This window comes from Armatimonadota bacterium, assembly GCA_025059775.1.
In the GTDB taxonomy this organism is placed as follows: Bacteria; Sysuimicrobiota; Sysuimicrobiia; order Sysuimicrobiales; family Sysuimicrobiaceae; genus Sysuimicrobium.
This window is the reverse complement of record JANXCW010000004.1, coordinates 1-57,274: the sequence shown is the minus strand read 5'-3', so window position 1 is coordinate 57,274 and position 57,274 is coordinate 1. Positions and strand designations below refer to the sequence as shown.

55 protein-coding genes and 1 pseudogene (1 of these 56 cut by a window edge) are annotated in these 57,274 nt (G+C 67.6%); 8 read left to right on the top strand and 48 right to left on the bottom strand.

All coding sequences use genetic code 11. From position 1 onward, the window contains the following. From cimA to N0A24_04080, 19 genes are all read right to left on the bottom strand, one after another. Positions 1–1,434 carry the 5' portion of a citramalate synthase gene (cimA, locus tag N0A24_04170; protein MCS7172593.1) on the bottom strand. 162 nt of this gene lie to the left of the window's left edge, so only the first 1,434 of its 1,596 coding nucleotides appear in the window; it begins with the start codon at positions 1,432–1,434; its stop codon lies off the left edge, out of view. 1 nt (position 1,435) lies between these two features. Then, positions 1,436–1,936 carry a 3-isopropylmalate dehydratase small subunit gene (locus N0A24_04165; GenBank protein ID MCS7172592.1) on the bottom strand — a complete coding sequence of 167 codons (501 nt, stop codon included), beginning with the start codon at positions 1,934–1,936 and terminating at the stop codon, positions 1,436–1,438. Between the two features lie 19 nt (positions 1,937–1,955). Continuing rightward, entirely contained in the window at positions 1,956–3,236 is a 1,281-nt protein-coding gene (leuC, locus tag N0A24_04160) for a 3-isopropylmalate dehydratase large subunit (GenBank protein ID MCS7172591.1), read from the bottom strand. An 11-nt stretch (positions 3,237–3,247) separates the two neighbouring features. Beyond that, positions 3,248–4,795: a 2-isopropylmalate synthase gene (locus N0A24_04155; GenBank protein ID MCS7172590.1), complete on the bottom strand. Its 1,548-nt coding sequence runs from the start codon at positions 4,793–4,795 to the stop codon at positions 3,248–3,250. Next, positions 4,792–5,817: a ketol-acid reductoisomerase gene (gene ilvC, locus N0A24_04150; GenBank protein ID MCS7172589.1), complete on the bottom strand. Its 1,026-nt coding sequence runs from the start codon at positions 5,815–5,817 to the stop codon at positions 4,792–4,794. Before ilvC ends, N0A24_04155 begins: the two co-directional genes overlap by 4 nt. 17 nt (positions 5,818–5,834) lie before the next feature. Then, positions 5,835–6,311 carry an acetolactate synthase small subunit gene (gene ilvN, locus N0A24_04145; GenBank protein MCS7172588.1) on the bottom strand — a complete coding sequence of 159 codons (477 nt, stop codon included), beginning with the start codon at positions 6,309–6,311 and terminating at the stop codon, positions 5,835–5,837. Between the two features lie 40 nt (positions 6,312–6,351). Beyond that, a complete protein-coding gene (ilvB, locus tag N0A24_04140) occupies positions 6,352–8,046 on the bottom strand; it encodes a biosynthetic-type acetolactate synthase large subunit (protein MCS7172587.1) in 1,695 nt (564 codons plus the stop codon). Positions 8,047–8,423: 377 nt separating this feature from the next. Then, positions 8,424–9,464 (bottom strand): 3-deoxy-7-phosphoheptulonate synthase, encoded by a 1,041-nt coding sequence (gene aroF, locus N0A24_04135; GenBank protein MCS7172586.1) that lies wholly within the window; start codon positions 9,462–9,464, stop codon positions 8,424–8,426. A 325-nt stretch (positions 9,465–9,789) separates the two neighbouring features. Further along, entirely contained in the window at positions 9,790–10,746 is a 957-nt protein-coding gene (locus tag N0A24_04130; protein MCS7172585.1) for a LysR family transcriptional regulator, read from the bottom strand. Between the two features lie 71 nt (positions 10,747–10,817). Further along, positions 10,818–11,273, bottom strand: a complete 456-nt coding sequence (locus N0A24_04125; protein ID MCS7172584.1) for an ABC transporter permease subunit — start codon at positions 11,271–11,273, stop codon at positions 10,818–10,820. Between the two features lie 275 nt (positions 11,274–11,548). After that, positions 11,549–11,860 carry an ATP-binding cassette domain-containing protein gene (locus tag N0A24_04120; GenBank protein ID MCS7172583.1) on the bottom strand — a complete coding sequence of 104 codons (312 nt, stop codon included), beginning with the start codon at positions 11,858–11,860 and terminating at the stop codon, positions 11,549–11,551. A gap of 88 nt (positions 11,861–11,948) precedes the next feature. Further along, entirely contained in the window at positions 11,949–12,233 is a 285-nt protein-coding gene (locus N0A24_04115) for a hypothetical protein (protein MCS7172582.1), read from the bottom strand. Positions 12,234–12,251: 18 nt separating this feature from the next. Continuing rightward, positions 12,252–12,953 (bottom strand): ABC transporter substrate-binding protein, encoded by a 702-nt coding sequence (locus N0A24_04110; GenBank protein MCS7172581.1) that lies wholly within the window; start codon positions 12,951–12,953, stop codon positions 12,252–12,254. A 221-nt stretch (positions 12,954–13,174) separates the two neighbouring features. Then, entirely contained in the window at positions 13,175–13,807 is a 633-nt protein-coding gene (gene cofC / locus N0A24_04105) for a 2-phospho-L-lactate guanylyltransferase (GenBank protein ID MCS7172580.1), read from the bottom strand. A gap of 3 nt (positions 13,808–13,810) precedes the next feature. Then, positions 13,811–14,752 carry a 2-phospho-L-lactate transferase gene (cofD, locus tag N0A24_04100; protein MCS7172579.1) on the bottom strand — a complete coding sequence of 314 codons (942 nt, stop codon included), beginning with the start codon at positions 14,750–14,752 and terminating at the stop codon, positions 13,811–13,813. Continuing rightward, on the bottom strand, positions 14,740–15,357 hold the full coding sequence (locus N0A24_04095) for a nitroreductase family protein (protein MCS7172578.1): 618 nt from the start codon (positions 15,355–15,357) through the stop codon (positions 14,740–14,742). The genes cofD and N0A24_04095 overlap by 13 nt, the downstream gene beginning before the upstream one ends. After that, positions 15,354–16,775, bottom strand: coding sequence for a class II fumarate hydratase (locus N0A24_04090; GenBank protein MCS7172577.1), 1,422 nt, complete (start codon positions 16,773–16,775; stop codon positions 15,354–15,356). The genes N0A24_04095 and N0A24_04090 overlap by 4 nt, the downstream gene beginning before the upstream one ends. Beyond that, the gene (locus tag N0A24_04085) at positions 16,772–17,698 is read right to left on the bottom strand and encodes a DNA recombination protein RmuC (GenBank protein ID MCS7172576.1); all 927 of its coding nucleotides are present in this window, start codon (positions 17,696–17,698) and stop codon (positions 16,772–16,774) included. The genes N0A24_04090 and N0A24_04085 overlap by 4 nt, the downstream gene beginning before the upstream one ends. Next, positions 17,688–18,395 (bottom strand): HAD-IA family hydrolase, encoded by a 708-nt coding sequence (locus N0A24_04080; protein ID MCS7172575.1) that lies wholly within the window; start codon positions 18,393–18,395, stop codon positions 17,688–17,690. Before N0A24_04080 ends, N0A24_04085 begins: the two co-directional genes overlap by 11 nt. 236 nt (positions 18,396–18,631) lie before the next feature. On the opposite strand from N0A24_04080, the gene N0A24_04075 reads away from it, so the two are divergent. The 6 genes and pseudogenes from N0A24_04075 (at position 18,632) to N0A24_04050 (ending at position 23,747) form a co-directional block, all read left to right on the top strand. After that, complete coding sequence (locus N0A24_04075; GenBank protein MCS7172574.1) at positions 18,632–19,309, top strand: RraA family protein; 678 nt, start codon at positions 18,632–18,634, stop codon at positions 19,307–19,309. Positions 19,310–19,322: 13 nt separating this feature from the next. Continuing rightward, the gene (locus tag N0A24_04070) at positions 19,323–20,288 is read left to right on the top strand and encodes a sugar kinase (GenBank protein MCS7172573.1); all 966 of its coding nucleotides are present in this window, start codon (positions 19,323–19,325) and stop codon (positions 20,286–20,288) included. Further along, the gene (locus N0A24_04065) at positions 20,285–21,376 is read left to right on the top strand and encodes an NrtA/SsuA/CpmA family ABC transporter substrate-binding protein (GenBank protein ID MCS7172572.1); all 1,092 of its coding nucleotides are present in this window, start codon (positions 20,285–20,287) and stop codon (positions 21,374–21,376) included. The genes N0A24_04070 and N0A24_04065 overlap by 4 nt, the downstream gene beginning before the upstream one ends. 21 nt (positions 21,377–21,397) lie before the next feature. After that, complete coding sequence (locus N0A24_04060) at positions 21,398–22,198, top strand: ABC transporter permease (protein MCS7172571.1); 801 nt, start codon at positions 21,398–21,400, stop codon at positions 22,196–22,198. Continuing rightward, positions 22,195–22,998: an ABC transporter permease gene (locus N0A24_04055; GenBank protein MCS7172570.1), complete on the top strand. Its 804-nt coding sequence runs from the start codon at positions 22,195–22,197 to the stop codon at positions 22,996–22,998. Before N0A24_04060 ends, N0A24_04055 begins: the two co-directional genes overlap by 4 nt. Before the next feature lie 8 nt (positions 22,999–23,006). Then, positions 23,007–23,747: pseudogene (locus tag N0A24_04050) on the top strand (ABC transporter ATP-binding protein). A 386-nt stretch (positions 23,748–24,133) separates the two neighbouring features. Here N0A24_04050 and N0A24_04045 read toward each other — a convergent pair. From N0A24_04045 to N0A24_04030, 4 genes are all read right to left on the bottom strand, one after another. After that, positions 24,134–24,673: a regulatory protein RecX gene (locus tag N0A24_04045; GenBank protein ID MCS7172569.1), complete on the bottom strand. Its 540-nt coding sequence runs from the start codon at positions 24,671–24,673 to the stop codon at positions 24,134–24,136. Positions 24,674–24,676: 3 nt separating this feature from the next. Next, complete coding sequence (locus N0A24_04040) at positions 24,677–25,645, bottom strand: quinone oxidoreductase (GenBank protein ID MCS7172568.1); 969 nt, start codon at positions 25,643–25,645, stop codon at positions 24,677–24,679. 108 nt (positions 25,646–25,753) lie between these two features. Next, a complete protein-coding gene (gene cofE / locus N0A24_04035) occupies positions 25,754–26,527 on the bottom strand; it encodes a coenzyme F420-0:L-glutamate ligase (protein ID MCS7172567.1) in 774 nt (257 codons plus the stop codon). Next, on the bottom strand, positions 26,524–27,426 hold the full coding sequence (locus tag N0A24_04030) for a CehA/McbA family metallohydrolase (GenBank protein MCS7172566.1): 903 nt from the start codon (positions 27,424–27,426) through the stop codon (positions 26,524–26,526). The genes cofE and N0A24_04030 overlap by 4 nt, the downstream gene beginning before the upstream one ends. Before the next feature lie 67 nt (positions 27,427–27,493). Here N0A24_04030 and N0A24_04025 point away from each other — a divergent pair, with 67 nt between their 5' ends. After that, complete coding sequence (locus N0A24_04025) at positions 27,494–28,165, top strand: molybdenum cofactor biosynthesis protein MoaE (protein ID MCS7172565.1); 672 nt, start codon at positions 27,494–27,496, stop codon at positions 28,163–28,165. Positions 28,166–28,194: 29 nt separating this feature from the next. Here the strand turns inward: N0A24_04025 and N0A24_04020 are convergent, their stop codons facing one another. The 18 genes from N0A24_04020 to moeB all read right to left on the bottom strand — a co-directional run bounded on the left by N0A24_04020 (position 28,195) and on the right by moeB (position 49,131). After that, entirely contained in the window at positions 28,195–29,127 is a 933-nt protein-coding gene (locus N0A24_04020) for a DUF2090 domain-containing protein (GenBank protein ID MCS7172564.1), read from the bottom strand. Beyond that, positions 29,124–30,596: an aldehyde dehydrogenase family protein gene (locus tag N0A24_04015; GenBank protein ID MCS7172563.1), complete on the bottom strand. Its 1,473-nt coding sequence runs from the start codon at positions 30,594–30,596 to the stop codon at positions 29,124–29,126. Before N0A24_04015 ends, N0A24_04020 begins: the two co-directional genes overlap by 4 nt. A gap of 45 nt (positions 30,597–30,641) precedes the next feature. Beyond that, positions 30,642–31,739 (bottom strand): Mrp/NBP35 family ATP-binding protein, encoded by a 1,098-nt coding sequence (locus tag N0A24_04010; GenBank protein ID MCS7172562.1) that lies wholly within the window; start codon positions 31,737–31,739, stop codon positions 30,642–30,644. A gap of 22 nt (positions 31,740–31,761) precedes the next feature. Then, positions 31,762–33,393 (bottom strand): alpha-amylase family glycosyl hydrolase, encoded by a 1,632-nt coding sequence (locus N0A24_04005; protein MCS7172561.1) that lies wholly within the window; start codon positions 33,391–33,393, stop codon positions 31,762–31,764. Positions 33,394–33,400: 7 nt separating this feature from the next. Further along, a complete protein-coding gene (locus N0A24_04000; protein MCS7172560.1) occupies positions 33,401–33,610 on the bottom strand; it encodes a hypothetical protein in 210 nt (69 codons plus the stop codon). A 46-nt stretch (positions 33,611–33,656) separates the two neighbouring features. Beyond that, entirely contained in the window at positions 33,657–34,829 is a 1,173-nt protein-coding gene (locus N0A24_03995; GenBank protein MCS7172559.1) for a polysaccharide deacetylase family protein, read from the bottom strand. Between the two features lie 10 nt (positions 34,830–34,839). Further along, positions 34,840–36,000 carry a glycosyltransferase family 4 protein gene (locus N0A24_03990; protein ID MCS7172558.1) on the bottom strand — a complete coding sequence of 387 codons (1,161 nt, stop codon included), beginning with the start codon at positions 35,998–36,000 and terminating at the stop codon, positions 34,840–34,842. A gap of 155 nt (positions 36,001–36,155) precedes the next feature. Beyond that, entirely contained in the window at positions 36,156–38,042 is a 1,887-nt protein-coding gene (locus tag N0A24_03985; protein ID MCS7172557.1) for a 4-alpha-glucanotransferase, read from the bottom strand. Between the two features lie 10 nt (positions 38,043–38,052). After that, positions 38,053–40,116, bottom strand: a complete 2,064-nt coding sequence (glgX, locus tag N0A24_03980; protein MCS7172556.1) for a glycogen debranching protein GlgX — start codon at positions 40,114–40,116, stop codon at positions 38,053–38,055. After that, entirely contained in the window at positions 40,113–41,990 is a 1,878-nt protein-coding gene (glgB, locus tag N0A24_03975; GenBank protein MCS7172555.1) for a 1,4-alpha-glucan branching protein GlgB, read from the bottom strand. Before glgB ends, glgX begins: the two co-directional genes overlap by 4 nt. A 1-nt stretch (position 41,991) precedes the next feature. After that, on the bottom strand, positions 41,992–42,591 hold the full coding sequence (locus tag N0A24_03970; GenBank protein MCS7172554.1) for an SRPBCC family protein: 600 nt from the start codon (positions 42,589–42,591) through the stop codon (positions 41,992–41,994). Then, entirely contained in the window at positions 42,588–43,565 is a 978-nt protein-coding gene (locus tag N0A24_03965) for a methionine synthase (protein ID MCS7172553.1), read from the bottom strand. Before N0A24_03965 ends, N0A24_03970 begins: the two co-directional genes overlap by 4 nt. Continuing rightward, a complete protein-coding gene (locus N0A24_03960; GenBank protein MCS7172552.1) occupies positions 43,562–44,536 on the bottom strand; it encodes a methylcobamide--CoM methyltransferase in 975 nt (324 codons plus the stop codon). Before N0A24_03960 ends, N0A24_03965 begins: the two co-directional genes overlap by 4 nt. Continuing rightward, entirely contained in the window at positions 44,533–45,681 is a 1,149-nt protein-coding gene (locus N0A24_03955; GenBank protein ID MCS7172551.1) for an acyl-CoA dehydrogenase family protein, read from the bottom strand. Before N0A24_03955 ends, N0A24_03960 begins: the two co-directional genes overlap by 4 nt. 1 nt (position 45,682) lies before the next feature. Beyond that, positions 45,683–47,152, bottom strand: a complete 1,470-nt coding sequence (locus tag N0A24_03950; protein MCS7172550.1) for an RtcB family protein — start codon at positions 47,150–47,152, stop codon at positions 45,683–45,685. A 95-nt stretch (positions 47,153–47,247) separates the two neighbouring features. Continuing rightward, positions 47,248–47,505 carry a NifU family protein gene (locus N0A24_03945; GenBank protein MCS7172549.1) on the bottom strand — a complete coding sequence of 86 codons (258 nt, stop codon included), beginning with the start codon at positions 47,503–47,505 and terminating at the stop codon, positions 47,248–47,250. A gap of 11 nt (positions 47,506–47,516) precedes the next feature. Then, complete coding sequence (locus N0A24_03940) at positions 47,517–47,891, bottom strand: iron-sulfur cluster assembly accessory protein (protein ID MCS7172548.1); 375 nt, start codon at positions 47,889–47,891, stop codon at positions 47,517–47,519. A gap of 58 nt (positions 47,892–47,949) precedes the next feature. Beyond that, on the bottom strand, positions 47,950–49,131 hold the full coding sequence (gene moeB, locus N0A24_03935; protein MCS7172547.1) for a molybdopterin-synthase adenylyltransferase MoeB: 1,182 nt from the start codon (positions 49,129–49,131) through the stop codon (positions 47,950–47,952). A 228-nt stretch (positions 49,132–49,359) separates the two neighbouring features. Between moeB and N0A24_03930 the strand changes: the two genes are divergently transcribed. Then, positions 49,360–50,379 (top strand): NAD(P)/FAD-dependent oxidoreductase, encoded by a 1,020-nt coding sequence (locus N0A24_03930; protein MCS7172546.1) that lies wholly within the window; start codon positions 49,360–49,362, stop codon positions 50,377–50,379. A 3-nt stretch (positions 50,380–50,382) separates the two neighbouring features. On the opposite strand, the gene N0A24_03925 is transcribed toward N0A24_03930, so the two are convergent. From N0A24_03925 to lpdA, 7 genes are all read right to left on the bottom strand, one after another. Further along, positions 50,383–51,063: a hypothetical protein gene (locus N0A24_03925; GenBank protein ID MCS7172545.1), complete on the bottom strand. Its 681-nt coding sequence runs from the start codon at positions 51,061–51,063 to the stop codon at positions 50,383–50,385. A gap of 24 nt (positions 51,064–51,087) precedes the next feature. After that, positions 51,088–51,582 (bottom strand): hypothetical protein, encoded by a 495-nt coding sequence (locus N0A24_03920; protein MCS7172544.1) that lies wholly within the window; start codon positions 51,580–51,582, stop codon positions 51,088–51,090. Then, positions 51,579–52,472 (bottom strand): lipoyl synthase, encoded by an 894-nt coding sequence (lipA, locus tag N0A24_03915; GenBank protein MCS7172543.1) that lies wholly within the window; start codon positions 52,470–52,472, stop codon positions 51,579–51,581. Before lipA ends, N0A24_03920 begins: the two co-directional genes overlap by 4 nt. 19 nt (positions 52,473–52,491) lie before the next feature. Beyond that, positions 52,492–53,622, bottom strand: coding sequence for a 2-oxo acid dehydrogenase subunit E2 (locus tag N0A24_03910; protein ID MCS7172542.1), 1,131 nt, complete (start codon positions 53,620–53,622; stop codon positions 52,492–52,494). Between the two features lie 27 nt (positions 53,623–53,649). Then, complete coding sequence (locus N0A24_03905) at positions 53,650–54,633, bottom strand: alpha-ketoacid dehydrogenase subunit beta (protein MCS7172541.1); 984 nt, start codon at positions 54,631–54,633, stop codon at positions 53,650–53,652. 4 nt (positions 54,634–54,637) lie between these two features. Beyond that, positions 54,638–55,624 (bottom strand): thiamine pyrophosphate-dependent dehydrogenase E1 component subunit alpha, encoded by a 987-nt coding sequence (locus tag N0A24_03900; GenBank protein ID MCS7172540.1) that lies wholly within the window; start codon positions 55,622–55,624, stop codon positions 54,638–54,640. An 83-nt stretch (positions 55,625–55,707) separates the two neighbouring features. Continuing rightward, a complete protein-coding gene (lpdA, locus tag N0A24_03895; GenBank protein ID MCS7172539.1) occupies positions 55,708–57,147 on the bottom strand; it encodes a dihydrolipoyl dehydrogenase in 1,440 nt (479 codons plus the stop codon). Positions 57,148–57,274 lie beyond the last annotated feature (127 nt).

Below are 57,274 nucleotides of genomic sequence, written 5' to 3'. Positions count from 1 at the left end.
CCGCACCCGGGCGGCGGTCGCCGCCTCCGCGTTCAGCACCCGTACCTTGTAGTCCACCAGCCGGATCTGCCGGATCTCCGGGTAGAACCGCTCCAAGGCCTTCCGCAGAGCCCGGTCCAGGGCATGCACGGGACCGTTTCCTTCCGCGGCGGTGTGCTCCTCTACACCCCCAACCCGCACCCGCACCGTGGCCTCCGCCCGGGCCTGCCCGTCCTCCCGGTGCACTACCACCAGGAAGGGGCCCGCCTCAAAGCCATCCACCGGCTCCCCCAAAAGCCGACGAGCCAGCAGTTCGAAGGAAGCTTCTGCGCCCTCGAACTGGTACCCGGTGTACTCCAGCCACTTCACCTGCTCCAGGAGACGGGCGGTGGCAGGACTACGGGGATCCAGCCGGAGCCCTAGCTCCTCCGCCTTGCTCACGATGTTGGCCCGGCCTGAGAGATCGGAGACTACAAACCGGCGACGGTTCCCGACCTGCTCCGGGTCCACGTGCTCGTAGGTGGCAGGGTCCGCCCGCACCGCACTCCCGTGTACGCCCCCCTTGTGGGCAAAGGCGTTTCTCCCCACATACGGCTGGTAGTCATCCGGAGGGAGGTTGGCTAACTCCGCCACCAGGTGGCTGATGTGTACGAGGCGCGTGAGGGCCCCCGGCTGGAGGCACGTATACCCCAGTTTGAGAACCAGATTCGGGATGACCACGCACAGATCCGCGTTTCCGCACCGCTCCCCGTACCCGTTGATCGTCCCCTGAACGTGCACGCAGCCCGCGCGAACCGCCTCCACCGTGTTGGCCACCGCGCAGCCCGCATCGTTGTGGGTGTGGATGCCCAGAGGGATGGGGAGGCGCTCTTGCACCGTGCGTACCACGGGGCCGATCTCGTGCGGAAGCCGCCCCCCGTTGGTATCGCATAGCACGATTCGGTCTGCTCCGGCCTCCGCGGCAGCCCGCACCGTTGCCAGGGCGTACTCCGGATTCGCGTAGAACCCGTCGAAGAAGTGCTCCGCATCGTAGATCACCCGCCTGCCCTGGACCCGCAGGTACCGTACGGAGTCCGAGATCATCCGGAGGTTCTCCTCCAGGGTGGTACGCAGGGCCTTGTGGACGTGCAGGTCCCAGCTCTTCCCAAAAATGGTCACCCACTCCGTCCCTGCCTCGAGAAGGGCCCGCAGGTTGGGATCCGCATGGGCCTCCAGGCCCGCCCGGCGGGTGCTCCCGAAGGCCACGATGTGTGCGAACCGCCACGGGATCCCGCGGGCCAGGCGAAAGAACTCCAAGTCGCGGGGGTTGCTCCCGGGCCACCCCCCCTCGATGAAATCCACGCCCAGCTGGTCCAGGGCCCGGGCGCAGCGCAGCTTGTCCTCCGCGGAGAACTCCACGCCCGCGCTCTGGGTTCCGTCCCGCAAGGTGGTGTCGTAGATCTCGATCCGCTCCATGCTACCGGAGGATCCCCAAACGCTGTTGGACGTACGGGATCAGGCCCCCCGCTTCCACCAGCTGCCGCATAAAGGGAGGAATGGGGCGTGCCCGATACACCTCGTTCCGGGTGAGGTTGTGGATCTCCCCTGTTTCCAGTACGATCCGCAGCTCGTCTCCATCCTGGACGGACCGGGCCGCCTCAGGGCACTCCAGGAGCACCAAGCCGTTGTTGAACGCGTTGCGGTAGAAGATGCGGGCGAAGCTGGCGGCCACCACCACCCGCACCCCTGCTCCCAGGATGGCCAGGGGCGCGTGTTCCCGGGAACTCCCCTGCCCAAAGTTCTCCCCCGCCACCAGGATGTCGCCCGGTCGGATCCGGGATCGAAGACCTGGATCCAGGTCCTCGAACAGGTGCTCCGCGAGCTTCTGAGAGTCTGTGGTCACCAGATATCGCCCCGCGATGATGAGATCCGTATCGATGTGATCGCCCAGTCGGTGCGCCCGGCCTTGAAACTCCATCTTCCTTCTTCCTCCCCTTTCACACCGCCACAGGACTTCCCACCACCTCTGCGGGGTGCACGATCCTCCCCGCCACCGCAGCCGCTGCCGCCACCGCGGCATTGGAGAGGTACACACGGCTTCCGCGATGTCCCATCCGGCCAATGAAGTTGCGGCTGCTGGTGGACACGCACACCTCACCGTCTGCCAGCACGCCCATGTGGCCTCCGATGCACGGCCCGCACGTAGCGGTGCTCACTGCTGCCCCCGCCTCCAGAAAGATCTGGAGAAGGCCCTCCTCGAGAGCCTGTCGGTAGATGTGTGGGGTGGCGGGGATGACGATGAGCCGCACATCCGGATGTACCCGACGTCCCGCCAGCACCCGGGCGGCCTGTCTCAGATCCTCGATCCGGCCATTGGTGCAGGTGCCAATGAAGCACTGGTCCACCCGAACCCCCCGGACCTCCGTCACCGGGACCACGTTGTCCGGAGACGGAGGTGCCGCCACCACGGGCTCCATGTCCGTCACGTCGTACTCGTACACCGACGCGTACTCCGCGTCGGGATCCCCAAACACGGGTACGAACGGTCGCCGGGCTCGGGGCCGTACCCACTCCAGCACCACCTCGTCCGGCTCCATGATCCCGTTCTTGGCGCCCGCCTCCACCGCCATGTTGGTGATGGAGAAGCGCTCGTCCAAGCTGAGCTGCTGCAGCACCGGTCCGCTGAACTCCATGGCCGCATACCGGGCCCCATCCACCCCGATGTCCCCAATGATACGGAGTACCAGATCCTTCCCCGTGACCCAGGGCCGCAGGGTTCCCTTGAACACGAACTTCAGGGTGTGCGGCACCCGAAACCACAGCCGGCCCGTGGCCATGGCTGCCGCCAGGTCTGAGCTCCCCACTCCCGTGGCAAAGGCTCCCAGGGCTCCATGGTTGCAGGTGTGGGAGTCAGCGCCCACGAAGAGCTCCCCGGGCAGCACGAACCCCTCTTCCGCCAGGAGGACGTGGGCAACCCCCGCCCGGCCCACGTCGTAGAAGTGCGGGAGTCTGTGCTTGCGCACGAACTCCCGGGTGATACGGCATTGCTCCGCACTCGCGATGTCCTTGGCAGGGGAATAGTGGTCAAGCACGAAGGCCACCCGATCCGGGTCGAACACGCGATCCACCCCGATGCGCTCAAACTGCTGAATCGCCAGCGGCGCGGTGATGTCGTTGGCGAACAGCATGTCCACCCGGCACTCCACCAGATCTCCGGGCTTCACCGCAGGGAGATCCGCGTGCCGGGCCAGGATCTTCTCCGTAATGGTCATCCCCATGCATCCCCCTCCTATCCCACCGCGGTCTGCGTGGGGGCCCGGCGAGGCTGAGGAAGGTGCTCTATGAGCTTGTTCAGGGCCGCGAGGTACGCCAGGGCACTGGCTTCCAGCACATCCGTGCTGCTGCCCCGACCCGTGGCCACCCGATCTCCCCCCCGAAGCCGGCACACCGCCTCCCCCAACGCATCGCTCCCCCCCGTGGCGCTGCGCAGGCTGTAGTCCAGCAGCTCCACCCGCTGCCCGCTCGCGGCCTGGATGGCGGCGAAGAGGGCGTCCACGGGGCCGTCCCCCGTCGCCTCCGCCACCACCGTACGGCCTCCCACCTCCAGGCGCACCGCCGCATGGGGCGGCTCATCGCTCGCGGTGCTGACCCGGAAGGATACCAGCCGGTACGTCTCGGGAGGCGCCGTCACCCCTTCCTGGACCAGGGCCACCAGATCTCCCACTTCCACCCGCTTCTTCCGGTCGCACAACACCTTGAACCGGGTGTACACCCGCTCGAGCTCCTCCTCGGTGAGGCTGAACCCCATCTGCTGGAGTGTGTGCGCAAGGGCATGCCGGCCGGAGTGCTTGCCCAGCACCAGCTTGTTGGTAGGAACTCCCACGGAGGCGGGCGTCATGATCTCGTAGGTGCGGGGGTCGCTCAGGACCCCGTGCTGGTGGATGCCTGCCTCGTGTGCGAAAGCGTTGGCCCCCACAATAGCCTTGTTCGGCTGTACCTCCACTCCTGTGATGGCCACCAGCAGGCGGCTCGTGGGATAGATCTGCGTGGTGTCCACCCCCGTCCATACCCCGAACTGGTCCCGGCGCACGTGGAGGGCCATGACGATCTCCTCCAGGGCCGCGTTCCCCGCCCGCTCCCCGATCCCGTTGACGGTGGCCTCCACCTGGCGGGCACCTGCCCGGATCCCTGCCAGGGAGTTGGCCACAGCTAACCCCAGATCGTCGTGGCAGTGCACGCTCCAGATGACCCGATCGGAATTCGGCACCCTCTCCCGCAGGGTTCGGATGAGGGTCGCATACTCCTCCGGCGTGGCATACCCAACGGTGTCGGGGATGTTGATAACTGCAGCCCCCTCCTCGATGGCCACCTCCACGACCCGACAGAGGAAGTCCACCTCCGAGCGGGTGGCATCCTCGCAGCTGAACTCCACCTCCGGGCACAGCCGGCGCGCGAGGCGTACCGCGGCCCGGGCCGCTTCCAGCACCTCGTCCGGCCGCATCCGCAGCTTGCGCTCCATGTGGATGGGAGAGGTGGCAATGAAGGTGTGGATCCGCGGGCGTTCCGCCTCCCGCACCCCTTGCCAGCACACCTCGATGTCCTTGGGGTGGGCCCGGGCAAGCCCGCAGATCACCGGACCCCGTACCTCCCGCGCTACGAGCTGCACCGCGGTCAGGTCCCCGGGGGAGCTGGCGGGAAAGCCTGCCTCGATCACATCCACCCGCAGGCGCGCCAGCGATCGGGCCATTTCCAGCTTCTCCTGCACCGTCATGGAAAAGCCCGGGGACTGCTCCCCGTCCCGCAGGGTGGTATCGAAAAGGTACACACGGTCCGTCATTCCGCCCCTCCCACCTGCGTGGGCTGCCTTTTGGCCTTGAGCCAGGGCATCATCCCCCGCAGCCGCTGCCCCACCTCCTCGATGGGATGGTTCGCGGCTTCCCGTCGCAGCCCGTAGAAGCCCGGAAAACCGCTCTCCGCCTCCCGGATCCACTCCCGGGCGAACTCCCCGGACTGGATCTCCCGAAGGATCTCCCGCATGCGTTGCCGTACGTGGCCATCGATGATCCGGGGTCCCCGGGTGTAGTCTCCGTACTCCGCGGTGTCCGACACGGAGTGCCGCATCCACCGGAGCCCCCCCTCGTACATAAGGTCCACGATGAGCTTCAGTTCGTGCAGGCACTCGAAGTACGCCACCTCCGGCTGGTACCCAGCCTCCACCAGGGTCTCAAAGCCCGCCAGGACCAGGGCGGAAACGCCGCCGCACAGGACCGCCTGCTCGCCGAAGAGATCCGTCTCCGTCTCCTCCCGGAAGGTGGTTTCCAAAACGCCGGCCCGCAGACACCCGATTCCCCATGCGTACGCCAGCGCCCGCTCCTTGGCGTGCCCTGTGGCGTCCTGGTGCACCGCCAAAAGCCCCGGCACTCCTCCACCTTCCCGGAACACCTCCCGCATGCGGTGGCCCGGAGCCTTGGGCGCTACCAGGAAGACGTCCACGGTCCTTGGGGGAGTAATCTGACCGTAGTGGACGGTGAACCCGTGGGCGAACACAAGAGCCTGCCCTGGCCGCAGATATGGCTCGATCTCCGCCCGGTACACCGCAGCCTGTGCCATATCCGGGATGAGCACCGCAAGGATGTCCGCCCTCTGGGTCGCTTCCGCCACCGTCATCACGGGGAACCCGTCCGCCTGGGCCGCTCGCCAGGAGCTCCCACCAGGCCGTACTCCGACCACCACGTCCACGCCTTGGTCGCGGAGGTTTTGGGCATGGGCGTGTCCCTGGCTTCCGTACCCCAAGATGGCCACGCGCTGGGCGCGGATCCTTTCCGGGTTCGCGTCCTGTTCATAGTACAGCCGCGCCATGGCTCCTCCTCAGAACATCAGGTAACAGCCGTCCCCCGCAGCAGGGCGATGGCCCCCGTGCGCACCACCTCCCGAATCCCATACTGGCGGAGGACATCGATCAGGGCATCGATCTTCTCACTGCCTCCCGTCACCTCCAGGGTGACGGTCCGCTCCGTGAGGTCCACGGGGCGGGCTCGGAAGACCCGGGCAGCTTCCAGGACCTCGTGTCGGACTTCGGGTGAGGCATTCACCTTCACCAGGGCCAGTTCCCGTTCCGTCCGTTTCGCGTCTGTGATGTCGCGGACCCAATGCACCTCGATGAGCTTGCGGAGTTGTCTCAGCACCACGTCCATGCGGACAGCGGGGCAGTCTACCACCATGGTGATCCGGGAGATCTTCGGATCCTCCGTCACGGAGACCGCAAGACTGTGGATGTTGATGCCTCGCCGCCGGAAGAGGGCGGAGATCCGCATGAGCACACCCGGCGCGTTATCCACCACCAGGGACAGCATACGCCGTTCCGATACGGGTCGGGCCGCAGCCGCCAGCGCCTCACTCACCGAGGATCATCTCCTTGACGGACTGCCCGGAGGGGATCATGGGGTAGCAGTTCTCCTCCGGGTCCACGATGAAGTCCACCACCACGGGGCGGTCCTGAACTTCCAGGGATCGCTGGATTGCCCCATGCATCTGCTCCTCCGTCTCCACCCGGATTCCCACGGCCCCGAAGGCCTCCGCCACCCGGGAGAAGTCGGGGTTGCGGAGAAACACGTGGGAGTACCGCTCGTTGTAGAAGAGCTGCTGCCACTGCCGCACCATCCCGTGGGCTCCGTTGTTGATCACATAGATCTTGAGGGGCAACCGCCACTCCACTGCGGTGATGAGGTCCTGCAGGGTCATCTGGAATCCGCCATCGCCCACGATGGCGATCACCAGATCCTCCGGACGTGCGAACTGCGCTCCCATGGCCGCGGGGAATCCGAAGCCCATGGCCCCCAGTCCTCCGGAGGTGATGAACTGTCGAGGCCGCCGGCACTTGTAGTACTGAGCGGCCCACATCTGGTGCTGGCCCACGTCCGTCACCACCAGAGCCTCTCCCCGGGTGGCCTGGTAGATGGCCTCGATCACCTGCTGGGGTTTCAGCATCCGTCCAGGCCGCCACCGGAGGGGATAGCGCGTACGCCACTCCTCGATCTGGCGCCACCACGCCTCGAGATCCGGAGGGTGCACCAGGGGTTCCAGGACCTCCAGCACCCGCCGCGCATCGCCCACGATGGGGATGTGGGCAGGCTTGTTCTTGCCGATCTCGGAGGGGTCGATGTCGATATGGATGAACCGGGCATGCGGGCAGAAGTCCTTGAGCCGTCCTGTTACCCGATCGTCGAAGCGGGCCCCCACCGCGATCACCAGGTCTGCCTCGTTGATGGCATAGTTCGCGTACGCGGTACCGTGCATCCCCAGCATGCCCAGACAGAGGGGATCCGTCTCGTCGAAAGCGCCCTTGCCCATGAGGGTCACGGTGACAGGGATGCGGCAGCGGCGGGCCAGGCGCGCGAGGGGCTCCGAAGCTCCCTGGGCGCCTCCCCCCACGTACAGGATGGGCCGCCGGCTCTGGGAGATAGCCTCCGCCGCCTCCGCGATGCGGGCGGGATCTCCGTCCAGAACCGGCTGGTAGCGGGGCTCAAACGGAGCCCGGAGGAGCTCTGTGGGGATCTCCGCCTGCAGGACATCCCGGGGGATGTCCACCAGGACCGGGCCCGGACGCCCGGCACGACACAGGTAGTAGGCCTCCCGGACCACCCAGGGCAGCTCCGCAGGGTCCATGACCAGGTAGTTGTGCTTGGTGACGGGCATGGTAATGGCGGTGACGTCCGCCTCCTGAAAGGCGTCCGTGCCGATGTTGGGCCGCACCACCTGCCCCGTGATGGCCAGGACGGGAGCGGAGTCCATGAAGGCATCCGCCAGTCCCGTGACGAGGTTGGTCGCACCGGGACCTGAGGTGGCGGTGCAGACCCCTACCTCCCCGCTCGCCCGAGCGTACCCTGTGGCCGCATGGGCGGCCACCTGCTCGTGACGTACAAGCACATGCTGGATCCCATGCGCATCGTAGAGAGCGTCGTACAGAGGGAGGGAGGCACCCCCGGGAATCCCGAAGATCCACCGGACCCCGAGTTCCTCCAGAAGCTGCACCACTGCCTCCGCTCCCTTGAGTGTCCGGGTGGTGCGGTCCACCATCGCTTTCGCCATGTCCTCTCCTCCTTGCGGATTCCGAACGAAAAGCGGGGAGCCAGCCTAAGGACGGGCCAGCTCCCCGCGGTACCACCTTAGTTCCACGGATTCCACAAGAGCTCCACGGAACCCGTGGCTCTCCAACCCTTCACGCGGGCCCACGACCAGGGTACTCGGACAGCGCCTTTCCCCTCGGTAGCTCCAGGACGAGCTTCAGGACCCGCCCTCGGCCGGCTTCCACCTCCTCCGGCTCTCTGTGCGGTGCGCGGTCCCTACTCCTTCCCTTCCTCGCCAGGCTATACCGCAGGCCCGGGTTTTCCGGCCCGCGGGCTTTGTCCTCTCTACTACCAGCCCAGAGGGCTCCCTGTCAACCGAAGGACGATCGAGGTTCCTTATCAAACGGCGGGAACCGGGGACCGCAGGCGTCCCATGGCTTGGGCGATGGCCGCCACCTCCCGCATCAGGTGGGAGAACTCCCCGGGGCGCAGCTGTTGGGCGCCATCGCTGAGGGCCCGTTCCGGATCCGGGTGCACCTCTACGATGAGCCCATCGGCCCCTGCGGCCACCGCGGCCCGGGCCAGGGCCGGAACATAGGCCCGCTTACCCGCGGGGTGGCTGGGATCTACGATGACGGGCAGATGCGTGAGCTGCTTGAGGACTACCACGGCTCCGATGTCCAACACGAACCGGGTGTGGTTGTCGAACCCCCGAATGCCCCGTTCGCACAGGACCACCTGGCTGTTGCCCTCGCTGAGGATGTACTCCGCGGCGAGAAGGGTTTCCTCCAGGGTGGCACTGGGGCCCCGTTTGAGGAGCACCGGCTTGCGCAGGCGCCCCACATCCCGGAGTAGGGTGTAGTTCTGCATGTTCCGGGCCCCGATCTGCACCATATCCGCATATTGCGCCACCAGCTCCAGCTGCCGCGGGTCCATGGCCTCCGTAACCACCGGCAACCCCGTGGCCTCCCGGGCCTCCGCCAAAAGCCGCAGCCCCTCCTCCTCCAGCCCCTGGAAGGAATACGGGGAGGTGCGGGGTTTAAAGGCCCCTCCCCGGAGCATGCGGGCGCCGGATTCCCGCACCGCCCGCGCGGCATGCAAGATCTGCTCACGGCTTTCCACGGAGCACGGCCCCGCGATCACCACCAGTTCCTCACTGCCACCGAACCGAACCCCGCGGACTTCCACCACGGTGTCCTCCGGCTGGAATTCTCGGCTCACCAGCTTGTAGGGCTGGAGTACCTTCACCACCTTCTCCACACCCTCCATCGCTTCCAACATTCCCCGAAGCTGCTCCTTGGTCCGGTCATCCCCGATCACCCCGATTACTGTCCGGAGGTCTCCCACGGAGACGTGAGCCCGCAATCCTGCTTCCCGGATTCGGACGGCCACCGCCTCCACCTGCTCCGGATGTGCGTCCCGTCGCATGACCACGATCATGCCCATCCCTCCCAAAACAAGATCACCTCCCGTCCCGGCCGGGACGGGAGGTGAAGAGCTCCCGCGGTACCACCCGCATTCCGCCGGAGTACCCTCCGGCGGCCCTCTCGGGACGGGGCCCACGGCCCGATCCCGCCTGCTGCCTTCACGGGGCAGGACTCCCGTCAGCGCCTACTAGATCCCGCGGAAAACACGGGATCGTTCAGACTGCCCCTCACGGGTGAACTCGACCAACCCAGACCCTACCGTATTTCCACCTGCCCACGGCTCTCTGCAAGGGCCCCAGGTCCGTCTACGCGTCCCGATCCTCGGGTTTACCCCTACCCTATCCTCCCATCTCCGCCTCTGTCAACGGGGTGGTCCATGCACGTTGTTTATCAAGCCGACGCCCGTCCGCGGCCGAGAGAACGCGCCGGACCAGGCGGACAAACTGCTGCGCGCGCTCTCCCAATCCTCGACCCCGGAGGTAGATAAGGTCCACGTGCCGCTTGGGAAGGTCTGCCCCTGCAAGCCGCACCGGGATCAGGGTTCCTTCCGCTACCTCCCGACGGATGGCCATCTTGGGGAGAAGGGAAATCCCCACCTCCCGCTCCACCATCTTCTTCGCCGCCTCGATGGTATCCAGCTCCAGCACCACGTTGGGGAGCAAAGCCCGTTGGCGGAAGGCTGCGGTGAGCAGGGTCCAGTCGCTGCTGCCGCGATCGTAGAAGATGAGGGGTTCGCTGGCCACCTCCTCCAGCTGGACCCGCCCCGCGCGGGCGAACCGGTGCCGGGGGTAAACCACGAGGACGAAGGGGTCTTGGGCGAGGTGGATGGTCTCCACCTGCGGATGGGAGAGGGAACGCGCCAGTCCCAGCTCCGCTTCCTCGTTGAGCACCATCTGCAGAACCTCCCGGGAGTGCCCCGTGCGGATCAAGACCTTGCAGTCTGGGCACTCCTGCCGGAACCGTTTCACCACTTCGGGCAAGAGGTAGGTGCAGATGGTGGGAACCGCGGCCAGGGTGAGGGGACCCGCGGCGCGGGCAGAGCTCTGCTGGACCGCGTGCTGGCCCTCCGCCACCGCCTGGATGGCCCGCTCTGCGTATGGGAGCAGGGCCTCCCCTGCCTCCGTGAGGCGCACGGTCCGGCCGTCCCGCTCAAAGAGGCGTTTTCCCAGGACCCGCTCCAGGGCTTGTATCCGGGCGCTCACCGCGGGCTGCGAGAGGTATAAGGCCTCCGCAGCCCGGTGGAAGCTCCGGAAAGTGGCCACTGCCACGAACGCCTCCAGCTGGTGCAGCTCCATAGCCTCTCGATCATGAAATTTTATCACGGCGACCCCACCCCGGGGAGGGGAAAGCGGGCCACAGGACGCGTTCAGCCCTCTCCCTGGCCGTCGAAAGCGCCACGCGCCGAAGGGGGGTGCGAGTGAGCCGCGGGGAGGAGGGGGCTCGGTTCCACGGGGGAGAGCGTGCGTCGGTACTCCGGTTTCCAGCGGAGCCAGTGTCGCTCGAGGCTCCCAAACAGGCCGAAGAGGGCCAGAACGACGCCCACCACAAGGAGGACGAGGGCCAGGGTGAGGCGGGCGTTGTAAGTGCTCTGGGCAAAGGAGAGGAGGTATCCGAGTCCCCGGCTTGCGGCCACGAACTCTCCCACCACCGCACCCGTAAAGGCAAACCCAACCGCTACCTTAAGCCCGCTGACCAGCCACGCGGCCAGGGAGGGAAGGTACACCTCCCGCACCACGTCGGCAGGGCGCCCGCCGAGGGTGCGCACCCGGGCCACCAAGCGCGGGTTCACCTCCCGGATGCCGGTGTAGACAGCGAAGAACACCACCACACACCAAAAGGGTCGTACGCACATGCACCCAGAACGCCGCGTTCTGCACCAGCTCCATTAGGACGGTCGCCACCTCCGTGGGCGGAGGGAAGAGCATGGGATCCACGAACCGCAACCGGGCCACCAGCTCCCAAGCCATAAGTCCCACCAGGTAAACCCCTGCGCGCCTCATGCCACGCTCTCCCACCCCATCCGGGCCACCTCCCGTTGCAGGTCCTCCCAGATCCGGGTCAGGAGCTGACCAAAGCGGGGATCGGCCCGCAGCCCCATCAGATCCCGCGGTCGGTGAAAGGGTAGTGCCGGGCCAATGCCCGTAGTCCCACCCGCTCGAGCCAGCGGAGGGCCTCCTCCTGCGCATCAGCCCAGCGCGTACCCCGGAACCGCAGCCCGAGGGCCACATTTTCCTGGGCGGTGCGCCAAGGCAGGAGAGCATCCTCCTGAAACAGGATCCCCACAGCCGGAGAAGGACCGATCAGGGGTTGGCCGAAAATGCGGACAGTCCCCTGTACGGGCCGCATCAGCCCCGCAATGCACCGAAGAAGCGTGCTCTTCCCACATCCGCTGGAGCCGACAAGGCCCACGAACGCCCCCTCCGGTACCTCAGATTGAGCTCGGAGAGCACCCGGTGAGCCCCATAGTCCACCGTGAGCCCGAAGACCTCCACAGCGTTCATAGGCCACCGACAATCTCGTTGGAGACCAGCTCCTCCACGCGTACCTCACCCTGCAACACCCCCGCCTGCCGTTGGACCTCCACCACCCGCCGCACCGCGTCCAGGTGGATGCGGCCCTCCTGCGGGTACAGGGAACGCCGGTACCGGGCCAATACCTGCTCGCAAAGATCCCGTTCGCCGCCTGCGATCATCTCTGGGGGAAGCGCCTGCACCGCCAGCTTAGGAGTTGCGTAGTGGACATAGCGAAGCGCACGGGTAAGGGCCCGGGCGATGGCCTGCATCTCTTTCAGGCGGATGGATTACTCATTGGGGCGTACCGCCACTCCCATGAATTCATACGGGCCCCCGAGGAAACGCTCCGCCTGCTTGAGATCCATGAGGTTTACGAGCACCCGACCACCCGCCCGCTCGATCAGGGTCAGGGCAGGCTCCTGTACCATGCCCGCGTCCACATGCCCCACCCAGAGAGCCTCAAAGAGGTTTGGGTCCAGCACTGCAAACTGCACCCGTTCGGGCCATACCCCCGCCCGACGCAGGAGGGAGAGGGCGAGAGCGTGATCGGCGTTGCCGAGCCCGGAGACGCCGATGGTATGGCCCACCAGGTCTTTGAGATCCCGGATCGCGGGAGCGGTGCGCGGAGCGGTGGCCAGGGCGAACAGGGGCAGGCGACCTCTGGAGAAGAAGCGCACGATGCGAGCTCCTCGGGCAAAGGCCGCGAGGGCTACGTCGAAGGAGGTGGCCGCATAGTCTACGGCTCCACCGAGCAGCGCCTGCATGGCCGCCGTTCCGCCCCGGAAGTACACGAGCTCCACCTCCAGCCCCTGGTCCGCGAAGTACTTCTGGAACCGGGCTACCTCGTACGGTACGACGCACAGCAACTGTCCGCACAGCCCCAGCCGAATCCTCCGCGTTTGGCCCCAACTGGGCAGACCCCATCCCGCAAGCCCCATCACCCCCGCCCGCACCATCCAGGTCAGGAAGGTCCGGCGGGAAATCCGCACGTTTTCCGGCTGGGATCGCTCCTCTTGGAAGAGCTCCTGGCAGCAGCCGTACCTCCTCTCGACCGAACGCGAAATACGCATCTTCCACTCCCCCCGATGTTGGACTCTCGAAGGCCGGAGAGCGGAGGCTAGGCGGAAGAGGACTCCCGCCTACCCCCGCCGGGGACACAAGGGGCAACAGCAGGGAAGAGGCATACGAGGCAAACGGCCTGCAACCATCCTCAAGAGGGTTCTACCACGGTTTTGGAAGAGGCCAAGGACTCCCGCAGGGGAAACCCCGGGAGGCTCCGTACGGCCTCGGTGAGGTCGTGGGGTCGATCCACGTCGTGCATCAGCCCCAAAGTCCGGATCTCCCGTACGACAGCGCCTGCGGCCACCAGCTGGCTTCGGTGACGAGCGGCGCTGTGGGGACCGAAACGGGGCGTCCAGGCAGACGCGGGGGGGAGGAGCAGGGCGTTGGTGCCGCCGTCCCGGGAAGGTGCCAGCACCGCCGCGTTCCAGGCCTTCCCCAGACGGACCATCCGAGCCAGTTCCTCCGGACGAAGCAAGGGCAGATCCGCCGCGACGATCAGGCACGCTTCCTCCCCCCGAACCAGGGCCAGGGCCCGTTCGAGGGTCTGGTTGAGGTTCTGCCCCAGCTCCGGCAAGAAACGCGTCCCGTACCGTCTACCGAGCTCCGTGGTCCATGGATCTCCACCCACTAGGAACACCTCGGAGATTCCCGCTTCCCGGCAGCTGCGGAGCACCCGTTCCAGCATCCAGAGGACAAGCCGCATCCGTTCTTCGGATGGGAGAACGGGGGCGAGCCGGCTCTTCGCGGCCCGCAAGGGTTTGATGGGGATCAGAACGCGCATCGGCTATTCTCGGACTTCCATCATCTCCAGGAGGTGCCGGGCAAGCACCCGTCGGTCCTCCGGGGTTCGCATCACCGTCTCGGCCACCACCGCCCGCAGTCCCATCCGCTCCACCTCGGGAGCCAACGCCGCATCCACAGCATCCAGGATAAACACCTCCACGAGATCCCTGTAGAGCGCTGCCACCCCCACCGCGTCGGGTCGGTGGCCGAGGGTCCGCATCATGGCGTCCGCGGGGCCCTTGAGGGCCTGACCTGCCACGAGAGGGCTGATGGCTGCCTTTCGGGCGGGGCTGCGCCGGATGGCGTTCCGGATTCCCGGAACCGCCAGGATGGGACCGATGCTCACGAACGGATTGGAAGGACCGAGCAGGATGATCCCGGCATCCTCGAGGGCTTCCAGGACCTCTGGAGTTGGGCGGGCCTCCTCGATGCCCGCGAACCGGATCCCCTGCACCGAATCCCGGTGGCCCCGCCGCACGAAGTACGTCTGGAAATCCATCTCCCCTTGTGGCGTCTGGATCATCGTACGCACGGGATCATCGGTCATCGGCAGGATCCGGTAGGGCACGCCCAGCGCCCGGCCAAGCCGCTGCATGACCTCCGTGAGCCGCATTCCCTGCTCGAGCCAGGCGGTGCGCACCAAAGCGGTGGCCAGGTCTCGGTCTCCCACCCGGAACCACGGATCTTCGCCGTACGCCGCGAGCCGCTCCAGAACCGCGAAGGTGTCTCCCCGGATTCCCCATCCCCGCCGTGGATCTACTTCCCCGGCCAGGGTATAGAGCAGGGTATCCAGGTCGGGGCAGATGCGCAGCCCGTACCAGTCGAGGTCGTCCCCCGTGTTGCCTACAATCACCAGTCGCTCCGGAGACAGGAGAGCGGCCAAGCCCTCGGCGAGCTTTGCACCTCCGCCACCCCCGGACAGGAGGACTACTAGATCACCCACAGGACCTCCTCCAGGGCCTTCCGGGGGGGAAGGGGCGGGTGGTGTCGGGGGTACCCGATGGTGATGAGGGCCTGGGGCTCCCAAGTGCGCGGCAACCGGAGGATCCGGCGCACGAGTCCCTGGCAGAACAGGGGCGCGCAGCACCAGCAGGCTCCCAACCCCAGGGCATGGGCCGCCAGGAGCAGGTTCTGGATGGCCGCGGCCACGCTCTGCACGGCCATGGTGTGCTCCGCCCGCCGCTGGTGGGGGCGGGGGTACACATCCATGCCCTCCATGGTGAGGCAGGGCATCACCAGGAGCGGGGCCGCGGTGAAGCGCTCCAGGGAGAACCGCACCTCCACCTGGATTACCTTCTCATCTATCCCCCGCTCCCGCATCTCCCGTTCCCACCGCCGGGCCATGGCCTCCACGAGGCGTCTACGGGTCCGCAGATCCTGGAGCACCACGAACCGCCACGGCTGAGCGTTATGGGCAGAAGGGGCCAGGATGGCAGCCAGGAGCAACCGCTCCACCACGCCCTGTGGAAGGCGGTCGGGGGTGTAGAACCGCACGGACCGTCTCCCGGAGAGCACGGACCAGAAGGAAGCTTCTGGGGCCTCCCTCATCCCCCAGTCCCTGCCATGGCCCGGCCCGGTTCCGTCATCCTGGCGGGATCCAGGATTCGGGCCAGTTCGTCCTCTGAGAGGCCGGTGCGCTCCCGAGCCACCTCCCGGATGGTGCGCCCTGTCCGGGCGGCTTCCTGGGCGATCTTCGCCGCGGCGTCGTAGCCCACCACGGGTGCCAGGGCGGTAGCGAGCATGAGTCCCCGCTCCACGGTCTCCGGCCCACGGCCCGTGGCCCGCAGTCCCGCCACACACTGCCGGGCGAAGTTCCGGCTGGCGTTGGCCAGCACGGTGACGGCCTCCAGGAGGTTGTGGGCCATCACGGGCATCATGGTGTTCAGCTCAAAGTTTCCCCAGGAGTTGCCCACGGCCACCACGAGGTCGTTGCCCAGCACGTGCGCGCAAACCTGGATCACGGATTCCGGGATCACGGGATTGACCTTGCCGGGCATGATGGAGGACCCCGGCTGGACCGCCGGGAGCTCCAGCTCAGCAAGGCCCGCGTGCGGACCAGAGCCCATCCACCGGATGTCGTTCGCGATCTTCATGAGGGCGGTGGCATACGCCCGCAGGGCACCGCTACAGAACACCACGGCATCCAGGCACGCCTGGGCCTGGAAGTGGTTGTCCGTCTCCCGCAAGGGCATCCTCAACGCCTCCGAGAGGCGGGCAATGACCCTGCGGGCGAACTCCGGATGCGCCCCGATCCCCGTGCCCACCGCCGTTCCTCCCAGCGGCAGCTCGCAGAGCTCCTCCTCCGCCTTCTGCAGACGGCGCAGGGCCCGCTCAACCTGTCCGGCATATCCCAAGAACTCCTGTCCCAGCCGGATGGGCGTGGCGTCCATGAGGTGGGTGCGGCCGGTTTTGATGATGGGCATAAATTCCTCCGCCTTCTGCCGAAAGGCCAGGAGGAGTTCCTGCAGGGCTGGACGGAGCTCGTCCCGGAGCAACATCAGGACCGCAAGGTGGATGACGGTGGGGATGACGTCGTTGCTGGACTGTCCCAGGTTCACGTGGTCGTTAGGGTGCACGAGCTTACTGCCCCGCTGCCCCCCGAGGAGCTCCGTGGCACGGTTTGCGATCACCTCGTTGGCGTTCATGTTCGTGGAGGTTCCGCTTCCGGTCTGGAAGATGTCCACCACGAACTGGTCGTCCCACCGCCCGTCGGCCACCTCCTGGGCCGCTTGAGCGATGGCCTGTGCCACCCGTGCATCCAGTAGCCCCAGCTCCCCGTTGACCTCCGCCGCGTACCGCTTGAGGAGCCCCAGGGCCCGCAAAAAGGCCCGGGGAAACCGCAAGCCGCTGATGGGAAAGTTCAGCACGGCCCGCTGGGTGCTGGCGCCGTACAGGGCTTCCGCGGGGACCTCCATCTCGCCCAGGGAATCCCGCTCCACGCGCACACGGGCTCGGTCCTCCCTCATGGTTCTCCCTCCTCCATACGATTTTCCGCCCCTCCCACTTTCGGTTCTAGCGCCCGGGACGCCTGGCGCAAGTGCTCCAGGGCCCGGACGCGCTGGTTGGAGACGGCGGCCACCTCCGGTCCCATGCGCTCCAGTTCCCTCTCCGCCGCGCGCACCGCATCCCGCACCGCCCCCAGCCTGCGCTCCCCCTGTCCCAACCCGCCAAGTCCCATCCGCTGTCCCAGGAGGTATAGACTCGCCACGAAGGGAGCCAGGAGGGTGTACGGTACGAGAACGACCCGGTCCGAGACCAGGTCGCGCAGGGCGCTGCGGCACAGGGCGTAGACGGGATCCGGAACCACGGCCACCCCGAACCCCGCACAGGAGGGGTCCAGCAGGTAGCGTTGGGCGATCTCCTGAGCTCGCTCCCGGACGGATCGTACCAGCCGCCGCTCCACCTCCCGACGGGCCACCTCATCCGCGGCCTCCCAGGCGGACAGGAGCTCCGGAGCCACCAGCTTGCTGTCCAGTGGCACCAGAAGGCCTCCGGGGAGCACCAGGGCGAACTCCACCTCCCCGCCCCCCATGCGCACCCGCTCCCGAATCCAGCCCTCCGGGAGCCAGCTCAGATGCGCCTCCATCCATCGTTCGCCAAGCCGCCCCCCGCCCCGGCCGAGCAGGGCGGACACCAGCTTGCCCACGTCCTCTTCCACCTCCAGCAGGCTGCGCTCCACCATGACCAGCCGTTCCACCTGTCGGGTCACCCCTTCCAGGGTGGCGTGGAGAGCTCCCAACTGCTCCGCTGTCCTCCGCAGGGGATCTCCGGAGTGCTGGGAGATGGCGGAGGCAAGGCCTGCCAGCCGGATCTCCAGACGCACGAGGAGCAGGAGGAGGATGCCGAGCCCCGCGAGGGCCATCCCGAAGATCAGCGGATCAACCGTCATTCCCGCCGCCGGAGGCGTGTTTCTCCAGCAAGGGGAGGAGTTCCTCGAGGGTCCGGATGAGGGGGACATCGGAGTGCTGATACACGTAGTCCCGATCCAGCAGAACCGGGTGGATCCCCGCCGCCCGGGCTCCCTGAACGTCCGCCTCGTAGGAGTCGCCCACGTGCACGCTCAAGTGCGGCTCCAACCGGAGGGCGTCCAGGGCCACCCGGAAGATGCGGGGATCGGGTTTGGCGGCCCCCACCACGGCGCTCGCCACCACCACCTCAAAGGCGTCCAGCAGCCCCACCCGGCGCAGTACGTCCGGCAGATCCGGCTCCCAGTTGGAGACCACCCCAAGCCGGTACCCGCGGCGCCGCAGCTCCTCCAGGACCCGCGGGACCTCAGGGTATGGGGTGTACTCGGGACGCACCTCCGCCAGGATCCGATGCATGCGCTCCGCCAGCTCCTCCTCTCGCCCCGGAACCTGCAGGTGGGCGATCATCTCCCGCAGGAACCGCCGCTCTACCTCCGGGTTGATCTGATCTGGCGCGAGCGGGGCAAATAGGTCGCTCGCCCGCGCGTACGCCCGCTGGAGCGCCTCACGATCGAGGGCCACGTCGAAGGCCGCAAGCGCTTCCTCCCAGATGTCGAACCAGGAGGGTCGCCCCTCCAGGAGGGTATGCCCTGCATCCAACAGGACCGCCCGAATGCCCACCGCGTATCCCTCCGCTTTCCCTCACGGAACCCAGCTCGCCACGGGGCTATTGTACAAGGTGCGCCTTCTGCCCACAGGCGTCCCCCTCGGGGGGCGCGTTGACACGGATCCGAAGCCTGGGCTACCGTAGAGCTGCAAAAATGATCTTTTTGTCCGTAATACGGACGAAACCCACTAGCCGGGGACGTGGGAATCTGGATCCCCCGGATCTCGCACGGACCTCCAGGAGGATGACGATGTCCCCCGCAGAACATCCGGAAGCCCCTCTGTCGGAGATCCTCGAGGGATTTCGTTCCATCACCACGCCCTCCGTGGCGGATGCCGTGGATCGGGTGGTGCACCGTCCGGGCTTCATGTCCCACGAGATCAAGCCCGTGGTACCGGGAAAGCTGGTGGGGCCCGCGGTGACGGTCCTGGAGGGGCCCGGTCTCCAGGCGGGGCCCCCGCAGCACGCCCTGGAGGCCATCGACACCGCTCCTCCGGGAAGCATCCTCGTGATCGGAATGGTGGATCCTGCGCCCGCCCGGGATGTCGCCTGTCTGGGCGGACTGATGGCCACGGCGGCGGTGGTCCGGGGGCTTGGGGGAGCCGTGCTGGACGGGGGGGTGCGGGATGTGGAGGAGATCCGCCAGCTGGGCTTTCCCGTGTTCGCCCGCAGCGTGGTGCCCGCCACCACCGTGGGACGCTACGCCAGCCTGGCCCGGGGAATCCCGATTCTGTGTGGAGGAGTCCTGGTACGGCCCGGAGACATCCTGGTGGGAGACGCGGACGGTGTGGTGGTGGTACCCCAGGAGCACGCCGCGGAAGTCCTGGCGGTGGCCTTGGAGATCGAGGAGACGGAGCGGCGCATGAGCGCCCGGATCCGGGAGCTGGGATCCATCCGACGCGCCCTGGAGGAGCTCGGACGCATCTAGTTTAGGAGGAAGGGTGCCGGAACTGGTCACGCTGGGAGAGCCCATGGTGGAGTTCGCGGCCCTGGAGAAAGGGCCCTTGGAGGAGGTCACCACCTTCCGCCGCGGATGGGGCGGGGACACCAACAACGTGGCGGTAGCCGCCGCGCGCCTGGGGATGTCCGCAGGATGTATCACCCGGGTGGGCCAAGACGAGTTCGGGCGCTCCCTGCTCACCTTGTGGGACCGGGAAGGGGTAGACCGCTCCCAGGTGGTGGTGGATCCGGAGGGATACACGGGGATCTACTTCATCAGCTTCGACGCCATGGGGCGGCATGCCTTCGCGTACTACCGAAAGGGCTCCGCGGCGAGTCGCCTGTGCCCTGAGGACGTGGATCCCAAGTATGTGGGGGACGCCCGGGTGCTCCATACGAGCGGCATCACCCAGGCCATCTCGCCCACCGCGCGAGCCGCGGTGGAGGCCGCCGTGGCCATCGCACGGGCAGGTGGGGTCACGGTGAGCTACGACCTGAACCTCCGGCCCCGGCTGCTTCCCCTCCCGGAACTCCGGGCGGCAGCCCACGCCATCCTGCCGCAGGCCGATCTCGTCTTCCTCAGCCTGGAGGACGCCGCCTACCTGGACGACACCTGCTCTCCCGAAGTACTGGTGGAACGGCTCCTCGAACGGGGACCGCGCCTGGTGGCCCTGAAGATGGGGGAGCAGGGCTGTTTGGTCACAGACGCCTCGGGAACCCGGGTTCGCCTCCCCGCGTATCCCGTGCAGCCCGTGGACACCACGGGAGGGGGAGACGCCTTCGACGCAGCCTTCCTGGTGAAGTGGACGCAGGGAGCTTCCCTTCAGGAGGCCGCGCGGTTCGCGAACGCGGTGGGGGCCCTGGCGGTGTGCGGCTTGGGGGCCGTGGCCGCGCTTCCCCCCTTGGCCAGAGTGGAAGCCTTTCTGCGAGAAGGACAGCATGCTACAGGAAGGAGGGGATCGGAATGAACAGAATGTCTTGGAATCGGGCCGGAGCGGTCCTCGTTCTCCTGCTTGCGGCCCTGGCGCTGGCCTTCCTCCCTGTCACACAGGCCGCCCCCGCCCTCACGCGGTTGCGGGTAGGGATCGTGGCCGCTGTTGACCAGCTGGGTGTTCCTGTGGCCTTGGATCTGGGGCTCTTTGAGAAGTGGGGGTTAGACGTCACCATCGCCACGCCGTACCCCACGGGCGTGGACCTCCTCAACGCCCTGCAGGCGGGGGAGATCCAAATGGGGCAGGTGGGAGTCCCCATGATCGGTGCGGTCCTCCGGGGCATGGATTTGGTGATTCTCGGGAACTACAGCGGCAGCGCGGTCCGGCTGGGCGGGGACCACACCATGGCCCTGGTGGCCCGTCAGGGCAGCGGGATTCGGACCATCCGGGATCTGCGTGGAAAGCGGATCGCGGTGTCCTTTGGGACCATCAGTCACCTGTACATCCTCGGCATCCTGGAACGGGCCCGGCTCGCCGTGAACGACGTCGTCCTGGTGAACACGCCCCCCGCGGAGATGCCTGTAGCCCTGCGGGGTGGAGCCGTAGACGCTTTCGCCACCTGGGATCCGTGGCCGGTGATCGCCCTTGCGAACGTCCCGGGGAGCTACGAGGTAGTCCGGGACGGCGGATTCATCGGCTTCATGGGGTTCAATATTGCCCTGCGGTCTTGGGCGGAACGCAACCAGGAGACCATCGAGCGGTTCCTGGCGGCCCGGGCCGAGGCGGACAAGTTCATGCGGGCGGAGTCCGTGAAGACCGCGGTGATCGCCGTGCGCTGGTTACCGGGACTGCGACCTGAGGTCGCGCTCCGGGCGGTGCGCAACAACCTGCCCACGGTGGACATCCGGATCTCCTGCTACAACTACCTGGCCCTACACAACGCGGTGCAGACCCTGCATCGGTTGGGATTCATTCCCGGCACTTTCGACGTCAACCGGGTGTTCATGCCCGAACCCATCCTCAACGTGATGCGCCGCCACCCGCAGCTCTTCGAGGATCTCCCTCCCATTCCCCCACGGGCCCGGGTGGGTCCGGGGTTCGTCTTCCGGGGAAGCTGCCCGTAGCGCCCCGTTGCGGAAGGAGAGATGCAACCTTCGGTCCGAGCTCCCTTCCTCAGGTGGCTCCGGGAAACAGCGTGGTTCGTGGGTCCCTTCCTCGTGCTCCTGGGGGTGTGGTGGGCGGCTGTCCGGATCTCCCATGTGCCGCTCCGGGTCTTCCCTGCGCCCGGAGATGTGGTGCAGGCGCTTCAGGCACAGGCACGCACGGGTGCCCTGTTGGCCCACGTGTGGGCCAGCCTGCGCCGGGTGGGAATCGGGGCCTCCCTGGCCGTGGCCACGGGCATTCCCCTTGGGATTGCCATCGGCACCAACCGCACCATCGCCGCCCTCCTTACCCCCATCCTCCGGTTCTTCTCCGTATTGGCGGGCATTGCCTGGATCCCCCTCGCCACCCTTTGGTTCGGCTACGGGTTCGGCGCCATCACCTTCATCATCTTCAACGCGGTCTTCTTCATCGTGCTCTACAGCACCATCCTGGGAGTCACCAGCATCCCGCAGGTCCTGCGGGATGCCGCGCGGAGTCTGGGGGCGAACCCGTGGCAGGTGCTCACGGAGGTCCTCCTGCCCGGGGCCCTTCCCAACATCGTCACCGGAATCCGAACGGGAATGGGGTTCGCCTGGCGTGGACTCATCGCCGCGGAGATCATCGCCACCAACGCGGGACTCGGGTACATGCTCTTCTTAGCCCGGGATTTCTACCGCACGGAGGTCATCGTGCTGGGCATGATCCTCATCGGGGCTACATGGGTGCTCATCGATCGCCTCCTCCTCGCCCCTGTAGAGCGCCGGACCATTGAACGATGGGGGCTTGCACGTCCGGCCACATGAGGACCCTTGTCCCTCGAGCTCTCCGCCGCCTCCTCATGCACCCCGCCCTGCAGGGAGGCGGTCCATTCCTCCTGCTCATCGCCCTCTGGGCCCTGGTGGCGGAGCTGGGGATCTATCCCCGGGCCTTCTTCCCCAGCCCGTGGGAGGTGGCTTCCGCCTTCTCTGCTCTGGTGTACAAGGGGGTCCTCCCCGCCTATCTGCAGGACAGCGTGACGAGATTGGCGGTGGGCGCCGCGGCAGGGACCGCGGTGGGGATCCCCCTCGGGTTCCTCATCGGACTCCACCCCGCGAGCTATCGGTTCTTCTGGCCGCTCGTCCTCTTCTTCCAGGCCATCGGGGACATCGCCTGGCTTCCCATATTGCTCATCTGGTTCGGATTCACCCTGACCACCGTGACCTTCGTCCTCGTGTACACCGTGATCTTTCCCATGATCTTCAACACCGCCCTCGGTGTCCGTTCCGTCCCCCTGGAGATGATCCGTGCGGCTCAAAGCCTGGGGGCCTCCCCTATCCGGGTTCTCTGGGAGGTGCTCCTCCCGGGGGCGCTTCCCAACATCATCACAGGACTACGGAACGGCCTCGGCTACGGGTGGCGGGCCCTGATCGCCGCGGAGATCATCGTGGGCACCAGCGGCATCGGTTTCATGATGTTCGACGCGCGTCGAAGCGGCAGCGTGGTGGAGATGATCCTGGGGATGATCCTGCTGGGGCTGCTGTGGTACGCGGTGGACGCATGGGGGCTGCGTCCCCTGGAACAGGCGACCATTGAACGGTGGGGCCTCGTGCGTCCCGCCTCCTGAGGGATCTCATGGAAGGGTTGCTGATCCGCAACCTCACAAAGATCTACTACGACCCGTATACGGGCCAACACGTGGTGGCGGTGGAGGACGTCTCCCTCACCATCGGACCGGGGGAGTTCGTGGCCATCCTGGGGCCCAGCGGATGTGGGAAGACTACCCTCCTGAACATGGTGGCTGGGTTCGTTGCCCCTACCCGGGGAGAGATCCTCCTGAACGGACGTCGGATCACGGGCCCGGGGCCGGACCGGGGAGTGGTGTTCCAGAGCTTCGCTCTCTTCCCCTGGAAGACGGTCCTGGAGAATGTGGCGTTCGGGCTGAAGATGCGCGGCCTAGCCCGGGTGGAGCGGGAACGGATCGCTCGGGAGTACATCGCCCTGGTGGGCCTCGAGGGGTTCGAGCACCGGTATCCCCACGAGCTCTCCGGCGGCATGCAGCAGCGGGTGGGCGTCGCACGGGTGCTGGCCAACAATCCAGAGCTCATGCTCATGGATGAGCCCTTCGCCAGCGTGGACGCGCAAACCCGGATGACCCTCCAGGAGGAGCTGGCCCGCATCTGGGAACTCCGGCATCCTACCATCCTCTTCGTCACCCACGACGTGGAGGAGGCGGTGTTCCTCGCCAACCGGGTGGTGATCCTCACCCACCGACCCGGGCGTGTGCGCGCGGTCCTCGAGATTCCCCTCCCAAGACCTCGGAGCTGGCGGGATCTCCTGGAGGATGCCACGTACAAGACGCTGGTGGCCCACGTCTTTGACCTGCTACGGTCCCCGCAGGAGCCCTCCCGCCCGGCACAAGAGCCCGCCTCCCTTCCTCCCTCCCGTGCAGGAGAGCCGCAAAAGCCCTGGTGGCGCCGATTTCTGGAATCGCGCCTGGGACGGGCGCTGGTGCTGGCAACCCTCGCAGTAGGGAGCTGGCAGGGATGGCTGGAGCACCAAGCCCGCAGGAAGATCCCGGCTTTCCTGGAGCACCACCTCTCCCCACGGGGAACCGTGGATCTCCTCGTGGAGCTCCCCTTCCCTCCGGAACGATTCCACATTCTCGTGCTGCAACGCTTCGGTCGGATCTCCGGAACCCGGGAGCACGCGGTGGAGCTCCGCAGCGTCCCCCTCTCCAGGGTACGGGACATCGCCCGGTTCTACTGGATCCGCGGCCTTGTCCTCCTCCCGGACGTCCCCCAGGTTCCCCCGTAGGGCCCCTTCCCTGAAGGAGAGGGATCGGGCAGCTCCACACGCCGGAGCACGGAGGCGATGGTGGACGACGAAAACCCCCGCCGTGCCAGGTACGCGCCCAACCGCCGGGCGGCCACCTTTGCCTCCAGGCCCCGGTACACCCGCAGCCGTGCCCGGGCCAGCCGCTCCGCCAGCTCCGTCTCGTCCTCCCCCTGAACCAGTTGGAGGGCCTCCTCCGCCGCCTCCCGGCCCACGCCCTTTGCCAGCAGCTCCTGCCGGAGCCGACCGACGCCAAACCTCCTCGTGGCCCGCCGGGACATCACCCACAGGCGCGCGAACTGGAGGTCATCCAGCAATCCCTCCTGTTCCAGCCGCTGGAGCACCGCTCGAACCACCTCTGGATTCCCCAGGCGGGCGAGCCGCTCGCTGAGCTCTGCCGTAGATCTGGGACGGCGGGCGAGCAGCCGAAGGGCCCTTTGGTAAACGCGGCGTGCTTGATCTGCCACGATTCAGGGAACCAGCAGGAGCTTGCCGGCGGACTCCCGGCTCTCCAGCCGGCGCTGGGCCGCAGCCGCCTCCGCGAGGGGGAAGGTCCGATCGACACGCACCCGGAGCTCCCCCGTCCGGACCCAACCCAGTACATCCCGTGCCCGCCAGAGCAGTTCCTCCCTGGTCGCGGTGTAGTGCAGGATGCTTGGGCGGGTGAGGAAAAGGGAGCCTTTCTGGCTGAGGACGAGGGGATCTACGGGCCCCACCGGCCCGCTCGATTGCCCGAAGGAAATCATCATGCCCCGAGGCCGCAGGCAGTCCAGGCTGCGGTCAAAGGTATCCCGTCCTACGGAGTCGTAGACCACCTGGACCCCTTGTCCGTTGGTGATCCGCCGCACCTCCTCCCGGAAGTCCACCTGGGTGTAGAGGATGACCTCGTCCGCTCCGGCTTCCCTGGCCAGCTGCGCCTTTTCCTCCGTGGAGACGGTTCCGATCACCCGGGCGCCTCGGCGCTTGGCCATCTGTACGAGCAACAGACCGGTGCCGCCCGCGGCCGCGTGGATGAGCACCGTATCCCCGGGCTGGATGGGGTAGGTGGAGTGGGTGAGGTAGTGCGCGGTGATTCCCTGGAGCATCACGGCCGCGGCCTGCTGGCTGGTGATCCCCTCCGGGATGGGAACGAGGCGCCAGGCGGGCGCCAACACGTACTCCGCATAGGTGCCCGGCACGTTCGTGAACGCGACCCGGTCTCCTACCCGTATTTCCCGAACCTCCGGTCCCACGGCTTCCACCACCCCCGCACCCTCCTGTCCCAGGGTGAGGGGCAGGTCGAGCCGGTAGAGCCCCTGCCGCTGATAGATATCGATAAAGTTCACGCCCGCGGCTTCCAGCCGGACCAAAGCCTGCCCGGGACCCGGCGTGGGCGTGGGGACCTCCTCCAGCCGTAGGACCTCCGGCCCGCCGTGTTCGTGGATGCGTACCGCCCGCATACATCCCTCCGCACGGATTTTTGGCCATGACGAACCCATTGTACAACCCAGGCCCGGAGACGCACGCATCTGCCCCCGGATCCGCGGCCCTGGCAGAGCTTTCAGGAACTACCCGAACAGGTCCCGCTCCCTCGGGCGAACCAGCGCCCGTGCGGATCCCCCGTCCCGCTCCACAGGCACTCCTCGGACGAGGACAAGCGGGCGGCGCTCCGAGGACTGCCCCATGAGGATCGTAGCTCCACTGGCCAGCTCGTCCGCCAGGGCCTCCACGGATGTACGGAGCACGTATCCGAAGAGGTCCCGCCGTCCGCGGTGATCCAGGAACGGAGATAGGCCCGCAAGCCCGATGCACACCCCTACCGCTCCCTCCCGGTGCGCCCGGCCGTGGGTGTCCGACACGATCACCCCGCACCGGACCCCGAAGGCCTGCTCGATGCGCTCCCGGATCTGGCACGCGGATCGATCCGGATCCTCTGGGAGGAGCACGACCTTTCCGGGGCCCGCGTTGGACTGGTCCACTCCCGCGTTGGCGCACACGAACCCGAGGCGGTGGCGGGTGATCAGCAGTCCGGGACGGCTGCGGAGCACCTCCCTAGACTCCTGCAGGATGACCTCCACAAGCCGCGGGTCCTTCCCCACTTCCCGGGCGAGGGCCTGGGCCCGCGGAGAGGGGTTTACGGCCTCCAGGGGGATCACCCGCCCCTCCGCGATGGAGACCACCTTGTGCGCGATGACGACCACGTCGCCATCCCTCGGGAGCAGGTTCTCCGCCGCCAGACACCCCACCACCACCCCCGGAAGGTCGTCTCCCGGTTGGACGAGGGGGAACCGCTCGGGGGCCCGATACCAGATCTCCATGGCCCGCGGCTGACCGTCCTTCATGGTAGCATGGCCTCCTCCGGCACCACCCAGAAGGCGGCGGACCACGCTCGGGCGCCGCTACGACCAACGCACTCCACGCGCACGAAACCCTCCTCGGCCCCTGGCTCGTACTGAGCCTCCGGGCCGCGGGCTTCGTGTCGGAGCCGTTGGTGGGCGTCGTAGAACCGGATCCACGAGGCGTCCGTCTCCACCACCACGCACCCCTTCCGAACCCCGAACCGCGCGGCGGGCCCCGTGCTCGCGTACACCGCCCCGTGCAGCAGCGCGGCACGAAGGGCCTCCTGGGTGATGCGCTCCACCCGGACCACAACCCACCCGCGGTTGAAATCCGTCTCCTCGTGGAGGTCGTCGCTTGCCACGGGGGCCACGGGGCACCCGGAACCGCACCGGCGGCAGGCAACCACCCACCGCCGGATGTCCTCTTCGGGATCCGAATGAGGATTCCACACCTCCATCAGGCGGTACCCCCGCAGGTGCCGGAGCGCGGCCTCCGTCCATTGGGCGGTCCAGAAGTTCCCCTTCCAGCTGGGGTGGTTCAGACAGGCAATGCCCCCCTGAGCGGCCACGTCCTCCAACAGGGCCTGGGCACTGCGTCCCTCCGGCAGCCGGTGCACGAACAGACAGCCGAGGTGCGGGCCCAGGGGCCGCACGGGCCGGGGGACGGTGCGCTCCACCCCGGGGATCACGCAGAAATCACCGTCCTCCGGCGCTTCCACCCGCGTGATCCGGTCATGATCTGTAAGAGCGAGGAAGGCGTACCCCGCCTGGCGGTAGCGGTCCACCGCCTCCTGGGGCCGGAGTCGCCCGTCCGAGGCGGTGGTGTGGCAGTGCAGCTGGGCCTTGCACTCCCTGCCTGGCACCGCATATGGATCGAGAATGCGAAGGGGCTTCGTACGCACCCGTGAGCCTTCCGCGCTTCTGCGGTTACAATGACGGAAGAGGGAACGGGGCGCAGGAGGGAGCTCCATGCGGGTGCGGGTTCGGCTCTTTGCCGTCTACCGGGAGGCGGTAGGGACCTCCCTCCTGGAACTCCGCGTGGATGGGGCGGCCACCCCCGCCTCCGTGTGGGCCCAGCTGACGGCGCGATTCCCGACCCTGCGTTCCCTGCCCGCTCCCCGCTTCGCGGTGCAGGATGCGTACGTCGCGGAAACCCATCTCCTCCGGGACGGAGACGAGGTGGTGCTGATCCCACCCGTGAGCGGTGGATCTGAGATCCTCGTGGACCTCACGGAGGCCCCCATTCCCGTGGAGGACCTGTTGCGCCACGTGCGGCATCCGCACGCGGGCGCGGTGGTCCTGTTCCTGGGGACCGTGCGGCAGAACGCCCGGGGACCGCAGGTGCTGCACCTGGACTATGAGGCATACGACGCCCTCGCCCGCAAGGAGATGCTTCGGATCGCGGAGGAGATCACGGCCCGGTGGCCGGTGCTGCGGGTGGCCCTGGTGCACCGGCTGGGACGCCTGGAGATCGGGGAGATCAGTGTGGCGGTGGCGGTCTCCGCCCCCCATCGGAGGGAGGCCTTCGAGGCGGGGCGGTACGCCATCGATACCCTCAAGGTGCGGGTCCCCATCTGGAAGAAGGAGGTGTGGACCGCGGGAGCCCGCTGGGTGGGCGTGGACGAACCCCGCGTCCGGTAGCGCCCGTAGGAGGTGCACATCCGCGGGGCTCACGGACGCACGCTTGCCGCCTGCTCGGCCTCCCGGTACACGTCCATCATCCGGCGGTAGTTGGCCGCTACCTGGCTGGCGGCCTCCTGCCGGCTCACCTTTCCCTGCAGGTACCCCTGCACGGGATCGTGCCAGATGGTGCGGCCGATGGCGAAGCCGATGTATCCGGGGACCCCCGCGCCCGCCCGGAGCCAACGCACCACCGCGGCTTCATCTGCACCTCTTCCGAGCACCACGCAGGAGATCGTGTCGCGGCCGCCGCTTCGCACCTGGGCGGCCACCTGCTCGCAGTCCTCCCTCCGGTCCAGCCCCTCGATCTTCCACACGTCCGGCTCCACCCCTGATCCCTGGAGCTCCCGGACCGCGGCCACCATGAGCCTGGGGCGGATCTCCCGATCGTAACGGCCCGCATCCCCCCCCACCTCGGCCAGCTGGTGTTCCTCCGAGGGCACCAGCAGTTCGAAGAGGAACCTCCGACCGCGCTCGTGCAGCCAGTCGGAAAGCCGCCGGAGTCTTTGGGCCTGGCGTTGGTTCAGAGCTCTATCCCCTTCCGGGTTGTAGCGCACCAGGACCTTCGCGAAGGTGGGGTCGAAGGCCTCGATGTGCTCTCCGAAGGCCTCCCCGTACTCGAAGTCGAACTCCTTCTGACCCGACTTCTCCACGGGCATGGCAAGGAGATATCCCTTGCCCCTGGCGGCCCGGGCGATCTCCGCACCGAACTCCTCATCCACCAGGATCCCGCAGGCATCCCGAGGGGCTCCCTCCGCCAGGGCCCGCTCGAACCCTTCGAAGATCACCGCCTTGGCCTCCGAAATCCTGCTCCGTTCCTCCGGGGTGGGTTCTCCGGACACGCCCACAAGCCTCTTGAAGGACTCCCGGTGATCGAAGGCCAGGATGTACAGGGGAGTCGTGTACCCGCGGGGCGCGCTCACGCCTCTCCCTCCTTTCCGAAAGCCACGGGCTCTAGGTCGATCTGAGCCCGTTGGAGCCGGCCGCTGTAGTCAATGTAGACGGATTTCCACTCCGTGAAGATGTCCAGCACCTGCAGTCCGCCCTCCCGGTGGCCGTTCCCCGTGAACTTGGTGCCTCCGAAGGGCAGGTGCACCTCCGCCCCGATGGTCCCATGGTTCACGTACACGATCCCCGTGTGGAGGTCCTCCACGGCCCGCATGGCCTTTTGGATGTCCCGGGTGAAGATGGAGGCGCTGAGTCCGTACGGCACGTCGTTCACGATGCGGATCGCCTCCTCCAGGTCCTCCGCCCGCAGGAGCACCACCACGGGGCCGAAGATCTCCTCCTGAGCGATGCGCATGCGGGGGTGCACTTCCGCGAAGACCGTGGGCCGGAAGAAGAACCCGCGGGCGAGGTCTCCCTCCGTGGCCCGCTCCCCGCCCACCAGCACCACCGCACCCTCCTCCCGGCCGAGGCGTGCATACCCCTCCACCTTTCGCAGCTGTGCCTCGCTCACGAGGGGGCCGACCTCGGTCTCCGGATCCAGGCCGTTTCCCAGCCTCAGCCGTCTTGCCCGATCCACCAGCACGTCTGCCACGTCCCCGTGGACCCTCGGGTGCACCACGACGCGGCTACAAGCGGTGCACCGCTGACCGGTGGTCCCAAACGCACTCCATGTGAGGGCATCCGCCACCAGATCGAGATCCGCGTCGTCCATGACGATGGCCGCGTTCTTGCCGCCCATCTCCAGGGAGACCCGCTTGCCCGTGCGGGCGCATCGCTCCGCCACCTGCAGTCCCACCTCCGTGGAGCCCGTGAAGGAGATGAGGCTTACGTCTGGGTGATCCACCAGGGCCGCGCCCACCTCATCTCCCCCCAGGACCAGGTTCAGCACACCAGGCGGAAGCCCCGCCTCCTCCAGCACCCGTACGAACTCCACGCCCAGGATGGGGACTTCGGGCGCGGGCTTGAAGACTACGGTGTTCCCGCACACCAGGGCGGGGACGATCTTCCAGCTGGGGATGGCGAAGGGGAAGTTCCAGGGGGTGATAACGCCCACGACCCCCACGGGCTGGCGCACGCAGTAGGCGATCTTGTTAGGCATCTCGCTGGGCGTGGTGTATCCGTGCAGGCGTCGGCCTTCGCCCGCGAGGAAGTAGGTCATGTCGATGGCCTCCTGCACGTCTCCACGGCTCTCGAGGAGGATCTTGCCCATCTCCAGGGTCATGAGCCGCGCGTAGTGCTCCTTGCGCTGCACCAGCAGCTCCGCGGCCCGATAAAGGATCTCCGCCCGTCGCGGCGCGGGAACCTTACGCCACTTCGGGAAGGCCTCCTTCGCCGCGGCCACGGCCTCCGCCACGTCCTCCGGTCCCGACCGGGCACAGATTCCCAGGACCTCCCCCGTGGCCGGGTTGAGGGATTCGAAGGTGGCACCGGAACGGGCCGGCACCCATCGGCCCCGGATGTAGTTAGGGTAGAGATCCGGCACCCCGCCTCACCTCAAAACCCGGCTCCGCGCCAGGATCCGGTCCGCGGCTCGGAAGAAGGCTTGAGCGGCCGTGGAGTCCGGGTGCGCACGCACGATGGGCTCCCCCCGATCGCTCCCCTCCCGCACCCGGGGGTCAAGAGGGATTTCGGCGAGGAGTTCCGTGCCGAGGCGTTCAGCGAGCATCCTCCCGCCGCCCTTCCCGAACAGGTAAAGGGGTTCTGCCTCCGGATGGGGTTGGTAGTAGGACATGTTCTCGATGACCCCCGCCACCCGCATCCCCACCTTCTCCGCCATGCGGGCCGCCCGCTGGGCCACTTCCACCGCGGCCTCCTGGGGGGTGGTCACGATGACCATTTCCCCCCAGGGCAACAGCTGCGCGATGGAGATGGAGACATCTCCCGTCCCCGGGGGAAGGTCCAGGAGGAGCACCTCGAGATCCCCCCAGTGCACCTCCTGGATGAAGGTGGCGAGGGCTTTGTGGAGCATGGGGCCCCGCCAGATGACGGCCTCGTTCGCCTCCACCAGCATTCCCATGGAGATGGCCCGTACCCCGTCCCGCTCCATGGGAAGGATCATCTGGTCGATCACCGTGGGCCGCCCCTGGATTCCCAGCATCTTCGGAATGCTGAACCCATACACATCCGCGTCCAGTACCCCTACCCGCAGGCCTCGCAGGGCCAGGGCTGCCGCCAGGTTCGCGGTCACCGTGGATTTTCCCACCCCTCCCTTGCCGCTCGCCACCGCGAGGACGCGCACACCGCTCTCCGGCCGGAGGAAGGAGGGGGGGCGGTCCGGCCCCTGCGGGGGCCGCAGCTTCTGAATGAGGGCCTGCCGCTGCTCCGGGGTCATGACGCCCAGGTGCACCTCCACTCTCTCCACCCCCGGGAGCTGACGCAGGCGCTGTTCGATGGACTGTACGATGGTCTCCCGAAGCGGACATCCGCCGATGGTGAGCAAGGCCTCCACCCGCACCACGCCGCCCCGGATCTGTACGTCCCGGACCATGTCCAGTTCCACGATGGAGCGGTGCAGCTCGGGATCCTGCACATCCCGCAGCACCTCCAGAACCTGTTCCCGGCTGAGGCCCTTCCGAGAGCCGAGCATGCCGCCTCCCCTCGGTCCGTAGTCACCTCCATGGTACCACCTCCCCCGTGGGCCGCAGGAGGATTCCCTCCTGCGGCCGAAGCCCAAGCGGAGCCCGCTCCGGGCCGAACCGGTCCAGGTGCGTGGAGAGGAGGATTTCGCCCGAAGCCTCCAGGGTTTGCATGCGCCCCGTGAGGTTCACAGCCACCAGCACCCGATCCGAATCCGTAAAGCGTTCGTACGCATAGACCCCCGGGGGTGCAGGAAGGGATCGGTACGCCCCCACGGTCAGGGCAGGGGTCTGCCGGCGGAGGTGGAGGAGGCGGCGGAGGAGCCGGAGCATGGAGTGGGGATCCTTCTCCTGGCTTGCCACATTTCGCACGGGGAAATCCACGGGGAGCGGCAGCCAGGGCGTTCCCACCGTGAAGCCCGCCCCTGGAGATCCGTCCCACGGCATGGGGGCCCGGGCCGCATCCCGGGACCACCGGCCCCCATGCTCCCGAAAGCCGGGGAGATCCTGTACCTGGTCGGGAGAGAGCTCCAGATCCCGGAGTCCCAGCTCGTCCCCGTAGTAGAGGGTGGGCGTACCCCGGAGGGTAAGGAGCAGGAGGTGGGCAAGACGGGTCCGCTCCTCCCCCAGGCGGCTTGCGACCCTGGGCCGGTCGTGGTTCCCCAGGACCCAGCTGGGCCAAGCCCATCCCGGCACGATGGATTCGTAGGCTCCTACCAAGGCCTGCAAGTCCTCCGCAGTCCACCGCTCAGGCGGGAGCTCCATCAGGGCGAAGTTGAAGGGGAAGTGGCACTCGGGCGCCTCCGGAGAGCCGTAGTAGGCTACGAGAATTTCAAACGGTGCATACACCTCCCCGATGAGGACGCGTTCCCGACCGGGCTCGCTGTACTGGTCCAATAAGGCCCGGAAGCGCCGGAGCACTTCGTGGGTCTCGGGCTGGTGCTCCGTGTGGACGTGCCGCAGCCGGTCTCGTTCCCGCATCCCCGGCCGCCACGCGGGGTTCGGTGGCTCGTCGCGGAAGTGTTCGTCCTCCACCAGGAGGGCGGCAGCATCCACCCGGAACCCATCCACTCCCCGCTCCAGCCAGAACCGCATCACCTCCAGCATGGCCTCCAGGACCTCCGGGTTGCGGTAGTTGAGATCGGGCTGCTCGGGCAGGAAGTGGTGGAGGTAGTACTGTTCCGTCTGCGGGTCCAGGGTCCAGGCGGGACCTCCAAAGAAGCTGAGCCAGTTGTTGGGATGGCCCCCGTTCGGATGCGGATCCCGCCACACGTACCAGTCCCGCTTGGCGCTCGTGCGGCTACCGCGGGACTCCACAAACCACGGGTGGAGGTTGCTGGTATGATTGGCCACGAGATCCAGGATCACCCGCAGGCCCCGCGCATGGGCCTCCATGAGCAGGCGATCGAAATCGGCCAGGGTGCCGAAAACGGGATCCACCCCGCAGTAATCCGCCACGTCATACCCGAAGTCCCTCTGGGGCGATGGATAGAAGGGGCTGAGCCAGACTGCCTCCACCCCTAGGTCCGCAAGATAGTCCAGGCGCCGGAGGATCCCGGGCAGATCGCCCACACCGTCTTCGTCGGTATCCTGAAAGGATCGAACATAGATGTGGTATACGACCGCCCTCCGCCACCAAGAAGCCCGTGGCCCAAGGCCGGCCAGTTCGGAACTAGCGCTGGGGGACGTACGACTTCCACGCAAGGCGGCAGTCGGAGCATTTGAGGGCGCCGTACACGTTGTAGTAGCTGGCGTACCCTGTGCTGGTGTCCGACTTGGCCAAGGTCATCTCGTCGTGGATGTGCGCGTGTTGGTAGCACAGCCCCCGGCCGCACGCGGCGCAGGTTCCTCGGGCCTCCTGGTCACAGAACCAACACCTCATGGTTGTCCTCCTGCTGGATCTGGTCTCCGGCCGATCGCCCCCCTCCTTACCCGCCGCACCTCCCTTCCACCTCTTCCAGCAGCCGACGGGCTGTCCCGGTCCGTGCATACAGCTGGGGAATCCAGGCGTCCCCCCAGAACAGATAGCAGCTCGTCTCCGCCTGGAGGACGGCCTCCCGTGCCTGTTCCAGCTTTTCCCGGGCTTCCGCCACCCCCTCTGCCCGCCGCCGGACCGTGTGGTACCGCCGGCTCACTTCCCACAGCTCCCGCAGGGCCTGTTGCTGGGCTGGGGATCCCGCCCACTGGGAGAAGTCCTCCCCGCCCCTGGGGCCGATGTTCCACGCGCCCCGCTCTACCCGCACCTCAGATAGGGGAGGGCTAGTCCACACGTACTCCGAAAGTAGGACGGGCCGGATGGACATCTGGCCCGCCCGCACCCGCTCCATGTATGGGGCGAAGAAGTGTCCCCAGAAGCCTGCCTCTTCGTGGATCTGCCGGAACCACCCGCCGTTCTCCCCGTCCGTCCAGGTGGTCACCAGGCATGGCCTGCGGGCTCCCGCGGTCCTGTGCCGCACCTGCTCATCCAACCAGGCAGGGTCGAGGCCGCTCTGCTGGGCGTTGCTGAGATCCCGATCCCGCGGCACGACCACGATCCGGATCCCGCGGTACTCCGCCCAGTGCGGATGGTAGAGAACGTCCTCCCACTCCAGGGTCTCCTTCGGCCGGACGTGCGCACCGTCCGCCACCACGTACCGGTATCCGTGCCGCACCAGCACCGGGATCATCTCTATGGAGAAGGCCAGCTCCGGCGGCCAGAAGATCCGCGGCTCCCGGCCGAACACCTCCAGGATCTTCTGCTTCCCACGCGCCACCTGATCCTCCCAGTCCTCCGGGGGGATGAGGGGGAACACAGGGTGGTAGTATCCCATGCCTACGATCTCGATGTTCGGCGTGTCCCGGTACTCTTCCAGCATGCGGGGGATGTCCACGATGTGGGCGTAGCGGGCCACCACGTGAGGATCCTGGAGTTGTTCCAGCAGGATCCCCGAAAACCCTACGCAGAACCGAGCCACATCCGGGTAGCGGCGGGCGTACTTCACGGGCCGCTCGTAGCACAGGAGGATCTGCTGAGCCTCCCACGGATTCGTTTCCATCAGCAGCGCCAGGTTCCCAGGGGGCTGGTGCATGTGGAGTCCCAGTAGGTGAAACACGCCGCCCACGGCGTCCCCCTTACGCCCCGTAGACGGAGAGAGTCTGCTCCGCCACCCGATCCCAGCTGAAAGCGGTTTCCACCGTCGCCCGCCCGTTCCGCCCCATCCACCGGGCCCACTCGAAGTCGTGGAACAAGGTCCCGATTCCCCACGCCACGGACTCCGCATGGGCATAGATCTTGAGGCCGTTCACGCCGTGCTCCACGTACTCGTCCGGGCCTCCGTTCCTCGTGGCCACCACGGGTTTCCCCGCGCTCCAGGCCTCCAGGACGGTGAGGCCGAAGGGCTCGTTCCGACTCGGCACACAGACCACGTCGCATGCCTTGTACAGGTCGATGAGCTCCCCGCCGTTCCGGTAGCCCAGAAATCGGCAGGCATGGGCTACCCCGAGCGCGTGGGCCTGTTGCTCGCAGCTCCCGCGCATGTCCCCATCCCCCGCGAATACGAACTTCGCCTGAGGGTGGCGGTGCAGGATCATGGGAACCGCGTTCACCAGGAGGTCCGGGCCCTTCTGGTACGTCATCCGCCCGCAGAACAGGACCGTGGGATCCAGGGGCCCGATTCCGTATCGCCCCTTCACGGTTCCCGCGTCGAGGAAGCCGTCGAAGACGTGGGGGTTGATTCCGTTGTAGATCACATGGATCTTCCACTCCGGGAGGTGGTAGATCCACTGGAGCTCCCGCCCGAGGGCGTGGGAGACCACGATCACCCGGTCCGCCCAATAGGTCCCCTGCCACTCGATGTCCCGGATGCGAGCGGATCTTCCCCCGAAGAACTGATTCCCGCATCGCCCGTACTCGGTGGAGTGCATGGTGAGGATCCCCCTCCGTCCCCTTCCCCACTTGATCCAGATCATGGCCAGGGCCGTCAGCCAGTCGTGCGCGTGGACCACGTCGAACCCCGCTCCCATGTAATCCTCTGTGGCGAACAGATGATGCACGAAGGAGCGGCACATGTTGTGGATCTCCTCCACGAAATCGGGGTTCAGGTCGAAGGGACATCGGTGATACCAGACGCCGTGGATCCGCTCTAGGTGCAGCTGTCCTGGACCCATGCGGGTGAATACGTGGACCTCATGGCCCTTGCGCTCCAGGGCCGCGGCCAGCTCCGTCACGTGCACCGCGACCCCACCCACGGCAATGGAGTGCAGGGACTCCCAGGCAAGCAGAGCAACCCGCATGGCCCTCCCCGACCGAACACGGGGGCGGAATCCATCCCTACGGGAGCGATGTGCTCAGGATCCTGTCACGGCGGGAAAAACAGGACAAAGCAGGTCCGCATTTCAACGGGTGGATCGGCTCCCCGGCGAGAAGCTACCACTCCCGGCGAGGGGCATCAAGCCCGAACTCCTGTCCCCGGGGTGTGGGCACCGCTCCGGCCCAGACGTACCTCCTCGAGGGTGGACCGGACTTCAGGGAGGGAATCCAGCTCGTCTAGGGCGTACCGGAGCCTTCGCCGCCAGTTCGGGTACTGGTGGTCTGCGGTTCCCGGGAGGTTCTGAGGCCTCCGCTCCAGCCAGAGGTCCTCCAGGTTCACCACCACGCACGCGGCCTGACTGGAAGCCAGGAACCGCAGGCTCGCGCGCAGGGCCTGTGTCACGTCCCCAGGATCCACCCCAAAGGCCCGCGCAAGACCCGCCACCACGCGTTCCCGATGCGTGCGCTCCCTCCACGCCTGTTCCGGGTCCAGGAGCCCCAGGGCCTGCCGATCCCCGACGTCTTCCCCGGTCCAGAAGGCAGCAAAGGGTGGGGTGTCGTGGGTTCCCAGGGAGGCCACGGTGTTCGGAGGGGGCTGTCGCGGGCCGGAGGGCTCCCCCTCAAACACCAGCACGTACATCCGCCACAGGCCGTGCCGGTCCAACCGGGACCGCACCGCCCGGGGGACCGTCCCCAGATCTTCCCCCACCACTCCGGCCCCGTGGCGCCAGGCCTCGAGCAGGAGTACCGCGTAGAACTCGTCTGCGGGGTATCGCACGTACACGCCCTCGGAGGCGGGAAACCCTCGGGGGATCCAGTAGAGCCGGTGAAGCCCCATCACGTGGTCCACCCGGAGGAGTCGGGCCACCCGGAGATGGTGCGCGAGGCAGCTGCGCAGGTACGCGTATCCCTCCTCGCGGATGCGTAGGGGGTGCAGCGGCGCAAAGCCCCAGTCCTGGCCCTGGGCCGCGAAGGGATCCGGGGGAGCTCCCACGGAAACTCCTTCCACGAAGAGGTGCCGGAACCGCCAAGCGTCATAGCCATCCGGGTGCACCCCGAGGGGAAAGTCCAGATACAGACCAGGGCCCGTGCGCGCCACGCGCTCCAGCTGCCGATGGGCCAGCCATTGGCCGTAGGCATACGCCCGGACCGCCTCCAGGGGGACCTCCCGGGAATCCCCGCCCTCCCGCATGACCTCCGGCCAGGTCCGCCACGAGGGTGGGAACCGCTCCAGGGCAGCCCGAAACCAGGCATAGTCCTCCGCATAGGGATGCGCCGTAAGCCAGGCCCGGAACTCCGCCTCCTCCTCTGGCCCCAGGCGGGCGCTTTGCTCCAGCAGCTGATTCCGTTTCCGGGCGAAGACCGCGCGGTAGTTCACGAGGTGTCCTTCTGTGGATCCTTGGCCATCGGGCAGGTGTACGAAGAGCTCACCCCACACGAGCCGGCTCAGGGGACGGTAGGGACTGGGATCTTCGGGAAGCACGGGCAGAAGGGGCAGGGTCCCCACCAGCTGTCCCCCGTGCGAGGCCACCCACTCCCCGAACCTCCGGAGGTCCTCGAAGTCCCCGATGCCCTGGCTGGTGCGGGACCACAGCCCGTGGAGGGGCACGAACACCCCCCATTTCCCGCCGGGCGCACGGATCCGGCGGGGAGCTGAGAGCAAGGTGGTGCTGTAGGTCTCTCCCCCGAGCTCCATCCGCACCTGGTGCACCCCGAAAGGGAACCGGCCCGGCAACCGCACCTCCCACGCTCCAGGTCTTCGGGGTACCGCGGTGAGGTGACGCCAGGCTGCCTCATTGCCGTCCTCCCGCCGCACCCAGCAGGCCACCCGATCTGGGGCCGCGCGGAGCCGCAGGAGGATCCGGACCCGTCCGTCCCACGCCACGGTCACGGGCTCCACGGGGAGAGGAGGGGTCTCCGGATCCACTCCCAAGGCCTCCCCCACCGCCCGCACGGCATCGGGAGAAGCTCTGCGTAGGCGGCCCGAGATGTCCCAGTAGGCGGACTGGATTCCAAAAGGGCGCACGTCCCGTCTCCTACCTAGCCTCACGCGGAGAACCGGATTCCCGTCCACTCCACCGGCCTGTGCACAGCACCGTCAGCTGACGCGGCGGGAGGACCGCCCATTCCCTGAGGAGTCCGGGTTCCGTGTCGTCCTCTGGATCCGTACTCCACAGCCACCTCCAGCCCTCCGGGCTCTCCGGGAGCCTAAACCACACGGGGTTGTCGTCGCCGTTGAGGAGCACCAGGAAGCCCTGTCCCTTGCCCGAAAGGAGCATGCCGAACGCGCGCAGGGTTTCCCACTCCCCACCCGCCACCTCCCGGCCCGCGGGGTGCCACCACCGGGCGGAGGGAAAAGTATTCTGGCGGAAAATCGGGTGGTGCCTGCGGAAGGCGATCAACCTCTGCACGAACCGCAGGAAGGCCTCCCGGCGGGGATCCAGATTCCAGTCGTACCAGGAGAGCTCGTTGTCCTGGCAGTAGGCGTTGTTGTTCCCGCCCTGGGTACGACAGAGCTCATCCCCTCCGAGCAGCATGGGAACACCCTGGGAGAGCAGCAGGGTGGCGAGAAGGCTGCGTTTGAGGGTCTCCCGGCAGCGAACCACCGCAGGGTCCTTGCTGGGCCCTTCCACCCCGCAGTTCGTGCTGTAGTTCTCCTCGGGGCCGTCCCGGTTCCCTTCGCCGTTCGCCTCGTTGTGCTTGCGCTGGTAGCTCACCAGGTCCTCCAGGGTGAACCCATCGTGGCAGGTGACATAGTTCACGGAGGAAAGGGGTCCCCGCGAAGCAAAGAGATCCGGGCTTCCCGTCATCCGCACCGCCACCTCCCCACCCATGCCCCCTTCCCCCCGCCAGAACCGCCGCACCGCGTCCCGGTACCGGTCGTTCCACTCCCGCCAGGGCGGCGAAAACCGTCCCAGTTGATACCCACCCGGCCCCAGGTCCCAGGGTTCCGCGATGAGCTTCACCCGGGAGAGCACGGGATCCTGCGCCACCCGCTCGAAGAAGGCGGAACACAGGTCCACCCGATCCCCCATCCGGCCCAGGGCCGGGGCGAGGTCCAGACGGAATCCATCTACGTGCATCTCCACGGCCCAGTACCGGAGGGTGTCCAGGGCCAGCTGCACCACGGGAGGACGGGAGAAGTCCAGGGTGTTTCCGGTCCCCGTCGCGTCCTGGTAGAACCGCGGGTCCTCTGACCGCAACGCGTAGTACGTGCGGTTGTCAAGCCCCCGCAGGGAAAGGGTGGGACCTCGGTGGTCCCCTTCCCCCGTATGGTTCAGCACCACGTCCAGGATCACCTCAAGCCCCGCCCGGTGTAGGGCCCGCACCATGGCCTGGAAGTCCCGCACCGCATCGATCCCCCCGCCCACGGCGAACCGGGGATCCGGGGCCAGAAACGCCAGGGGGTTGTACCCCCAGTAGTTCGCCAAGCCCCGCTCCACCAACCTCCGGTCCTGGACCGAGGCCTGCACGGGCATGAGTTCCACCGCGGTGACCCCGAGGCGGCGGAGGTGATCCAGGACGGGCTCCGAAGCAAGCCCCAGGAAGGTCCCCCGCAGCAATTCCGGGACTTCTGGATGCCGCTTGCTGATCCCCTTCACGTGGGTCTCGTAGATCACCGTCTCCTCCCACGGAACTCGGGGCGGGCGGTCGTCCTCCCAGTCGAAGGCGGGATCCACCACCGCGGCCAAGGGCGCATAGGGGGCGCTGCTCCGGGCGTCGAAGGAGAGGTCCGCCCGAGGGTCCCCCACCCGGTAACCGTAGAGGCTGTCGTGCCAGCGGAGGTTCCGACCGATGGCCCTCGCATACGGGTCCAGCAGGACCTTGTGCGGGTTGTAGCGGTGGCCCCGGGAGGGATCATAGGGGCCGTGCGCCCGGTAGCCGTACAGCTGCCCCGGACGGATCCCCGGGAGGTACCCGTGCCAGATGGAGCCCGTGCGCCCGGGGAGAGGCACCACATGGGCCGGCTCTGGATCTTCCGGCCGATCGAACAGGAGGAGTTCGATCGCCTCCGCGTGCACGCTCGAGATCGCGAAGTTCACCCCCTGCCCGTCCCAGTGAGCACCGAGGGGGGTGGGGCGTCCTGGGAGGACCTTCATCCCCGCTCCCACCGCAAGAACACCACCCCAAGGGGCGGAAGGGTCAGGTCCAGGGAGTACGGCCGGCCGTGGGCGGGCTCTGCCTCCGCCCGCACTCCTCCCAGGTTGCCCCATCCAGACCCCCCATAGATCTCCGCATCGCTGTTGAGAATCTCCCGCCAGTACCCAGGCCGGGGGACCCCTACGCGGTAGTGGGGCCTGGGAACGGGGGTGAAGTTGCAGGCCACCAGCACCAGGTCGCCCTGTCGGCCTTTGCGCAGAAACACCAGGACGCTCCGGTCCCGGTCGTGGGGCTCGACCCACTCGAATCCCTCCGGCTCGCAGTCCAGTTGGTGGAGGGCGGGTTCCGCACGGTAGGCACGGTTGAGATCCACTACCCACCGCTGCACGCCCCGGTGGCGGGGATCTGCCAGCAGATGCCAGTCCAGCTGCGTCTCGTGGTTCCATTCCCGCCGCTGTCCGAACTCTGAGCCCATAAAGAGGAGTTTTTTGCCGGGCTGTCCGTACATGTAGCCCAGCAGCAACCGCAGGTTCGCGAACTTCTGCCAGTCGTCTCCGGGCATCTTCTCCAGCAGGGAGCGCTTCCCATGCACCACCTCGTCGTGGGACAAGGGGAGGACGAAGTTCTCCGCGAAGGCATAGAGCATGCGGAAGGTGAGCTCCTCATGGTGGTACCTGCGGTAGATGGGATCCCGCCCCATGTACTGTAGGGTATCGTGCATCCAGCCCATGTCCCACTTGAACCCGAACCCCAGCCCCCCCAGGGAGGTGGGACGGGACACGAGGGGCCAGGCGGTGCTCTCCTCCGCGATGGTCTGCACGTCCGGATAGTTCTGGTACACTGCCTCGTTCATCCGCCGCAAAAAGGCAATGGCCTCCAGGTTCTCCCTCCCGCCGTACTCGTTGGGGATCCATTGCCCCTCGGGCCGGGAGTAGTCCAGGTAGAGCATGGAGGCCACCGCGTCCACCCGGAGCCCGTCCGCGTGGTAGCAGTCGAGCCAGAACAGAGCGCTGCTGAGGAGGAAGCTGCGGACCTCATGGCGGCCGTAGTTGAAGATGGCGCTTCCCCAGTCGGGATGCAGACCTCGCCGGGGATCCGCGTGTTCGTAGAGATGGGTGCCGTCGAAGAAAGCCAGGCCGTGCGGGTCCGTGGCGAAGTGGGAGGGAACCCAGTCCAGGATCACGCCGATCCCATGCCGGTGCAGGGTGTCCACCAGATACATGAAGTCCTGGGGAGTACCGTAGCGGCTGGTGGGCGCGAAGTAGCCGGTGATCTGGTAGCCCCAGGAGCCGTAGTACGGGTGCTCCATCACGGGCAGGAATTCCACGTGGGTGAACCCCATTTCCTGCACGTACGCCGCCAGCAGCGGCGCCAGCTCCCGGTAGGAGAGAAAACCGCCGTCCTCCCGGCGTCGCCACGAGCCCAGGTGTACCTCGTAGATGGCGATGGGCGATTCCCGGGCATTGTGCTGTGCCCGACGCGTCATCCATTCCGCATCCGTCCACTCGTAGGTGAGATCCCAGACCACGGACGCGGTACCGGGCGGGGATTCCGCCTGAAACGCGAAGGGATCCGCCTTGTCCAGGACCGGCCCGTACCGGGACACGATGCGGTACTTGTAGAGGGCTCCGGGCCCCACTCCCGCGACGAATCCCTCCCAGATGCCGGAACCTCCGCGAGGGGACAGAGGGTGGCGGCCCGGATCCCACCCGTTGAAGTCGCCCATCACGCAGACCCGCACCGCGTTCGGCGCCCACACCGCGAAGTACGTCCCGCCCTCCACGGGGTGCGCTCCGAGCTTTGTGTACGCCCGGAGGTGCGTCCCCTCCCGGAACAGGTAAACGTCCTCCTCCGTGAGCAGGCGGAGCAGCATCTCACGCCTCGGACGCGTTCTCAGGGCTCCCGTCCTCCGGATCCTGAGTCTGCCCCCGTCCCCGCTGGAGCCGAAGCTCCTCGCTCAGGATGTCCCGCTCCGCGCTCCACTTCAGGCGGTTCAGGGTGTGCTCCACCTCCTGGACCAGGATCTGGTGAACCGCCTCAGGGAAGAGGAAGGGAATCCCGGGGTTCAGTTCTACCCCGTAGCGGAGGAGAGCGCCTTCCTCCGCCGCCTCCACTTGGAAGCTCCCCGAGTACTCCAGGAAGGTCCCGTACGCCTGCTGCCAGGTCACCCGGGTGTGCGGGACCAGGGTAGCCCGGATCACGGATTCCACGGGAATCCCCGCGAGATACCCCCGCAGGCGCACGGTGACCCCCTGGGATTTACGCTCCACGACCTCCGCCCACATCCATACCCCGCTCCACCGCGGCAGGCGGTCCAGCCGGGCCACCATCCCGTACACCTGCCGGGGGGGGACCCGGAAGAAACGCGCGCCCGTGTACGCAACCCCCTGAACAAGAGGCCGGGATGCTGCAGGCGGAGCGACGGACGGATTCCTCCGCCGACGACGGCGTTGGGATCTGCTGGATTCCGTCACGGGACCATGGTGCGCACGATACGGGCCGCTTCCACCATGACCTGCAGCTTCGCCACGGCCCCCTCCACGGTGCACGTCCGCAGGCCGCAGTCGGGCGAGATGGACACCTGATGCGGTGCGAAGACCTTCAGGGCGCGCTGGATCCCTCCCACCACCTCCTCCACGGGCTCGATTCGGGGGTGGAGCACGTCGATCACGCCGAGCCCCACATCCCGGGTGAAGGGATGCATCCGGAACACCTCCAGCAGGGCGTACCGCGTGTTGGCAAGGGCCAGGTCGATCTGGTTCACGGGCAACCGCAACATGTCGGGATAGATCCTCGCCACGTCCCCGTAGCAGATGTGCACAATGGTGTAGGCCTCCAGACCGTCCGTGATCCTCGTCAAGGCCTCACGGGCGAGTTCGAAGTCCTCCTCGGGCCGACTGTGGATGGCGGGTTCATCGATCTGGATGTACCGGGCTCCCGCGCGCACCAGGTCCCGGGCCTCCTCCCCGAGGGCCCAGGCAAGATCCAGGACCAGGGTCCGCCGCTGTGGATAGTACTCGTTGAAGGACCACTCCGCGAGGGTGTAGGGGCCCGTGAGAACCGCCTTTACCGGCTTCGCGGTCAGGGATTGGGCGAACCGAAACCACTCCACCACGAGAGGATGCCGCCGCCCCACGGGACCGACTACCACGGGCTTTCGGTAGTACCGGTTTCCGAACGCCCGCACCATCCCCGCGATCCGGAACCCATCGAGCTCCTCCGCGAAGAAGGTCACCATGTCCGCTCGGTACTGTTCCCCGTCCACCAGGATGTCCAGTCTCAACGCCTCCTGTCGGCGGATCCACTCCTGGGTGGCCCGCCGCTCCAGATCCCGGAGGGCTTCCCGATCCAGCTGGGCGCGGCGGTACTTCCGCCGAGCCGCCAGGAGATCAGGGGGTTTGGGGAAAGACCCCACGGTGGTGGTGGGAAGGAGGTGTGAAGAGATCATACGCCGACTCCCAGGGCAGCCCGCTTGACCTCCACCAGACGCTGCAGCTTGGCCCGGGCCACCGGTCGGGGCAGGAACTCAAGCCCCGCGCTCGGATTGAGGTAGATCCGGTCCAGGGGGACGTATCGGGAGACACGATCCAGCGCCCGCAGGAGTTCCTCCACGCTCTCCAGACGCGTGTTGCGCGCATCCAGGATCCCGAACCCCAGCCACTTCTCGAAGGGGGCTTTCTCCAGCACCTCCCAGTTCCGCGGGCCAGCCACGAAGTCGAAGCCGATGGCGTCGAAGGGAAGATCCAGGATCTCGGGATAGATTCCGGCCACGTCCCCGAAGTAGGTGTACAGGGCGAGGGGGGAGCGTACCCCTTCCGTCAGGGTGATCATGGCTTCCCGGAAGAGGGGGAAATCGGTCTTGTACCGGAGGATGGCGGGCTCGTCCACCTGGATGAGGGGCGGATCCTCCGCATCGAGGGCCCGCAGTTCCTGGTTTAAGGCCAGGGCCAGGTTCAGGACGAAGTCCTCAAAGGTGGCGTAGTACCGGTTCTGGCTCAAGCGGGCGAGGGTATAGGGTCCCGTGACCACGGGTTTGACGGGCCTGGGGCTGTGGGCCTTGGCGAACCGGTAGTCCTCCACGCTGATGGGATCCGTCCAGAGCACTTCGCCTTCCGCCACGGGGATGCGGTAGTACGTGTTCGTATCGAACCATCGCTGAAGGCCGTTCAGGGTGAACCCCGTGAGCCCCCGGACGAAATACGCCTGGGAGTCCTCCCATCGAATCTGGCCGTCGGTGATGAGCTCGATCCCCACCTCCACCTGCTCCTGGATCACCTCCAGGGTGACCTCCCGCTCCACCCGGAGGAACTCCTCCGGTGAGATCTCCCCCCGTTCCAGCTTCTCCTTCGCGCTCCGCCACCGGCCGGATGCCGGCGGGTCGGGAATCTTAGGGTAGCTCCCCACCACGGTGGTGATCATGACGATCCTCCGATGATCTCCTTCGCGATGATGAGGCGCTGGATCTCGCTCGTTCCCTCCCCGATCTCACAGAGCTTCACGTCCCGATAGTATCGCTCCACGGGATAGTCCCGGATGAAGCCGTAGCCTCCGTGGATCTGTACGGCACGCTCCGCGGCCCTACGGGCCGCTTCGGAGGCAAGCAGCTTCGCCATGCTCGCCTCCCTCCGGAACGGAAGCCCCTGGTCCGCCAGCCAGGCAGCCCGCAGGACCAACAGCCACCCCGCCTCCAGCTCCGTATGCATGTCCGCCAGCATCCCCTGGATGGCCTGGAAGTGCGCAATGGGCTGGCCGAAGGCGATGCGCTGCCGGCTGTAGGTGAGGCTCGCCTCCAGGGCCGCTCGCTCGAGGCCGATGGCCATGGCCCCGATCCCGATCCGGTCCCGCTCCAGCACCCACAGGGCCTGCGCGTACCCCTCTCCTTCCCCGCCGAGGCGGTTCTCCGCGGGGACCTCCACCTCCTCAAAAACCACCTCCGTGGTGTCCGAGGCCCGCAGCCCCAGTTTCCGTTCCCGCTTTTCCACCCGCACGCCCGGAGTGCCTCGCTCCACCAGGAAGGCGCTGATGCCGCGGCGGCCGGCTCGGGAGTCCGTCTTCGCCAGCACCACGTACACGCCCGCCACCGAGCCCTGGGTCACGAAGGCCTTCGTGCCCGTGAGCACATAGCCATCTCCCCGTCGCTCCGCCCGGGTCGAGATCGCGGCCGCGTCGCTGCCCGCATGCGGCTCCGTGAGGCACCAAGCCCCCAGGGCCTGCCCGGAGGCGAGCCGGGGGAGATAGCGGGCCCTGTGGGCTTCGCTCCCGAAAGCCGCGATGTGCAAGGCAGCGAGACCGTCGTGGGAGGCCACGGTGAGGGCCAGGCTGCCATCGGCCCCCGCCAGCCGCTCGATCACCAGGGCCTGGCTTACGAGATCCAGCCCGCTTCCCCCGTACCGCTCCGGGATCGTCATCCCCAGCAACCCTAGGGAGGCCAGACGGCAAACGAGCTCCTGAGGGAACTGGGATTCCTCGTCCCACCGGGACGCATGCGGCCGGATCTCCCGGGCCGCGAAAGTCTCCACGGTCTGCTGCAGGATGCGGTGGGACTCCGTGAGCGCGAACTCCACCTTACCCCTTCACCACTCCCAGGGGCCGCATCTTCGCCACCTTGTAGGAGATCCCCGCGTGGTGGCACACCTCCACCACGTCCGCCACATCCTTATAGGCCTCGCTCGCCTCCTCCGCCAGGAGACTGCGGTTCTGGGCGCGCACGAGGATCCCCCGTTGCTCCAGGACCCGGGCGATGTCCACCCCCCGCAGCTCCCGCAAGGCCGCCTTGCGGCTCCGCACCCGGCCCGCACCGTGGCAGGTGCTCCCGAAGGTCTCCTCCATGGCCCGCTCGGTGCCCACCGCCACAAAGGAGTACCGTCCCATGTCGCCGGGAATCAGTACGGGCTGCCCGATCTCTCGGTAGCGGGCGGGGATCTCGGGGTGGCCCGGCGGGAACGCCCGGGTGGCACCCTTGCGGTGAACCACCAGCCGTTCCGTCTTCCCGTTCACGGGATAGGTCTCCAGCTTTGCGATGTTGTGGGCAACGTCGTAGACCACCTCGAGTCCGATCTCCTGAAGCGGCCGTCCCAGCACCCTCGTGAACGACTCCCGCACCCAGTGGGTGATCATCTGGCGGTTCGCGAACGCGAAGTTGGCGGCGCAGCACATGGCCCGGAAGTAGTCCTGACCCTCCGGCGAGCGGAAGGGCATGCACGCCAGCTGTCGGTCCGGAAGGGTGATGCCGTACTGCCGGATGGCCCGGTCCGCCACCCGGAGGTAGTCCTCGCACACCGCGTACCCGAGGCCCCGGGAGCCCGTGTGGATGAACACCACCACCTGTCCCGGCCGCTCGATGCCCATCACCTTCGCGGCCCGCGCGTCGTAGACCTCCTCCACCACCTGGACCTCCAGGAAGTGGTTCCCGGAGCCCAGGGTTCCGATCTGGTCCTTTCCCCGCTCCTTGGCCCGCGGGCTTACCTTCCCGGGATCCGCGTCCAGGAGCCTCCCGCCCGCCTCGATGGTCTCCAGATCCTCCTCCCGTCCGTACCCCCGGCGCACCGCCCACTGGGCGCCGTACGCCAGGACCTCGTCGATCTCCTGCATGGAGACCCGCACCTTGCCGGTGCTTCCTACCCCGGAGGGCACGTTGCGGAACAGCTCGTCCACCAGCTCCCGGAGCCTGGGCCGTACCTCCTCCTCCGTGAGGTTGGTGCGGAGCAACCGGACGCCGCAGTTGATGTCGTAGCCCACGCCGCCGGGGGAGATGACCCCATCCTCCACCCGCATGGCCGCCACCCCGCCCACCGGGAAGCCGTAGCCCCAGTGGATGTCCGGCATGGCCAGGGAGTACCGGACGATCCCCGGCAGGGTGGCCACGTTGGCCACCTGCTCCAGGGCCTGGTCCTGGCCGATCTGGTGGAGCATGGCCTCGTCCGCGTACACGAGGCCCGGGACCCGCATCCCCGGCTTGTAGTCCTGGGGGATCATCCACCGGTAATCGTCTACCTTCCGCAAAACCCGGGTCCAGGTCGTCACCTGGGAGGACATTGAGGATCACCTGCCTCCATGACCTTCACCTTTATGGTAGACGAAAAAAGCCCCCGTGCCCTCCGGGGGCCCTCTTGCTCTTCTGGGGGGGCAGCTTAGAAGGGAACTGCCTCCACGGCCTTGATCTCGGGAATTTCCTCCCGGAGCATGCGCTCCACGCCCGCCTGCAGGGTCATGAGGGAGTACATACACCCCACACAGGCACCCGCCAGCCGGATCTGTACAATCCCGTCCTGCACATCCACCAGCTCGATATCCCCGCCATCCGCTTGGATATAGGGTCGGATGGTTTCCAGGACCCGTTCCACCCGCTCATAGAGATCCCGCTCCTGGCTTTCCAGCGCCTCGCGCATCCGTCTCCTCCTCACACGGGCTCCGCCTCGCCGCAGGGCTCTACCTGCCCCTCCTCCTCCGCCACCTTGAAGGAGTGGCCGCAGCCGCAGGTGGCCACTGCCCGCGGGTTGTAGACCGCGAATCCCTCGCCCATGGGGGTACGCCGGTACTCGATGCACGACCCCCGCATCAGACGCAGGGTCAGGGGATCCACCACGAGCCGGATGCCGTGTTGCTCCAGGACGACGTCATCCTCCCTCCGCTCCGTGTCCAGGGCCATCCCGTACGAGAACCCCTCACACCCCCCTTGCGTGACGAACAGGCGCAGGTAGACATCCGCAGTCCCACTCTGCGCCACCAACTCCCGAAGCTTGCTCGCCGCACTCGGCGTGATGGTGATCACCATCCCCCCTCCTTGTGGCGTCAAGCCGATTGTAGGCGCCCGCTGACCCGATGTCAAACGCCTAGCGGGCCTTCCCCGCCTCCACCCGCTCCGGGAGGCCCGTGGCCACGGGCTGTTGGGCATTCTGCCAGGCCAGGATCCCGCCCGCCAAGTTGTAGACGTTGTCATAGCCCCGGGCCCGTAGCCACTCGGTGACCTTGCCGCTGCGTTGCCCGCTCGCGCAGTACACCACCACGGGCCGGTCCCGGGAGATCTCCCCGTACCGGGCCTCCACCTCACCCATGGGGATCCAGTGCATCCCCGGGATGTGGGCCTGGGCCACCTCCCAGGCCTCCCGTACATCCACGAACTGGGCCCGGCCCAGCAGCTCCGCGGCTTGGGCCACGGTGACCTCCGGCCTGCGCTCCGGCTGGTGCAGCTCCCTGCCCGGCAGCGGCACCCCGCAGAACTCCTCGTAGTCGATGAGCTCCCGGATGGTGGGTTCGTCCCCGCACACGGGGCAACGGGGATTCCGCTGCCAGCGTACGTAACGGATGTCCCCCTCCAGGACATCTACCAACATGAGCCGGTTGACCAACGTGGCCCCGACCCCCAGCAGGATCTTGATGGCCTCCAGGGCCTGGTAGCTTCCCAGAAACCCCGCCACGGCCCCGATGATCCCCCCCTCCGCGCAGGAGGGGACGGCCCCGGGCGGTGGGGGGGAGGGGAAGAGGCACCGGTAGCATCCCCGCCCGGGGAGAAAGGTGGTCGCCTGCCCTTCCCACCGGAGGATGCTGGCGTCCACCAGGGGCTTGCGCAACATCACGCAGGCGTCGTTCACGAGGTATCGGGTGGGGAAGTTGTCCGAGCCGTTCACGATCACGTCGTAGGGTCGCAGGATCTCCAGGGCGTTCTCGCTGGTGAGCACCGTCTGGTAGGTCACCACCCGAACGTCCGGATTGACGTCCTCCAGGGTCCGGCGGGCGGACTGGGTCTTGGGCCGGCCCACGTCGTGGGTGAAGTGCAGGATCTGGCGCTGGAGGTTGGTGAGGTCCACCCGGTCGCCGTCCACGATTCCGATGGTCCCCACCCCCGCCGCGGCCAGGTACAGGGCCGCGGGAGAGCCGAGCCCGCCCGCGCCCACGATGAGAACGCTGCTATCCAGCAGCCTCCGCTGCCCGGCGACCCCCACCTCCGGCAGCACGATCTGCCTCGAGTACCGTTGCATCTGCTCCTCTGTGAGGAGCGACTGTGCCTGGACCACGTTTCGCCCTCCTCAGATCTTGCTGGATTTTCCCCGGGAGGAACGCGGGGGCCCGCCCGCGAGGGCTACCCCCGCCGCGGACAGATACACTCACGCGGCCGATGGACAAGGGCAGGTGTACGCATGGCAACTCCCTTCAGCAGGGTACCGAAGGATCCGGGACGTGTCAAACAGGCCCGGGAGCGGTACAATGGCCGTGGAGGAACACCACGGCGGAGCGGAGGCGCCATGGACGTGTATGACATCACCATCATCGGGGCGGGCCCCACGGGGCTGTTTGCGACCTACTATGCGGGCTTTCGGGCCCTCCGGACCAAAATCATCGACAGTCAGTCGGACCTCGGGGGACAGGTGACGGCCCTGTACCCCGACAAGTACATCTACGACGTGGCGGGTTTCCCTAAGATCCTCGGGAAGGACCTCATCCGCAACCAGATCGAGCAGATGATGCAGTACAATCCCACCGTGGTGCTCAACGAGCGGGTGGAGCGGTTGGACCAGCTCCCGGACGGCACCTACAAGCTCACCACCCACACGGGGCAGGAGCACTTCACCCGGGTGGTCCTCATTGCAGCGGGCATCGGAGCCTTCACGCCCAAGAGGTACAACCGTCCGGAATTGGATCGGTGGGAGGGCCGGGGATTGGAGTTCGCGGTGCGGAACCGGGAGGACTACCGCGGCAAGCGGGTGCTGGTGGTGGGCGGAGGCGACAGTGCCTTGGACTGGGCCCTCAACCTCCTGCCCCTCGTCCAGGAGCTCACCCTCATCCACCGGCGGGACCAGTTCCGAGCCCACGAGGACTCCGTGCGCAAGCTCCTCTCGAGTCCCGCCCGGGTGAAGCTCTTCTACGAGCTGAAGGCCCTCCAGGGCCGGGACCGGGTGGAGGCCGCGGTGATCTTCAACAACCGCACCAGTGAGGAGGAGGTCTTGGAGGTGGATGCGGTGCTGGCCTTCCTGGGGCTCGTGAGCGACCTCGGCCCCATCCGGGAATGGGGCCTGGAGCTCTACGAGGACAGCATCGTGGTGAACACGAAGATGGAGACCAACCGCCCGGGCATCTACGCGGCCGGGGACGTCACATACTACCCGGGCAAGCTGAAGCTCATCGCCACGGGCTACGGGGAGGCGGCCACCGCGGTGAACAACGCGTACACCTACCTCCATCCCGGTGCCAAGGCCTTCCCCGGACACTCCAGCGCCATCATGGAGAAGAAGGAAAAGGAGGCCGCGAAGGCCGGAGGGCGCTGAAGGCTAGTCCGGGCGCTCCACAGACTGCGCCACGGAGAGCCCACGGGTCTCCTCCCCCACCACCCGTCGGGCGATCCAGGCAAGCCACCCGACCGTGGTCCACCGGGCGGGCTTGTGCGGAAGTTCCCGGAAGGCCACCGTCAGGACATCTGCCAGGAAGTGCTCCAGCACCTCTTCCGTCACCTCCCGCCCCGCGGTCCGGAGCTCACGCTCCAACACCCGGCGCAGGACGGGAAGCTCCTCCTCCACCAGGGCGTGGAAGGCCTCCTGGTCCCCCGCCAGGGCCCAATCCAGAAGGGCCCGTTCCTCCAGCAGGGCCCGCTCGTGGGCCCGGAGGGCCTCCTCGGGGAGAGAGGCGCGCTTGCGCTCGTGGGCGTAGTCCCGGCGCAACCGCGCCTTGAAGCGTCCGACCTGCTCCTCCAGGTCCTCAAAGGCCGCCTGGAGCAGCCCCTCCAGGGTCTCGGACCGGTTGCGCCGTGCGGGGAGTACGTGCGTCCCGATCCGCAGGCGCACGCTGCCGGTGTACTCCTCCTTCCGGGCGGCCCGCTCCACGGTCAGCTCCAGGTGCAGGAGGTCAGGCGGGAAGTGCCGCAGCCGGCGTTCGATGCGCTCCAGATGCCGCTTCAGCACCTTCTCGGCGCCCGAGGTGAGCGTGCACCGCTTTGTGGCGAGATGCAGTTCCATCCCAACACGCTCCTCCCCGCGGCGTTACCCTGCTCCGGGACCCTGCTCCCAGGCGGGCTCTGCGGCACAGGTGGCGCACTCCGGCTCCTGGATCGCCACCCAACGCACCGTCTCGGACACCTCCCGCCAGTCCACGGGATCCGGGTGCTCCAGCCGCCACCCTTCCCAGTAGATTCCCCGGGCATCGAGGCACGCCAGAACCACCTCGGAATCCCCTCCCCCGTAGGCCCTCCGGGTGGCACCCGTGGGGTCCTGCAGCTGGCGGAGGAAAGGGTGCGGGAACGGATCGGGCCCTGAACGGAGGACGATGGGTTCCACCTCCCAGGTCCGATAGGCCGAGGCCCGCTCGAGGAGCTCCGTCACCAGGTGCGCGCAGGCGGCACAAGCCGGACCGTGGACCATCACGAGCAGTACGGAGCGGTGGAAGACCCACGGGGGCCGCACCACCGTGCTCCCGGAAGGATCCGCCAGCACCAGGGGCGGGGCCATCCGGCGGGAGTGCAGGGGCAGAGGTCTCATGGCCCCGAAGCCACCGCCCGCTTCACCTGCTCGTCCGCGTGGTAGCTGCTGCGCACCAGCGGCCCGGCCTCCACGTGTCGGAAGCCCATCTGGAGCCCGAGGCGCCGGATCTCCGCGAACTCCTCCGGGGGCACGTACCGGTGCACGGGCCAGTAGCCCTCTCCGGGGCTCAGGTACTGCCCCACGGTGAGGATGTCGCAGCCCACCGCCCGAAGGTCCCGCATGGTCTCCAAGACCTCTTCAAAGGTCTCCCCCAACCCCACCATGAGTCCGCTCTTCGTGAGGCAGGGATACCCCCAGGCCTTCACCCGCCGCAGCAGCTCCAGGGATCGGTCGTAGTTGCCCCCCGTGCGCACCAGGCGGAAGATCCGGCGCACGGTCTCAATGTTGTGGTTGAGGATATCTGGGCCCGCGTCCAGCACGGTGCGCAGAGCATCCGGATCCCCCTTGAAGTCGGGAATCAGGACCTCCACGCTGCAGGTGGGGAGGTAGGCCCGGATCTTCCGGATGGTGGCCGCGAAGATGCCCGCACCTCCGTCCCGCAGGTCGTCCCGGTCCACAGAGGTGATCACCGCATGCCGCAGCCCTAGAGCCTGCACCGCCCGGGCTACCCGCTCGGGTTCCTGCAGGTCCACCTCGCTGGGAAGCCCATGGGCGATGGCGCAGTACGCACAGTTCCGGGTGCACACGTTGCCCAGGATCAGGAACGTGGCGGTACGCCGTTCCCAGCAGTCCCCGATGTTGGGACAGCGGGCCTCCTCGCACACCGTGTGCAGCCGGAGCTTCCGCATAATCCGCACGAGCTCCTGGTAGTTGGGCCCGCTGGGAAGCCGCGCCTTCAGCCAGGGAGGCCGTGGAAGGGGTGCGGAGGTTGCCGTGGGGAGCGCCATGCTCTTCCTCCTCTCGCCTCTAGCGGGTCACGGGCTCCACCGCCTCGAGGCACTCCTTGACCCGGTTTAAAAACCGCACCGCCACCTCTCCGTCGAAGACCCGATGATCGAAGGCCAGTCCCAGGTGCATCACGGACCGGATGGCGATCCCCTCCCCCCGGACCACAGGGCGCTTGGTGATGGCATCCGTGCTCAGGATGGCCGCCTGCGGATGGTGGATGATGGGCATGGACCAGATGGATCCGAACACCCCGGGGTTGGTGAGGGTGAAGGTGCCGCCCTGCACCTCCTCCAGGCTGAGCTGGCCCTCCCGGGCCCTCCGCACGAGCCGGTCCAGATCCCGGGCGATTCCTACTAGACTCTTCTCGTCCGCGTCCCGGATCACGGGCACCAGCAACCCCCGCTCCGTGGACACCGCCACCCCGAGGTGCACCCGGCCCCGCAGCCGGATCCCCTCCTCCGTCCACTGGGCGTTCACCACGGGGTAGGCCCGGAGGGCCTCCACCGCGGCCCGCACGAAGAAGGCGGTGTAGGTGAGCCGGACCCCGTACCGGCGCTCGAAGTCCTCGCGGTTGTGCTCGTGGTACCGCACCAGATCCGTGACGTCCGCCTCCACCAGGGCGTAGGCGTGCGGGATCTCCAGTGCGGAGCGGCTCAGCCGCTCCGCGATGGTCCGGCGGACGGGATCCAGAGGGATCAGGCGATCCTCCCGCTCCTCCCCCACCGGCGCCACCTCCCCGGCAGAAGGGGCCCTACGCTGCTCCAGATAGCGGAGGAGATCCTGCTTGGTCACCCTCCCCCCCGCCCCAGTCCCCGGAATCCGTTCCACCTCCTCCAGGGAGATCCCGTGTTCCCGGGCGAGTCGGGCCACAAGCGGCGAGAGCCGCATCCCCCGCCTCCCCTGGGGACCCTCCGGGGGTTCCGCGGTCTCCTCTGCCTCCACCAGGGCGATGGGCGTCCCCGCGGGGACGGTCCGCCCCTCCGGGACCAGGATCTCCACCAGCCTTCCCCCCACGGGTGCGGGCATCTCCACGTTCACCTTGTCCGTGATGAGCTCCACCAAAGGCTCGAACCGCTCCACCCGGTCCCCCGGTCGCTTCAGCCACTTCCCCACCGTGGCCTCGTAGACCGTTTCCCCGAGCTGCGGCACCCTCACCTCCACAGGCATCGCTGCTCCTCAGTACCACGCGAGGCGGCGGATGGCCTCCGCGATGCGCTCCGCATCCGGCATCCACCGCTCCTCGAGGGACCTGGCAAAGGGCACCGCAGGCACGTCCGGCCCGCCCAGCCGCACGACGGGCCCGTCGAGATCCTCGAAGGCCTCCTCCGCCAGGAGGGCCGCGATCTCCGCGCCGTACCCGCAGAACCGGTTGTCCTCGTAGACCACCAGGGCCTTGTTGGTCTTCGCCACGGACCGCAGGATGGTGGCCTTGTCCAGGGGTCGGAGGGTGCGGATCTCCACCACCTCCACCTCCACGCCCTCCCCCCGCACCATCTCCGCGGCCCGCAGGGTCTCGTGCAGCATCCAGCCGTAGGTGAATACGGAGAGGTCCTTGCCGGATCTGCGCAACACCGCGGGGCCGATGGGTACCTCATAATCCCCCTCCGGTACCTCCTCCCGGAGGAGGCGGTAGAGGCGCTTGTGCTCCAGGAACAGCACGGGATCCGGGTCCCGTACCGCGGCCTTCAGCATTCCCTTCGCGTCGTAGGGGGTGCTGGGCGCCACCACCTTCAGGCCCGGCACGTGGGCGTAGAAGGCCTCCACGCACTGGGAGTGGTACAGGGCGGTGCCGTGCGCACCACCGTAGGGTACCCGGATCACGAGGGGGCACCCGAACGCACCGTTGCTGCGGTAGCGCAGCCGGGCCGCCTCGCTCACAATCTGGTCGAAGGCGGGGTGGAGGAAGTCCGCGAACTGGATCTCCGCGATGGGCACAAGGCCGTTTACGGCCATGCCGATGGCGCACCCCACGATGGCGGACTCCGCAAGGGGCGTGTCGATGACCCGCTCCTCCCCGAATCGCTCCAGGAGGCCGGCCGTCACCCCGAAGACCCCTCCCTTCGCCCCCACATCCTCCCCCAGCACCACCACCCGCTCGTCCCGGGCCATCTCCTCGTGGAGGGCCCGATTCAGGGCATCCAGGTACCGCAGCTCCGGCATCCGATCACTCCCCGCCAAACCAGTACACGGAATCTACGGGCCGGTCCGGGTCCGGGTCGTGGTACACGTGCCGGGTAAGGGTGGCTGGATCGGGATCCGGGGCCTGTTCTGCGTCCTCCGTGGCCTCGTCCACCTCCCGCCGGGCCCTCGCCCACAAGGCCTGGTCCCGGGCATCGTCCAACAGCCCCACAGACCGGAGGTAACTTCCGAACGCGGGGATGGGATCGCGCCGGCGGGCAGCTTCCAGATCCTCCGGGGAGCGGTAGCGCTCCTGCTGGTCCTCGCTGCTGTGGGGGCTCAGACGCTCCACCCGGAACTCCACCAGGGTCGGCCCCTCCCCCTCCCGGGCGCGGTCGCAGGCCTCCTTCATCACCCGGTAGGCCTCCAGGACATCGCATCCGTCCACGGAGACGCCGGGCATCCCGTACCCCGCGGCCCGCACCGCCACGGACTCCACCGGCATCTGCTTGCGTACCGGTACAGAGATAGCGTACCGGTTGTTCTCCACACAGAAAACACAGGGCACCCGATGCACGCCCGCGAAGTTCAACGCCTCGTGCCAGTCTCCCTCGCTCGTGCCCCCCTCCCCGATGGACACCACCACCACCTCCCCCGTGCGCCGCAGCTTGGCCGCGTACGCGATGCCCGCGGCGTGCGGGTACTGCGTGCCCACGGTGCTGCTGCCCGAGAGGATTCGGAGGCGGGGGGAGCCGTAGTGACCCGGCATCTGCCGTCCCCCGGAGCTGGGATCCGGGGCCTTGGCGAGCACGGAGAGGAGGATCTCCGTGGGCGAGAGGCCCTTCACCAGGCACGCAGCCAAGGAGCGGTAGTAGGGGACGAGCCAGTCCCGCTCCCGATCCAGGGGCCAGACCATGGCCACCTGCGCGCCCTCATGCCCCGGAGCGGAGACCACGAACCGGGCCCGGCCCGCCCGCTGAAGCTGCCACATGCGCTCGTCCAGTACCCGGGCCAGGATCATGTAGTAGTACATGCTCAGCACATCCTCGTCCGAGAGGCCCAGGCTCCTGTGCTGGGGGGTTGTGGTGATCTCCGGCGTCACGGCTCGTTGGCCTCCTAGGTGTGGATCACCCGGCCCAGGACGTCCAGGGCCGCCTCCCGGACCGCCTCCGAGAGGGTGGGGTGGGCGTGGATGGCCTGCACGATCTCCTCCGCGGTGGCCTCCACGCTCCGGGCAAGGATTCCCTCCGGGAGGAGCTCCGTCACCCGGGGGCCGATCATGTGCACCCCCAACAGCTCCCCGTACCGCGCATCCGCCACGATCTTGACAAACCCTTCCCGGATCCCGAGGATGCTCGCCTTGCTGTTCGCGGCGAAGGGAAACCGTCCCACGCGGACCTGGTAGCCCTGCTCCCGGGCCTGGGCCTCGGTCAGCCCGAAGCTCGCCACCTCCGGCAGGGAATAGGTGCAGCGGGGCACGGAGAGGTAGTCCACGGGCCTGGGATCCCCGCCCGCCATGTCCTCCACGGCCACCACCGCCTCCTCGCTCGCCACATGGGCCAGCATGGGGGTCGCGTGCACCACGTCCCCGATGGCCCAGATTCCCTTTACGTTCGTGCGCATCCGGGCGTCCGTCCGGATGAAGCCTGCCTCGTCCACTTCCACGCCCACGGACTCAAGCCCGAGCCCCTCCCGGTAGGGCGCGCGCCCCACGGCCACCAGGAGCACATCCACCTCCACCTGCAGGGGCTTTCCGTCCTGTTCGGCCACCAGGCGCAGCCCGTCCTCTGCGGGTTCCACCCCCTGGAGCTTCGCATTCGTGTACACCCTGATGCCCCGGCGCTCGAAGGCCTTGCGCAGCGCCTCGCTCACCTCCTCGTCTTCCCCCGGAAGCACCCGGGGAAGGAGCTCCAGCACGGCGATCTCGCTCCCGAAGGTCCGAAAGATGCTGGCGAACTCCACCCCAATCGCCCCCGCCCCCAGGATTCCCAGCCTGCGGGGGATCTCCTGGAGGTGCACCACGTGGTCGCTGGTGAGGATCCTGCTTCCGTCGATGGGAACACCGGGGATGCTGCGGGGAACCGAACCGGTGGCGATGAGCACCCGTGGGGCCTCCAGTTCCGTCTCCGATCCGTCGTGGTGCGCGACGCGCACCCGTCCGGGACCTATCAGGCGCGCGCTCCCGTGGAACACCGTAATCCCGTTCTTGCGCATGAGGTACGTAATCCCCCGATGCAGGGTCTCCACCACCCGGTCCTTGTACCGCTGAACCGCGGCCATGTCCACGGACGGCTCCTCCGCCCGGATCCCGAACTCCCGGGCGCGCCGTATTTCCTCCAGCAGTTCCGCCACCTGCAGCAACGCCTTGGTGGGGATGCATCCGAGGTGCAGGCAGGTCCCGCCGAGCTTGTTGCGCTCCACGATGGCGGTGCGCATCCCGAGCTGCGCCGCACGGATGGCCCCCACGTATCCTCCGGGGCCGGCTCCGATCACCACGAGGTCGTAGAGGTCTGGCACGCACTCCTCCTGCCGTCGCGTTGTCCAAGCTCCCTCCATAATACGGCCCCGGGGCCCGGCGGCCCACCCCCGCCCCGGGGCCCCCCCACCCGTCTGGTAGAGCCAGCTCAGCAGCCGATCCAAAAATACGGGGGGTGCGGGGGACTGTGGGGTGGGAGGGGTGGTG

Coding starts and splice junctions, on each gene's coding strand:
- N0A24_04165 (MCS7172592.1), bottom strand. CDS start 1,936: ATGGAGTTTCAAGGCCGGGCGCACCGACTGGGCGATCACATCGATACG.
- leuC (MCS7172591.1), bottom strand. CDS start 3,236: ATGGGGATGACCATTACGGAGAAGATCCTGGCCCGGCACGCGGATCTC.
- N0A24_04155 (MCS7172590.1), bottom strand. CDS start 4,795: ATGACGGACCGTGTGTACCTTTTCGATACCACCCTGCGGGACGGGGAG.
- ilvC (MCS7172589.1), bottom strand. CDS start 5,817: ATGGCGCGGCTGTACTATGAACAGGACGCGAACCCGGAAAGGATCCGC.
- ilvN (MCS7172588.1), bottom strand. CDS start 6,311: ATGCTGTCCCTGGTGGTGGATAACGCGCCGGGTGTGCTCATGCGGATC.
- ilvB (MCS7172587.1), bottom strand. CDS start 8,046: ATGGCGAAAGCGATGGTGGACCGCACCACCCGGACACTCAAGGGAGCG.
- aroF (MCS7172586.1), bottom strand. CDS start 9,464: ATGATCGTGGTCATGCGACGGGACGCACATCCGGAGCAGGTGGAGGCG.
- N0A24_04130 (MCS7172585.1), bottom strand. CDS start 10,746: ATGGAGCTGCACCAGCTGGAGGCGTTCGTGGCAGTGGCCACTTTCCGG.
- N0A24_04115 (MCS7172582.1), bottom strand. CDS start 12,233: ATGCAGGCCATCGCCCGGGCCCTTACCCGTGCGCTTCGCTATGTCCAC.
- cofC (MCS7172580.1), bottom strand. CDS start 13,807: ATGCGCGTTCTGATCCCCATCAAACCCTTGCGGGCCGCGAAGAGCCGG.
- N0A24_04095 (MCS7172578.1), bottom strand. CDS start 15,357: ATGAGGGAGGCCCCAGAAGCTTCCTTCTGGTCCGTGCTCTCCGGGAGA.
- N0A24_04090 (MCS7172577.1), bottom strand. CDS start 16,775: ATGAGGGAGGACCGAGCCCGTGTGCGCGTGGAGCGGGATTCCCTGGGC.
- N0A24_04085 (MCS7172576.1), bottom strand. CDS start 17,698: ATGACGGTTGATCCGCTGATCTTCGGGATGGCCCTCGCGGGGCTCGGC.
- N0A24_04075 (MCS7172574.1), top strand. CDS start 18,632: ATGTCCCCCGCAGAACATCCGGAAGCCCCTCTGTCGGAGATCCTCGAG.
- N0A24_04065 (MCS7172572.1), top strand. CDS start 20,285: ATGAACAGAATGTCTTGGAATCGGGCCGGAGCGGTCCTCGTTCTCCTG.
- N0A24_04060 (MCS7172571.1), top strand. CDS start 21,398: ATGCAACCTTCGGTCCGAGCTCCCTTCCTCAGGTGGCTCCGGGAAACA.
- N0A24_04055 (MCS7172570.1), top strand. CDS start 22,195: ATGAGGACCCTTGTCCCTCGAGCTCTCCGCCGCCTCCTCATGCACCCC.
- N0A24_04040 (MCS7172568.1), bottom strand. CDS start 25,645: ATGCGGGCGGTACGCATCCACGAACACGGCGGGCCGGAGGTCCTACGG.
- cofE (MCS7172567.1), bottom strand. CDS start 26,527: ATGAAGGACGGTCAGCCGCGGGCCATGGAGATCTGGTATCGGGCCCCC.
- N0A24_04025 (MCS7172565.1), top strand. CDS start 27,494: ATGCGGGTGCGGGTTCGGCTCTTTGCCGTCTACCGGGAGGCGGTAGGG.
- N0A24_04010 (MCS7172562.1), bottom strand. CDS start 31,739: ATGCTCGGCTCTCGGAAGGGCCTCAGCCGGGAACAGGTTCTGGAGGTG.
- N0A24_04000 (MCS7172560.1), bottom strand. CDS start 33,610: ATGAGGTGTTGGTTCTGTGACCAGGAGGCCCGAGGAACCTGCGCCGCG.
- N0A24_03990 (MCS7172558.1), bottom strand. CDS start 36,000: ATGCGGGTTGCTCTGCTTGCCTGGGAGTCCCTGCACTCCATTGCCGTG.
- glgX (MCS7172556.1), bottom strand. CDS start 40,116: ATGAAGGTCCTCCCAGGACGCCCCACCCCCCTCGGTGCTCACTGGGAC.
- glgB (MCS7172555.1), bottom strand. CDS start 41,990: ATGCTGCTCCGCCTGCTCACGGAGGAGGACGTTTACCTGTTCCGGGAG.
- N0A24_03965 (MCS7172553.1), bottom strand. CDS start 43,565: ATGATCTCTTCACACCTCCTTCCCACCACCACCGTGGGGTCTTTCCCC.
- N0A24_03960 (MCS7172552.1), bottom strand. CDS start 44,536: ATGATCACCACCGTGGTGGGGAGCTACCCTAAGATTCCCGACCCGCCG.
- N0A24_03950 (MCS7172550.1), bottom strand. CDS start 47,152: ATGTCCTCCCAGGTGACGACCTGGACCCGGGTTTTGCGGAAGGTAGAC.
- N0A24_03945 (MCS7172549.1), bottom strand. CDS start 47,505: ATGCGCGAGGCGCTGGAAAGCCAGGAGCGGGATCTCTATGAGCGGGTG.
- N0A24_03940 (MCS7172548.1), bottom strand. CDS start 47,891: ATGGTGATCACCATCACGCCGAGTGCGGCGAGCAAGCTTCGGGAGTTG.
- N0A24_03930 (MCS7172546.1), top strand. CDS start 49,360: ATGGACGTGTATGACATCACCATCATCGGGGCGGGCCCCACGGGGCTG.
- N0A24_03925 (MCS7172545.1), bottom strand. CDS start 51,063: ATGGAACTGCATCTCGCCACAAAGCGGTGCACGCTCACCTCGGGCGCC.
- N0A24_03920 (MCS7172544.1), bottom strand. CDS start 51,582: ATGAGACCTCTGCCCCTGCACTCCCGCCGGATGGCCCCGCCCCTGGTG.
- lipA (MCS7172543.1), bottom strand. CDS start 52,472: ATGGCGCTCCCCACGGCAACCTCCGCACCCCTTCCACGGCCTCCCTGG.
- N0A24_03905 (MCS7172541.1), bottom strand. CDS start 54,633: ATGCCGGAGCTGCGGTACCTGGATGCCCTGAATCGGGCCCTCCACGAG.
- N0A24_03900 (MCS7172540.1), bottom strand. CDS start 55,624: ATGTACTACTACATGATCCTGGCCCGGGTACTGGACGAGCGCATGTGG.
- lpdA (MCS7172539.1), bottom strand. CDS start 57,147: ATGGAGGGAGCTTGGACAACGCGACGGCAGGAGGAGTGCGTGCCAGAC.